Genomic DNA, 57,671 nt, shown 5'->3' with positions numbered 1-57,671 from the left:
CTGATCAGGCGGCATTCCTGAACGAAAAGGCCCCGAAGGTGTCTTCGGGGCCTTCTCTTAGAAGGGGTTCTTGTCTTTCGACACGGGACCGGACGATCCCGATCCATGACGCTCACGGTCGTCTATATCTTCGACTTGGCGCAGCGTCGCGGCAGCGATCTTACGCTCCTCCTCACGGCGACGCCTACCCTTCTCCGCCGCAGCCCGGTAGTACGATTCTGGCCTTCCGGTCGCTCGGAAATCCTCGATCTTGAGAGGATCATGAGACAGCGTGTACTTGTCCGCCAGAGCAAGGAGAGGGACATCCTTGTCTCTGATCAGCCTGTCACGATCAGCGCCGATCGCGGGTCCGAACATGCACAGAGGGCGCAACTTGATCTCGTCGGCCTCCGCCCTTCTGAGAACATCTTCCTGGTATTCCCAGGGATCGTGATCCTGGCGCTTCTCATCCATGAACGCCCTGCTGCGGGTGTATCCATCCTCAGTCGCGGTCGCGTCTTTTCGATCTCCAAGGATGTCTTGGATGATCGTCCTGGTTCGATCGCCAGACGGAAGCATTTCTGCCCAGTACAGAACCTCGACAAGGTGGTTGTAGACACCCCGCGGCCCGAGACCCTTTGCACGGATCGGGCGCATTGCCATGATCTCAGGATCGCGGAGATCCTCAACGATCTTTTTCGTCTCGGCGTTTACAACCTTGATGTAAGGTGAGGTCCCCGCGGGATCGAGGCTTTCGCGGATCAGCTCGAAGAGTGCTGTGGCGCAGAAACCATCCCAAACCACGCGTGGATCCTTGGGGCTGGTGGGCAGCCACATTGCATCTTTATCTTGCTTGTCGAGAGAAGCAGGTGGCGTATAGCCAGGCATCAATACGATCCAGTAAGGCCGCTTGATGTGGCGACCCCAGATATCGTCAACAGAACGACTGAAGGAGCTGAATGCCATGCGATGGGCGATGGGGATCGAATCCCTATCCTCCCACCTCCGGAAAGGCTCCATATTGTGCCGGGATGGATTCCTCATGTTCCCACCTTTTGCTGCTTCACTATGGATTATGAACTCAATGAGGCGCAACAGGAAACAATTTATCAAATTCCCGGGTTATTTCTTTCACGTGCAATTTCGCGGGATGGAAAAGCGATTTCCACGACCCGTCTTTTTCCCTCTCTCCGTTCGAGCTGGATGATAGCGCCAATCTGGGATCGGATGATTGTATAGAGACTTTCTCCCGACAATGCGCTGTCGGCCCCGGCAATGAGCTTTCCCTTGCCACGCTTGCCACGTTCTCTGCATTTGGAGTTTTCGTCGTCGAACTTATCAGGCTTTGCTTGGATCTGAAGTAGTTGGCTGATCTGATTTTGCTGCTGGGTAAAAGGTTGATACCCACCGTCGCTTAGCTTGCGAGAATGCCGAACGAGAAGCCTCACTATATTGCCAGTCAGCAGGAACAAAAGCGTTGATATGTTGGCCAGCTTGGACCGCGAGACGCCCCATTTCAGACAGAACTGCGTCAAGCGCAGTTGCTTCCATGAAGGGCCCAATGACAGCATCACCGTTTTTGTTTGGCCGCATCATCCAAGCTGATTTCATGTTCGGATGACCGGCTAACTCTGAAAAAAGCTCATAGATTTCTGCACGTTTTTTCGACGTGCAGCCATCACGTTCATCGAGCTTGGTTCGAACCTTGACCGGCGAGAATTCTTTCAGGCGTGTTTTCTTGTCAGCATAACGCCATGTCGATATTTGAGAACGATCACCGGAGAACAGATCAAGCAGGAATACTGTCTCGAGAACATCGCGTAGAATAAGAGCGCTGTTCTGATGGTATCCAGACAGGGTCAGTTTAAGGCTTGCCCCCAGGGCATTGAACATCCGCATCCCCAGCACCTGAGCTACCTTGATATCCTCGTCCATTGTATCGAACTGTCGAAACGTATCTGCGAGATCCATTGCAGCTTCTACAATTTCCAGATGAAGCTGTAGACGATTGTCGCGGGCGATCAGGTCGAGGGCTTTGCCGCGCAGACCTTCTTCCGCTAGATGCAGAGATAGCAAATTTTCAGGGATAAGCCCCGTCGGCCTGTTCACAGTTTCTCTTCCACGATGACCGCTGTCCCAGAGGCCACCAGAAGAACCATGCTCCCCGCTGCACTGAGTTCGACGTAGTCAAGATCCACGCCGATCACCGCGTTGGCGCCAACAGCATGGGCTTCTTTCTTCAACTCGTAGAGCGCCGTTCGTCGGGCGTCTCTCAGCGTTTGCTGCACGGCCTCTGAGCGACCGCCCACGATGTCACGAACGCCTGCGAACAGATCCTTGAAGATGTTCATCCCGAAGGCGCACTCGGCTGTCACGATCTCGATGCGACGTGTGACCCTTATACCATCGAGTTGGGTTTCGGTCGTCAGCATGATCGCGTCGACCTCGGCCTTCCTCGGCGCGGCGCTGTTTGCTTTTGTGTGACCTGAGCTGACACAGGTGTTGCACAGATCCTGCGTTGCCTTGTTGAGCAGGGTCAGAGATTTCCCGCAGGATTTACACAGCGCCATTATTGCAGCCTTTCTGGATCCTCACGGGCCGTTTGCTATTCATTGAACACAGTGAGGGCAGTGTGTTCTGAAATCCCCCACAATCTCTTGTGCCTTCTGCTTCGCTTGCGTCATGATGCGCCAAAGAAAGACATTTTCACAATGTGAAATTGAAGGGCATGTGGGGGTGCGAACTGGAGTGAAAGCATGAATCGCCAATCCCAATCCATCACTGCGCTGTTCTGCTTGAGCTTACTTGTTCTCGCTCCACAAAGCCGCCCAGCATCAGCGTTGCAAATTCAGTCTTCCTTCGACCCCAGATGTGATCTCGTCCTCTCTGGGGAGATCAGTCAGGGAGATGCGGAACGTGTGAGGCTGGCACTCAGCGCCATAGACGGCCGTCCTGTGGTCTGCATGAACAGTCCCGGTGGCGCCTTCATGGGTGGTCTCGAACTGAGCCGGCTCTTCATGTCCGAGGGTATTGGCACATACATCCGCGCGGCGGATCAGTGCTATTCATCCTGTGCGCTCGCGTTTCTTGGGGGGAGCGTCTGGGGCGACTTTCGGTACGCATCAAGGGAGCTGGAGCCAGGAGGGTCCCTCGGTTTTCACGCTCCCTATCTGACGCTCCCGGAAGGCAGCTACACGCAGGAGCATGTTGCCGAGGCGGCGCGCACCTCGGTTGTCATCATGAGGACCCTTCTGTCCGAACGCCTCGCGCTGAATATCTCTGATAAATTCATCATCGATTTTTTCTTAGATGAGCGACCTCAGACACGACATATCGAGACTGTCGGAGAACTTGCTCATGCCGGAGTTTATCTTGCGGCATACAGCTTCACGGACAATCCGGACGTTCACGATTTCCAGAATGCATGTGAGATCGCTTTCGATGTCTACCGCACCTATTTTTCCGACCCAGTGGCGTCCTATTATCCGCTTTTTGAGTTGGAAGAGTCCGATTTTTCGCGCTTGTTGCCCGTCGAAACCATGGAGCTCCAAGGCACAGACTGGCATGTGGTTTCAATGACGCATGATTGGGGCATGCCGTGGCAGAATGCGTCCTGTGCCTTCACTGGAGAACGTGATTACACCGGCAGATTCCCAGCAATCATCTGGAATAATGAGATTGGTGACCAGCCTTCATTCCAAACTGCTGTCCGGGTTCTTCGACTGAACATCCCAGAATGGTATTTTCTCGGCAAGGATACTCGTCTGATTGAACTTAGATCATCTCAAACCGCGACAACACCCGATTGAAGAGTGGATGTTGGAACAAAGCGACCTCGATCCAACAGCTTTTGCGATGGTAGCAGATACCTACATGCAAGAAGCGGATATGATTTTCCATAATTTCGGGATTAACGCGTTCAATGTGTCGTCCGTCACAGACACTGGAGGTCCGTTTCTTCAGGTGAATGCCATTGATGCTACACAGTCCGACCACCCGACATTTGGACCATCAGGAAGCCTTTATTTTCTTACAGGACACGCAATCGAGCTCTATCTAAAGGCGATGTTGATCAAGAATGGAAAAACGAAGGCCGACCTCAAAGGAATAGGACGCGATCTTGAAAAGTCCGTGGAGGCTACAAGGAACATTGGTGTTTCGGTTCCGAATGCAGATTTGATCATCGCTTTTAGTGAAATTCATAGAGGCATGGAATATCGATATCCGCAAGCTCCCAGGGTCAATGTCATGGTTCCGGAAATGCTCTTTTCGTGCGCAAAAGATCTGAAGTCAGTCTATGACTCCATGGGGTGAAGAATATTTAGGTAGGTGTTATGAAAATCAGATCTATCGTCTCGGCAACATTTATGGTCGGTTTTATGGCTTCGCCAAGTCAGGCTCAAAGCGACGCCGTTGCCTTGACCGAGTACCTGAACTCGATGGACCGCACGGAGGTCACCTTCTCGGGTCGCATTCTGTACGACACATCTGACCAGAACTTCTTGTTCTACAATGAGGACCGTGAGCCCTTCGGCGTGACTATGGATGCTGGTCGGGATACCCGTGAACGAGTAGAGGCGGAGTGCTCCGGCATCACATTCATGTCGAGTTACGACGAGTTGTGCTCGATCAGTGGTAGTGGGACGGTCGAGATCCGCGGATCGCGGGTCTTCATCAGCATCGAGGTGGTGGATCAGCTCGCGGATTGATCTGATGATCCCGCTCTTCGTTGCATATCGCGCTTTGTCTCGATGCCCCTGCCAAGTGTGACGAGTTCTTCGAACCTCTTGTCGTGCTTGCCGAGGCTTTCAAGCAGAGCCCAGATACCGTTCACGCGCCAGACCTTGCTTTCATGACTTGAACGACCGTCTTCGCGTGTCCGCTCCGCCAGCAGCACGGCCGCTTTCACGAGGAGCCAAGGTTCGATTGTGAGGGGCTTACCCTCGGGGTCGCGAATGTCGACGATGTCGGCGAATTCTGGATCGCGACGATGGCCTTTGGGCGGCATAGGGTCCTCATGACGTCTGTTTCGATTTGTTCAGGTTTGGTCACGAGTCGCTGGCCCCAACACGAGGGTGTGCGTGGCATGCGACGGAAAAATGATGAACCCTAGTGTACCGCCAAGAGACCAGAACAGGAGCATCTCGACGTCACCGATCGGTCCGACAACCAGCGGGACATCGAAGCCTGACACACTCCGCATCGTAACGCTCCGGCGGGGGCCGTCTGACGGTGCGCGTTGGGTGATGGTAAGTCCGACCTTATGGTCGACCTTACGTTCACACCGCACATCGAGATCCTGTCGGCCGAGGACGTGCCGCGGCGTCGGCAATGGAGCGATGCGGACAAGATCCGGCTGGTCGAGGAAAGCTACCGGGGACATCGCCAGGTTTCTGCGACCGCCCGTCAGCACGGCATTTCGCGCGGGCTGCTGACGGTCTGGCGGCGACAATATCGGAACGGGGAGCTTTCGATGGCAAGCGGCGCTGCGTTCGTGCCGGTGAAGATGGCCGCGGACGTTGATGCACAGCCGCCGCGGCGAGAGGATCCTGCCGTCCAGCTGGAGATTGTTCTGAAGAACGGAAGGCGCCTGCTTGTCCCCTCGTCGGTGGAGCCGGACGCATTGGCCCGGCTGCTGCCGATCCTGGAGGGCAAATGATTGCGTTCCCGGCGGGGGTGCGCGTGTGGATTGCGGGCGGCGTGACGGACATGCGCTGCGGGATGAACAGCCTGGCGCTGAAGGTACAGGAGGGTCTCGGCCGGGACCCGCATGCCGGCGAGATCTTCTGCTTCCGCGGGCGCCGGGGCGATCTCGTGAAACTTCTTTGGCATGATGGTGTGGGCATGTCGCTCTATGCCAAGCGGCTTGAGGCGGGAAAGTTCATTTGGCCCGCAGGCGCCTCGGGGGAGGCTGTTCAGGTCTCTGCGGCGCAACTCGGCTATCTTCTCGAGGGGATCGACTGGCGCAATCCGCGCTGGACGCAACGTCCTGCGAAGGTTGGATAAATCCACTGGATAGCCCTTGTTTTACTGGTTCTTGGCGGGTGATCGTGGTAGGCAGTCGCCATGTCAGAGGGCCGCTCCGAACTCGAAGAATTGCGCGCCGCGCTCGAGGCGTCGGAGCAGCGCGCGGCGGCGGCTGAAGCCGATCTCGCGCGCGCGCGCGCGCGGTGGTCTCGACCTCCGAGGCGATGATTGCCGGCCTCAAGCTCGAGATCGCGCTGCTCAAGCGCGACAAATATGGGCGCAGCGCAGAGCGCAGCGCGAAGTTGTTCGACCAGCTGGAATTGCAGCTCGAGGAGCTGGTCGCAGATGCGGCCGAGGACCGGGTGCAGGCCGAGCGGAAGACGACCAAGGTCGGTTCCTTCGAGCGGCGCAAACCGGTCAAGAAGGCCTTCCCCGAGCACCTGCCGCGCGAGCGCGTGATGGTCGAGGCCCCCAGCACCTGTTCATGCTGCGGCTCCGATCGCATCGTGAAGATGGGCGAGGACATCACCGAGACGCTGGAGGTCGTCCCGCGCCAGTGGAAGGTGATCCAGACGGTCCGTGAGAAGTTCACGTGCCGGGCCTGCGAAAAGATCACCCAGCCCCCGGCGCCCTTCCATCCGATCCCGCGGGGATGGGCCGGCCCCAGCCTGCTGGCAATGATCGTCTTCGAGAAATACGGCCAGCACCAGCCCCTCAACCGTCAGGCCGAACGCTACGCCCGCGAGGGCGTGGACCTCAGCCTCTCCACGCTCGCCGACCAGGTCCGCGCGGTGGCCGAGTTGCTGAAGCCTCTGAACGCCCTGATCGAGGCGCATGTCTTCACCGCGGCCCGGCTGCATGGGGACGACACCACGGTGCCGCTGTTGGCCCGCGGCGGCACCAAGACGGCGCGGCTGTGGACCTATGTGCGTAATGATCGTCCCTTTGACGGGACCGCTCCACCCGCGGTCGTGTTCCGCTTCTCCCGCGATCGCGCTGGCGAGCATCCGATGGAACATCTGGCAGGCTGGCAGGGCATCCTGCAGGCTGACGCCTATGCCGGGTACAATCACCTCTACGATGCAACCCGGAAACCCGGGCCGGTCGCATCGGCGTTGTGTTGGTCGCACGCACGGCGCAAGTTCTTCGAGCTTGCGGACGTCGAGACCAACATCCGCAAGGGTAAGTCGCCCAAGGATGTCTCGCCCATCGCGGTCGAGGCGGTGAAGCGCATCGACGCGCTGTTCGAGATCGAGCGCATGGTTAACGGGCAGAGCCCGGAGGCAAGGCTGGAGATGCGGCAGCGTCAATCCGCCCCGCTGGTCGCGGCCCTCGAGCAGTGGCTTCGCGGCGAGCGCGCGCTCCTGTCGAAGCACGCCAAGGTGGCGAAAGCCATCGACTACCTACTGTCATCCACCCATTGGCCGGGCTTCACGCGGTTCCTCGAGGATGGGAGGGTCTGCCTATCGAACAACGCAGCCGAACGCTCCTTGCGCGGCGTGGCTCTCGGTCGAAAATCCTGGCTCTTCGCGGGATCAGAGCGCGGCGGCCAGCGCGCCGCGGCGATCTACACCTTGATCGGCACCGCAAAGCTCAACGACATCGATCCCCAGGCATGGCTCGCCGACGTCATCGCCCGCATCTCTGATACGCCGGTCTCGAGACTGCACGAATTGCTCCCGTGGAACTGGCAGAAGCAGGCACCCCAATCAGCTGAGGCTGCATGATGGCCCGGGTCACCCATGTCCACACCATCGATGAGGTCGCAAGGAGGATCGGCGAGAACCTCGAACTCATTGAGATTGTCAGCGCCAATTCCGACAACATCGATTATGGCGAGATGATCTGGGTAGACGACGGCACTGAGGAGGGGATCAAAACCTTCACAGACCGTGGCATCGAATGCCTCCAAGAACTTCTCGCGGACATACGGACCTGGAAAGGCGGCATCCGCGAGTTCTTGCGCGACGAACAGTGTGATCCCAAAGTCATCGAGAGCATCATGGCCGACGAGAAGAACTGCTGAGGCAAGACGGCCCTCGGCGAAACCTTACGGAGATCCTCTATGACCGGATGAAGACCGCAGTGATCGGCGAAGACGACGCCGGCGTGATGACCTACAACGCCGCGCTGGTTGCGTTGCTGCACCATTACGGCGCGGTGCCGCGGGCCTGCCAGCCATATCGCGCAAAGACCAAAGGCAGGTGTCGCGTAGCCCTTAATTCTGAGATGAAGCATTCAATAAATTCAATGGTATAACGTTGCCCTTAAAATTGAGATGCTGCCTTTAATCCCGAGATCCTTGCCGTTAAAGGTGAGACAGGGTTCACAGGGCTGGTCTGGCAGTGACGATGCAAGCCGATCGAGAAGAAGTCGGAGTTGTTGGCGCAGAGGAACCGCGCCAGGCGTCGATCTTGAGGCCCTTGGTTCAGCTCCGTCTTTCCGGGTCCGGCAGCTTGGACATTGACGTCTGCGCACGAGTTGCCCGGCTTCGCGCCTACGATAAGGAGCCCCGGCTGCTTGCAACCATCGACCAGATAGCTCAGCAATGGACCACGCGTCGACGCTTCAGCCACCTCATCTCAAATTTAAGGGCAACGCGACAGGAGGTTTCAGGGGAGCAGGTCAGAAAGCAAAAGGCTTCTGGCACAGGCGGCGAGAACCCTTCTTCCTCAAGGCGCTCGAATGTTCAGCCGGGGCCGTCTTCGACCACGTCATGCAGGACCCCAACGATCCGTTCGTGGTCGGTCTACAATGACATCATAACCCGGAGCGGATGTCGCAGATACGGCGCGCCGGACTTGTCGGTTTGTTCCCGGTGGGCTTCCGCAGCGATTTCGATGGCGCGTTGAAGGTTTAATAGCTTCTCCTAGTGTATTAACGCTGCACCGGGGGGCTTCGGCCAGAAGTCGGGGCTTTTTTCTTCGAGCGACTGTAGAAGCTTACTCTCCTCTTCGCTAAGGTTTTCACGATCTGCTCCAGAGGCAATAAGTCCGTGAAGTTGTGACCGTTGTTCGTCCCAACGCCGTGACAGTACTGACCAATGATGCTCGTCATACGTACCCCGAAAGATCACGGGCCGAATTTCTATTCGCGGCAAATCTTGGCTACCTGCATCTATTGCCTCCTTCAGGAGACGTGACCAATAGCTGTTCCTACGGTCGACACGGCCGATTTGCTGTTCTACCACTCCCGGGTTCCATTCGAGATGGAGTAGAATGACGACTCGGCAGCTTTCGTGAAGATTGAGTCCTTCGCGTCCAACCATGGATTGGGCGATAAGCACATGTGGTTCGCTCTCTGAGCGATTGAATGCAAGCTGAACCAGACGTCGCGTGGAAGACAGTGTCTGACCGTAGAGCATCCGAGCGAATAAGGCTCGAGGGGAACTGTACTCCTCTATCAGTCTCTTCCGAAGCTGTGCCCACAACGCCTTCTCAGATATGCCCTCTAGTTCTTCGTCCTGCGCGTTTCCTTCGCCGCGCTCGCGGAGGGCATCGAATACCTGAGTGAGCGCTTCGACTACCGCTTCGCGTGATATTCTGGTTCCCGAAGCCTCTTCCCGAAGCAAGGGCTCGGCTGCCCGAGCCAGTGGTGTGACGATTTCAGACGTATTCTCGTCACTCGCAATGGCCTGTAACAGTGTTGGCTGGCCGGTTGCTCCGCTCTCAATAAGGGCCAGTATGTGATCGCGCAGCGTCTGACGTTCCGTTTCAAAGGTTTTGTAGGAAGCGGTTAGGATGTCATCGACGCGCTCGCGATCGTATTCGACTTCGAGTTGCTTAGCTGCTGCACGCAATACACCTTGATCGTAGTCTGACGTCTTTTCCTGTGGCCATGGCATTCCGTCCCGCACCGCCCGTAACAAGGCTCGCGCATTGAGAAGATCGGTCAACACGCGCATGGGGCGCGTGAAGCGTCCGAATACCAGCACTTTTTCTCCGGTGAGCGTGTAGTTTTCAATCTCATTAACAACTGCCAGAAGGACCGGATGCTCATAAAGACTTTCAGTGCCATCGGTGAATGACGCAGTCAGCGTGTTCTTCCACCAATCTGCGCGTTGCTTTCGCTTTTGTGCGCCATATTGTTCCGCGGTAAGTTCCGCACTGGCTTCGATACCATCTTCGATACAGTCTTCTTTCACTTGCAGGCGATCGGCTTCATGATCTTCGGGGTGCCTGTTGTCCGCCTGCTGACTGGCCAGTTTGTCGATGATCCCAGCCACCCCATGGCCATTGCTGATTGTCAGCCGCGCACGCGCCGCTTTTGTATCAGCCTCCGCCTGGCCGATGACTGACAGTGCCTCGGCGGCAAAGACGATGCGCCGCCAATCCGGCGACAAATCCCCGGGCTGAACTTCGATCGGCTGCTCTCGTCGGTAGTTTATTCCATTGGGCGCATGCTTGTCGAACAGCATGATGGTTTCATCACGCCGCTTGTCCCGGCGTACGACCCAAGCCTCCAGACTCTCTTGAAAATTCGTCGCGGCGACCTTGTAACGATGATGCGCTACTTCGTCCGTACGCCATCTACTACGCACTGCTTCGGCAGCTTCGCGAAACTCCAAAACGGCAGGTTTGATGGACATCCATTTGTTGTCAGACATGGAAACGCGCTTTAGCGTGCCCTCCCACTGCGACACGTCAAGTTCGACCGGAGTCGCCGTTAGACCCAGGCGGCGGCATGTTTTGCCACGCGGGAAAAGGATGCTATCCAGAAGCGCCGATAACTTTCCCCGTTCGCTACGTGACTTATGAGCTTCATCGATGATGACAAGGTCGAAAGGGCCAAGAGCAAGCCCGAGAGTGCGCTCGAGCAACTTGAGCTCGGTCGAATGGTTCTTAAAGCGGTCAGACTGAAAATCATCGAGCTCAGAGCGTTTATCGATGTCTCGGAATTCATGGACGATCGCCTCAACAGAAGTCTCCGTAAGTTGGCATTTCTGTGCCCGCTTAAAAATTTCTTTTGCCGCTAGTTCGACGCCCGGCATTCGCCAATGTGCGAGCTGGCACCCACCTCTGATTTTTTTGTCTAGCCTTCGAACGATCAGCTTTAGGAGATCGGCACGCCACCTTATTCCGGACGTTTGCGCACGCACGTCGCCAAAACGGTGCGAAAGGATCACGAGGGGATCATCCATTCTTTCCGCGCCATCAGTTTCATATTCAAGCATCAAGCCGTCAAAGCTGCGCAAAATATCTTTAGAACTTTCGCCTGCCTTCGTGATCTCGTCGCGCCATTGCGGGGCGACGACCGGCGGTACAACCAATGCAACCCTGCCACCGCTACGCTTTACCGCAAGGGCGAGAGCAACGGCGATCCGGGTTTTGCCCATTCCCACCTCATCGGCGAGCACGGCACCGTGATTTCTCAAGGATGCCGACAAAGCTTTCAACGCGTCGAGCTGACCCTCATCGAGATAGCCTTGCGGAAACAATGGTGGTTCTTGTGATCCGCTGATGTTAGCGGCAACAGATCCCCATCCTGCGAATTTGCCCGACTTAGCAACCATCAGAGACCTTGCGTTCCAGCCCATCGAATTTGGTCACCTCCCAGTTGGCTTCAGCGGCACTCAAGGCTTCATGAATGGCCGAGAACTCAGTGCTACCGCGCTTTACGTAGTCCGGCAGGAATGGCGGTTCCCGCAGGCAGGAAAGGGGATTGATCTTTAGTGGGAGCAGTGCCTCGACCAGTGCGCCTCTCGTCGCTTCTTTGTCATGGTGTCGACCAACATTTCCACGCTCGGGCATTCTGCCCAATTGCGTCAGCACACATTGCAGCCGCTGTGTCCAACTAATCCAATCCGATTGGGGCACCATCGTCTGGCGTTCAGCAATCGCCTCGATCAGCTGCATGGTTCGCCGGATAGCATAATGGCCGTCCGGTGCCAGGCGCCTAGCCGCGCTCGGCGGTTTTCTGGTGTTCGGCAGCGCTGGCAGATCTTCGTCGTCTTCGGTGTCCCCGCCATCTGGCACAGCAGGAAAGCAATCAAGTAGTTCGATGGCTTGCTCGAGATCAATCGGCTCCAGCGGCCGCGCAGCAAGCCGTCCATAGCCGTCCAACACGGGAACCAGGACAGTTGACGCATCGTCGTTCTGATCTGGGCGACGCACGCCTACATGCACCGGCTGTTCGCCACTCCACAGAAACTGTCCAGAAGCGTTCTGAGTAAGAGCTTCGTTGCTCGTGCCCAGTATCACTAACCCTGTGGCGTCCTCGCCTTGCGGCACTGCAAGAAAATCGACCGTCTCGCCGGGTATCCAGACAAGATGGGAGACAGGCGCTGCGATGAAGCGCGTGTCTCGCTCAGGTGGACCGTCTCCTGCAGTTAGCATTGAAAGATCGGTGATGTGAGCGTCCCAATCGACGGGTAGAAGGTCGCCGACTGGGACCAGGCGGGACTTGGTCCCGGCAGGTTCCCAGCTTAAACCGTCTGCAGCCATTATGACCCCGGCTTCTAGATTGCCATCGTAGCGCGGGGCAGCGAGAAAACCGGCAGGCGTGAGATTTCCTGAGCCCAGATAGACCCAGGCGGAGGCGCAGCGCCTGCCATCTGCGTGGCGGTTTGCTGAAAAAAGGAATTTGGCATGCAGGCGCCTCATGTCGCCGTCAGTCTTCAGCGGACGCAGGAGCGACCAACTCGCTTTGCGCATCCTTTTGAAAACCTGCTCATCGGCCAGTGCTGCGCATTTGTCGCTCTCTACCACAAGTGTGATCTTCGCGGATCGGCTAAGGAGAGAGGCATCTATAAGCGCATTGGCGATCGCTTGGGGAACAACTGGCAAGCCTGCGGTCTGCCCCCCTTCCCAGAATCCTGACCCAAGAACGAGGTTGTTGCGGCGCTGCGATCCAGCATGTGTTTTTACGCGACTCACAAGTTGGGCAATCAGAGCTTGCTGCCTCGTATCGATGAAGCGTGGCGTTGAATTAGGTCGGGGTTTCAGCTGGTTCGTCCAGCGCTCCAATTCGGCAAATGCCGCACTTTGAGTTTTCTGTGCCTTTCCGGCCTCGGCGTCCCCTTCTAAAAGCCGGCACTGGTATTGGAGCCGCAACCAACGCCAGAAATCGCGCGCCGCGGCCATGTCAGTCCGCAGTTGCTCGAGCGCGTCGTCCGGTTCCCGCGCAAGAATATCTTCCGCCGCCAGATCGAGCCGCCAGATGAGGTCGATGCTATCTTCGGTGGTCTGCCGGGTCCAGTTGCCCGTGGTAACAAGCAAGCGCAGAGCCCATTTGCTTTCATCGGTCGGGCTGCGAAATGCCAAAAGCGCAACCTTCGCATGCATAAGGCGATAGGGCGGGGCATTGTTACGGGCGGGCAGATGCAGGACGCCTGGCACTTCGCCAGGAGGGATCTGTGCCTGCGAACGGTCAAGGCAGAGCCCAATGAACGTGCGGCCAAGTTCAGCGCGTGCCGATCGACCCTGGCCAGTGAAACGCTCGACGAACGCCTCCATGAAATCTGCGTCGGCAGAAAACCCGCAAATCCATCCTGCATGGCCGGTCATGTCAGTCGGGGGTGCAGCATGCTCCACAAGAGAAAGGGGCAGATGTGGAACGGCCATCAGTTCTGACCCTGGGCTTCGATGAACGTTCCGAGCCGTCCGTCAAGGTCTAGTGACAGGCGTCGCAGGTAAGTTATGCGCGGAGAGATCGAAGGTGGCAGGACATCACGCTCGGCGCGCATGGGCGCAGCGTCCTCTCTGCCATCGGAGTCGGTTTCGAGATCGGACCCGTCGTGCGTAGCGTCGTCCACGCGAAGAGCAGCATCTGTCCGCCACGCAGCAGTCGGAACGACAACGCTGCCGGTCACCCGCAACATGTGGTTCTCCCGTTTCACGAGCATCCTGATCGCATGAACGTCGGATTGAAGTGCTTCGGTGCAAAAATCGCGTGCCGCTGCAGCCGCATCATCCGGCCCGTGACCATCAAGTTCCAGAAACTGCTGCGCTTCCTTGCGCCACGCTTCCAACGAGGCCGACACCCCTTCAGGAAGCGCTCGCGTCAGGTCAAGACGTGAATGGGCGATAAGTTCCTGTTCGATATTTGCCAACACACCGATAGCAGCGTCGCGGGTTTGAAGGAGGGCTGCTCCTGCTTGCAGATCCTTCCAGTGGTTGTCGTCGATCTCGGCGGGTTGATTTCCCCAGTCGGTGTCTGGGATCGTGCCAAAACCGTCGCCTCCATCGATTCTCCCCGTCCAGATTAGAGCGTCATGACGACGCTCGGCGCCTGCTCCGGGGAACGCCAGCGCCTCACGCATTACCTTGCGGGCATCATCTCCCGCATCGGCTGTTGGATTGAGTTTTTGGCGAAGAGAGGCTGTAAAGTTCACCGGTTCATTGAGCACCCAGTCGCGAAGATAATCGGGAAGGTACCGCTTCCCTCGGCCGCTTTCGCCGAAAACGGCATCAATAAGCTGCTGTCCGCGAACGTTGACAGAAAAGCTGTTGAATCTGGACCCGCTCGCATCAACAAGTCCAAGCGCGGGGAGCGCTTGGACACAGCCCATGCGCATGGGTTGGGTTACATAGGCCGACTGTGACTTCAGCCGACGAAAGGTCCGATCAGACCCTCCATCTTGCAATGCCTTGAGCTTGCGTGACCCCCGCAGTCTCCAATCTCCACGGCTCCAGTCTCTCTCCTGATAGCCGATCCAGCAGGCGAGAGCCTCTATGGCGTTGGCGACTTCTATCTTGCTTCCTGCATGTGCGGTCTCTTCCGCGATTCTAATGCCGAGAAGCGCGAGCGCCGCTTGGCGTATAAACCACATCCCGCCAAGTCCGGGAACCGCAGCTTCGTTGTAGAGCATGACTGCCTTGCCAAGCCCCAGCGTCAGTCTTCTGCGCGACTGCTTGACGCTTTCAGGCGCCAGCATGCCCCATTGTATTGTCATTTAATGATAACTTTCTGTTCGGCGGCAGGTAGCTGCGCCAGGTCCAGCCGCCCATGGTCTATCCAGAACAGAGCTAAACCTTGCAGCGGGCGCTGCGGGAACAGTTGTGCCGCCAGACCGGCATAGGCAGAAAGCTGCGGCCAGTAGAGGCCGAAGCCCTCACCCGCACCGCCGGTCTTGTGGTCGATCAACAGGCATCCCTTCGGCCCAACTGCTAACAGGTCGATCATGCCGGGAATTTCCGCACCCTCTTTGGTACGTCCGAGAAGAGGGATTTCACAAAGTAGATCAGTGTAGCCATGAGCCGCAAGCCAGGCTTTCAGCGCCGCCGCCCGTTCTGCGACCAGCGCTAGGATTGCGTCATCCAATCCGGTTGCCTTGGGCAGGGCTTCAGTTAGATCAGACCGCGTCAGGCAAGTCCGCAAGGCAAGGTGGATGGCTGTCCCACGGGCCGCGTCACTAACTGTGTTCGGCCATGGCTTACCCAAGCTGATAACCTGGCTTTCTGGTGCAGGCAGGGCCGTGGTGGCTTGCGATGGCTGCAACCTCCAGGGGGTCAAGTCCACAGCAGGCAAGGGGGTATCGCGGCCGAGCCGTGGTGTATCCGTGATCTCGGTCTCTGAATACGCGGTGAAGCTCGCGTGTTCGGGCAATTGCCTGATGATGGCCGGACACTCGATCCCACCGATGCGCAGTGTTTCACCACCGATCTGTGGCGCACAGGCATCCATGAACACATGGAATAGGCATTTGGCTTCCGGAGCTTCCTCGTCACGCTCGTTCAGGAAGCTTGGCCACTCCAGAACTAATCGGTCGCGTGCCCGGGTCAGGGCGACGTAAAGAAGGTTCTTCGCATTTGCCTCGAAATCCGCACGCCGATCCTCAATGAACCGTCGCTCGGCCTCCGGGGCGGCAAATCCCGGCGTGTGGATCAGTGCGGCTGAGGCCAGCACCACGTCCATATCGTCGATCTCGTCAAGCGCGGTGAACCGGGTCGCGGTGCTGCCCGGCCAGTCTTCGATCCCGTGGTCGAATTCCGCGACCACAGTTATCGGCCATTCACGCCCCTTGCTGGCGTGCCATGTGACGATCTCGACCGCCTCGGCGCCGTTGGCGGCGGGGTCGGGACGGCGGTCGAAATCGCGCTCGCTGGCGCGGGCATCCAGCCAGCCAAGAAACACCTTGGCGCTTTCGCCATGGAAACCGGCTGCCGCCTTGAGATCACGGTGCGCGGATTCGAAGTCGCTCGCTTCGGCTTCAAGCCGCAGAAGGTCCGCACGCGCCTGTGCTGGGTCGCGCTGACGGTTAGCCCAGATACGCAGCCCAGAAGCATTGATCACCAGGTCCACTGCATCGGAAATTGGCAAGCGAGCAAGGCGGTTCGACAGCGCCGCCAGGCGCAGGAGGATCGGATCATCCTCCAACCGCCCTTGGATCTTCGCTTGCATGGCGGCTTGTAGGCTGAGCGGATCGGGGCCGAGGGTGCGCAGGACCAGCGCGGCATTCGTATCGGCTGGGTTCGCGGCATAGCTGAGCGCCGCGCGAGCCGCCTGAAAAACCGGGCTTGTCGCCCAGCCATCCTCGGCAATGCGGACAGGTACGCCGCGAGCGCGCAATTCCTCGGCATAGCGGGCTGCGGTCGCGTGCCGGCAGACCAGAAGAGCGATGTCAGAGGGGCGCACGCCCCTTGGGGCCTTGCTGTGCCGGTCGGTGATCGTTTCCCCCACCTGCAAGATCTGGGCGATGCGCTCTGCAACATGCTCTTGCGGCTTCGAATACTTTCTTACCCCGCGACCCTTGACGATGTTCAAGACCTCGAGCGCCGGACCAGGCACCGGATCACGCGTCGGGGCTAACTGGTTGTAGCCTGCGCCAAACAGCCCGCCGCCCATAGCATTGACGAAGTCCATCACCGCCGGTGTAGACCGCCAGTTGCGGTCAAGGGGCTGCGTCGCATCGGGGTTGGCCGCCGCCAGCGCCTGAGACAGGCGCGGATCAGCGCCCTGAAAACCCATGATCGACTGTTTGACATCCCCCACCAGCAGGGTGCGCGGCGCGTGGGCACCAAGCTGCCAGAGCAGCGCGAATTGCACCGGGTTGGTGTCCTGGAATTCGTCGATGATGACGCAGTCGATTTCATCCAGCACGGCCTGTCGCACTGCCGGATCGGTCCGCAAAAGCCGCTCGGCGCCTGCAATCATGTCGGCATAGTCAATCAGCCCAAGCGCCTTTTTGCGTGTCTCATAAGCTTCCATCACTTCCTGCGCACAGGCGATCAGGCAATGAAAGTGTAGTTTGGCATCGGCCAAGGGGCCGGGATGTGACGGCAGCACCTCGGCAGCCTGCATGATCGCAAGAGCAAGATCGTCATAGCCATCAGGTGTTTTTGAATTCCGGTTCGAGATAAAGAGAGTGCGCAGGGACTGCCAAACGCTCCAGTCCCGATCCAGCATCGCCGGATCACGTTCGACACGGCGAAACAGGGCCAGATTGTTTTCCAGCGTCTCGCGGGGGCCCTTCGCTGTGACGCCGTCCATGCCACCGTCCGGAAAGGCAGTGAGCATGGTAGCAACCGCCTTCGCCAACGCATCACGGGCGGCTGTGGGGTCTGCGATCACCTTGCCGTAGATTTCATCGAGCCGCTTTAATGCGGGTGCGATCAGCCCGGGATCACGGCCTTTGTCACCGAGCCCCCGTAACAGGTCGATCATCGACAGAACCCGGCCCCGTAGTGAATCTTCGACCGTTTCGCCTTTTTGCCAGTTGGGCTGATATCCGAACCGCTCGGGTTCGGCCTTGATCGGATCAAGCGACTTAGCATGGGCCAGCGCCTGCCGGATCAGCAGCTCGCGCTCGGCATCGCCAAGGTGACGCGGTTGCAGCGATGCACCTGCTGCTAGCGCATGTTCCGTCAATAAACGCAGGCCCAAACCATGGATGGTAGAGACATATGCGCGCTCCACGGCCATGGCCTCGGTGACCAGCCCGTCCGCCAGGAGACCCGCCCGGATACGTTCGCGCAATTCGCCCGCAGCGGCTTCGGTAAAGGTCACCGCAAGGATGCGTTCGGGTCGTACGATCTTGCGTTTCACCCAGTCAGAAAGCTGGGTCTTGATACGATGGGTTTTTCCCGCGCCCGCGCCGGCGGGAACGATGACCAACCCTCGGTCTAAATCTGCTCCGTCCATGGTCATACCTCCTCGATCTGGCGGATGAACGCGGTAACCAGGGTCGAGCCATCGGTCAGCGCATAGGGCGTGAATCCTGCTTCTTTCTTGAAAAAGCCTTCATCTGCTGAGGTATTCAGCACCACCCGGCCGGCCCCTAGCTGCGCCAGCCGTTCAGCAAGCATCGCAACAGCCGCATCGTTGACGGCGTCGCCTATGTCGTGGGCGGGAGATCCTTCTGCAGGCACATGCCCGGAGGTTAAGAGCCCACCATCATTCATAAGGTGATAGGCAATACCGACCTGTCGGCCAATCAGCGGGTCCATCCCGTCGCCGTCGCGCCGGATAGGACGGGCGAGCATGTCTCGGTATAGCCCTGCTTGCAGATCCCACCCTGCCTCCATTCGCCTACGCCGGGCCGATGTGCCGCTTTTTTTGTGATCGACGACAAGAAGCGTACCGTCTGGCAACTCAAGGATCGCATCGGCCTTACCGTGCAGGTTGATGCCATGCGCCTCACCCGCCAGCCAGATCTCGTTGCCGATGATTTTTGCGCCAAGCGCCAGCAGATGTTCGCGCCAGCGCAGCGCCGCCTGCAGGATCTCACGCTCGAGCCCGCCGCGCTCCATTTCCCATGATGCGCTTCGCAGAAACCCAGCATGGCGGGTCAACGCTCGATCATAGGCCTCGGCAACTGCAGCTGTCAGTGCCGTAGGTTCTGGCAGGGGTCGGTCCTTGAGGAACACATGTTCAAACACGTCATGGGCAATGTTGCCTTTGGCCATCACATCGAGTTCCTCAGCGGACCAAGACATGTCGCCCGCGCCAACCTCGTCCAGAAGCCATGCCAGCGGGCTGACCAGAAGTGTTTCCAGCCGTGAGGGTGACTGAGGTTTGCTTGTTCCGTCATCTTTGCGACGGAGCGCCAACAGGTCGAGGCCTGGGAACGAGAGCGCCTCGGGGAGTTCGTCCGATTCCGGCAACGGTGGCAGACGGTGATGTGCCACAGGCCAGTCGCCGGGCGGCAGGCGCGACAGGTCGAGGATCAGATCATGAGCTTCTTCTACATCCGATATTGCGCGTGCGACCAGTGATAGCCCAGCTGAAGGTTGCTGCCGCACGCCCGACAGATCGCGCCACGGGACTAGAAATGTCACAGACTCCGCAACCGCCTGAAGCTGCTGGTCAAAGAGGAAGAGGCTTTCAGCCAAACCCTCTGCCCTCCCGCGAAGCTGCAAACCGGTGGTGGTTCGAATTGCAGTGATTTCGCTGTCCAGAAACAGCGGGTTGGCGCGAGGTCGGGTCGGATACTGACCGTCGGTGAAATCCGTGATGATCAGATGTCGGCATTGCCGCCACGGAGTTTCGTGCGCGGACCAGAGGCTTACACCTTCAAGGTTGCGCTCTGGATCGGCACTTGACGGGGATGCAATCTGGATACCGCGCAGGATAGCTTCCCAGTCTGGGCTACCCTCGCCGGGCGGGATCGACAGACGGGCTCGAACCTCGTTCCCTTGCGCAATGCGCTCACAGATACGGTCGATCAGGAAACGCAGTTGCGCAAGGCTGCTGGCGGATGAGCGAATATCCGTCCAGAGGTCTTTGTGCGCAGGGCTGGGCGACAGGATATCACCGCGAAAGTCACCATTCATAATGCTTTCGGCAAGGTCGCGCCCGGTTTGGGCTGACCAAGGCATCAGCGGTGACAATGCGAGACTTGCAAGGACCATCGCAGGTGTGGGTGTGCGCTTAGCTAACGCAAGTTGAAGTGCTGTTTCACCAACGAGGTCGCGCTCTGGCAGGCTGCCGGGAAGCCCTGAAATCGGCACGCCCTGCTCGGCAAAGGCACGGGCGATCTGGCGTGGGTCACCAGAGGCCAGCACAGCAATCTCCCGTGCCGGGATGCCACTTTCGATCAGGGCACGCGCACGGGCCGCCGCAAAGTCAGCGCAGGCAGCCACATCGCGCAAACCATAAAAGGCGAGGCTGTCATCCTTTGGCGCGGCCTCGATTGCGGCCTCGGCTACTCCGCCCTGCAAAGCGTGCAGCCGCAATCCTTCACGCGCCGCGCGCGCCTTGGCGGGCGCCGCCACAGCCCCGAATTCATCCTTAAGTCTTCCATAAAGCGCCTTCATCGCGGCTGGTGCATGCGGGTCAAGGGACCCTTCAACAACCGGCAATGGGTCAAGAAACCGCCCATGCGGCAGGTCCAGAACATGGCGGACCGCGGCCAGCCCCTCGGGCAATGCGTCACCCAACTTGCGCCAAAGTGCGATCATAGCATCCAGATGTCGCCCTGCACGGCTGTCGCCCATCGCGCCCGCTGATGGAACGCGCAGATCGGCAGTGGCCAGCACCAGACCTTCCAACGCCCCGCTGACGGCCGACATTGTCTCGACCGGTGCATTGGCCAGGCTCTCGCGCCAGACCGGGTGAGGGTCTTCCGCCATCACCCGCCCCGGCGCCCATTCTTGGGCTTTGGGGGCAAGGGATAGCTCTGCAAGACCGGTATTAGTCAGACGATACTGCAGGCCGGAGCGGGGGTCGGCGACGAGAAAAGGGTAAAACATGGATTTCGGGCTCACCGTGCAAATTGATAGTGTATTGGGATATTATTTTAAATCAATGGCTTGTGTGGCCAAGGTCATTCTCTTTCGAACTCTCAATCGAAGCATTTCGAATATTCCCCCATATGTCTAACCACCCGGATAGACCTCGAAGAGATCCTCGGCCGCACCGCTTTCAGATGTGAGGTCCCTGTAATCCCGCACCAGTTGCGAGATGATGTCTGCGCCTTCAACAATCTCGGCCCAGCGGTGTTGAAGCACGGCCGCAGGATCAAGCAGCCCCAGCATGTTGCCGGCAATCGCCGCCGTTGAGTCGCTGTCTCCACCATGGGTGGCGGCAATCAGCAGGGCCTCTTCGAAGGTTTCTCCGGCGAGGCAGGCATAGAGCGCGATGGACAGCGCCTCCTCAGCGATCCATCCACCACCCAGAGATTCAACGGTTTCTCCCGAACCGTCCCGCGGCGCGTGGAGCGCAGCTTGAATTGCCCGAGCAGTCTCTTCGCCCCCGGTTAGTCGCGCATATATCTCTGCAGTTCGGGTCGCACTCTCCTCAAGGTCGGCACCTGCCATGACGGCGGCAAGCATTTCTGCCCAGGCTGCAGCTGCAAGCTGACCGGTCAGGTGGCCATGCGTCAAAGCAGATGTCTCGACGGCCATCGCACGAACCTGTTCTCGGGGGAACATCAAGCCGATCGGGGCCACTCGCATAATGGTGCCACATCCTTTGCTGTTGTTTCGCGCATGGTCCCCAAACTGCGCGCTCGCGGCCAGGGATGACAGGCAGGTATTGCCAGGCGCGCGGCAGACCCGCAGGCGCGGGTCATTCATCAGCCCCACATCATCTGTTTGAACCTGCGGTTCGCAACCTTGGGTTTTGAACCAACGCAGCAGTGCGTGATGGATCACAGACGGCGGGTGGCAGCTACCCTTGAGAATGCCGCGGACCTGCGCGCGGATGATCCCCTCGACCGTAAACAGGGTCATTTGGGTGTCATCGGTAATGGCGCCGTACAGCCCCATATGTTTTGGCAACTCCGAAATTCCGTTCGGAAAACGTTGGCGAATTTCGGTTAGAGAAAGGAATTCGATATCGGCACCCAAACTGTCTCCGATCGCCCCACCCAGAAGGCTGGCATGCAGTCGGATAAGCGATAACCCGTCATGTCGGGCGTAGTCGCGAACAAAGCGTTCCTGTACCAGCGTTTCAATGGCTCCTGACCGCGCGGCACGGACGAGGGCCATGGCCTCACCTGCTGGATGCCCGCGATCAACCAGCAGAAGCGCGGCAACGGTTCCCGCACGCCCCAGTCCCCCTCGGCAATGGACCAGCACACGGCCGCCTGTTTCCAGAATGCTGTGAAGGCGGGGCGCCAATTGGCGCCAGCGCGCCTTGGCCTTTGGCGTTGGTACATCCAGGTCGGGGATCGGGAAGTGGTGCCAGTCCATACCTCGTGCCTTGGCCGCATCGCCGAGACCTGTGACGGAAAGCAGCTCTAACTCCGAGTCCTCGACTAGGGTTACAACGGCTTGCGCGCCCCACGCCGTGATTACATCGAGATCAATGTCCAGATCGCGGTCCCATCCCGCGCCGAAGACACTGTCGCCTTTCTTGCCAGGACATAGGGTCAGGCCGAGATGACCGTTGCCAACGGGCAAGCTGTCGATGCGAAGGGGGTGAGACGTGCTGTTACGAAGCAAGCGGTGTTCTTTCCTTGTTGATTCGACTTGAGACTACTACCTGAACACGTCACTTTCGGTCGTATCGGACGAAGTGTTAACCGAAATCTCCAAGAATTGCGCCTCAACCTGATCTCCCCATCTCACTAGATACCATTCCATTTCCTGCCGTCCTCCTGCGCGGAAACGGACAATCAGTGACCCGTCATCCTTCCGCTCGGTCTGCTGTTTGGGATGAAACAGATATCCCGCAGCTTCATCGGCAACGTCCGGCAGAAACCGCCAGACGACATCAAGCGGTTCTTCCCGCCACACACCAAAGCTCTCTGATAGCCATTCCTGCAGATCGAATCCTTTGGGGCGCTCATAGATTTCGGGCTCCAACGAAACCCGTTCAAAACCAGCAAGCGCAAACAGTCGAAGATCGTCCTGATATTCGCTCCAAGCCAAAAGGTATTGGCGCCCTTGACCAAATAACATGGCAATTGGGCCGAGCCGGGTGTTGCGTGAAAGCTTTGCCGAAGTACGGGCGCGATGATCAGCAGAGATCATGACCCCTGCAAGGATCGCTTCGCGAATTGTAGATAAAATCTCAGAGGAGATTTTTTCACGAGGTCCAGGTCGAAAGGCAACTCCGTCAGCCAATAGCTGTGCTTCAAGGTCAGCAGCAATCAAACGGCGGCGATCCTCGCGGAACATTGCCTGCACCTTTACTAAAAGGCGCTCCAATATTTCCGCTGTTAGTTCATCTCCCTCGCGCCGCGCAATAGCGACAGCGCGGTGGCCGGCGGTCAGTTCATCAAGCGTGGGTTCGGCCATGCGACCCAATGATCCCGGCGGGAAGCGCCAGTATTTTCGACCGCTATCGCCAGAGATTTCCTCAATTTGAGGGTAGGCGTTACGTACGGCATCACGCATGCGTTCTGCCGTGCGACGGGATACGCTGAATTCTCGCTCTATGTCGGAAAGCGAAATCCCCTCCGCTGACCCCTGCATTATCAGAGCGAGTCGTTGCAAATCTTCTTGGCGAGCGTAGCGCATGACTCTTCCTAGCAATACAGTACAATCATTCTGACGGCGCACTTTGCGTCAACGCCTAAAGCCAATCGGTCGCGTTGTTCCTGTCTTTGCCTCATCCTCAAGGATAAGAGCGCGCAGGATCTCCTCTGGGTCGGCAACACCCAGTGCCTGCATTCTGCGGGCTACGTTCGCGAAATCTCCCGGAGCAAGTCGATCAAGCGTAGACAAGTCTTTCGGCGGCGAACATGAAAAATGCGCAGACCAAGCCAGCGGAAGTTGATCGGCTAAGAGAAAATCGAACCGTATGCGGAAGGTAAACCGGCGCTGTGTGGCAGGGTCGAGCTTTTCGACGAAGTTGGTAGTGCAGACGAAGGGCAACGGGTGGCTTTCCATCCAGGTCAGCATCTCATTGACCTGGCTCACCTCCCAGCTGCGTTCAGCTCCACGACGATCAGCCAGTAGACTGTCAGCCTCGTCGAAAATGAGCATGGCACCCTCGGCGCGTGCGTCAGAAAAGGCCCGCGCGATGTTCTGCTCGCTTTCGCCAACCCATTTCGAAATGAGGTCCGAGGCGCGCTTTTCGATGACCGGCATGCCGATGACCCGGGCCAGATGCCGTGCCCATGCGCTTTTGCCGGTCCCCGCCGGTCCCTCAAGACAGAAGCTGACCCGGCGCGGTGTGCCCGCCCGAGCTAGCTGCCCTTCGATCCGGGCTAGATCAACATCGGCGCAGGCCAGGTCCTCCTGCCAAGGCACTTCTGAATAATGGCGCGGCGCGCTATCGGCTCCGCCCTTTGCCAGACGGGCGGCGGCATCAAGTATCTGCGAGACAACAGCAGGCCCACCATCACAAAGCCTTGCCACCGCCATCGCGTCCGAAACAAGCGCCGGGGCCTGATCATGCCGTTCCGCCATATCCGGCAGGGCGGCGTCCGGTATCCCGACACCATGCCGCTCTTCGAGGCGTTGCCAGATACGCGTGCGCACGCGGCCCGATGGCGGGCGCATCAGCACCGAGTAGCTGATCCGCCGCAGGAAGGCAGGGTCAAAGGAGTGAACCGAATTCGTGGTCCAAATCACCGGGATCGGATTGGTTTCAAGAATTCGGTTGAAATGAACCTTCGACGGCATGTCATGGCTAAAGCGGAAGCCCTGCCCACCAATCAGGTCTTCCATCTCGTCAAACAGCAGTACGGTATCCGATCTTTGCCCCAGCATACGAGATGCCATGGCGAGTTCAGCTAAACGCTCCCGGCGTGACGGCTCGCCTCCCTCATTGTCCGTTTCGCCGATCGCGCGCAGTTCGGCACCGACCTCACGCGCGAGCACCTTGGCGAATTCGGTCTTCCCTGTCCCAGGAGGGCCGTAGAGAAGAATGTGTACGCCGGGTTGGCGTTTGGCCAGCGCGCTTGATAGCAGGTCACGCATCAGGTCCGCGTCCTGGCCTAGACCTTCGAAATCTTGCCATTGAGCCTGCGGCTTAGCTGCACGCGGGAACATCAGGGCTATCAGGTCGGTAATGCAATCGACTTCGGCAAGTAGCGCCAGGGTCAAGCGATCAGAGAGATCGAACGGCATCCGGCGGTGACGCCCGCCGCTGTTGCGCTGCACCAATCCCGAGTTTGTCAGTCGGCCGGACGCCCGCATGGCTGAGCGGATTTCAGGCTCGGGCTCTGCGCAGAACCATGACAAAAGCAGCGGCACGGTGACTTCTTTGGTGTCCAGCGCGCCATCGACGACATGCTCGAATCCGTCGAACAACTTGTAGAAAGCGACGAAGATGAGCATCGATGTTTCGGTCGCTGTTAGCCCGAAGTGCTCGCCAAGAAGGGTTGCATTGCGCTGAACCACCTCGCCCTCGCCACCCCCCGCGGTCGGCACCAAGTCGTGCGCCATAGTCCTGATTTTGTTCCACCATTGCGAGCTTGGTCGGCTACGGGGCCGTTCGGGACACTCGACTTCTGTCAGGTACTCCAGCCATCCGGGCAGTTCCTTTGCTATGCGGCTGGCAGGACCGAAACGGTTGGCCAATCGAGCTATCATTTCTAGGGCGATATACTGTTCGTGCGGCATTGCTCGTCTCCGTCATTACTACGGAGGTGTCACAACGATACGTCAGATATGGACGTACCCTGAGAAGAGAGCGCACTGTGTTGTTTTTGTATGAGCGCCATGGTGAAAAATGGCGGCTTGTTTCTAACCCGATGGCCAAGACCTAGAGCTGCGTTGTCAGCACGATCATCCAGGAAACTATTTTGAGGAGGACCACTTTTCAGGAGGCAGGCCAGGGGGATCGCAATCATATATTTCTCGTGAACTACTTCTAAGTTTTACTGCCTCGATGTTTCCATGCAAATAATGCATCGGTAATCGCCAAACTCGGGAAGCAGATTGAAGCATACTAATACACCGATAAACCATCCCAAACCAACAGCAGGCACTGCGTAAATAACAAAAAGCCAGCCATACAACCAATTGAAAACAAGAAATGAAAATATACCTGTATTGGGGAGAGGATCATCATTTTGGTATAGCCTGCCTATCATATTTCCCATAATGCCAGCACCAAATACAGCTGGATAGGCAAATGAGCGGCCGAGGCATGACGGCGCGTATATCGCCCACAGAAATCCGACCACAACGAGCAGCGAGATCGTCCAGACGATCTGGGCCTTTCTCGTCACCGCAGACGCTCGCGACATCGGCTCACCTATAACGATGCCGCGAGACGATCCTTCCCGAAACATGAACGAGAGTCGCAAATTCCATCGGCGAAAAACGTTGGTTTCTCGGAAAATATGCCACTAGGACACCACTGCAGCCAGGGTGTTTGACTCTTGTCGTATACTCTAGCGTTTCAGAAAGATCGTCCCTTTGGGGCAAATTTAAAGGTGCAATATTGGTGCTCCCGCATGTCAAGCACAATGGGCGGCGCTTCTGCTCGCTCAGTGCTAAAAGAACACTTTCGGGGTTTTTGGGAACCATTGAGTCTAAGGCCTTCAACCAATCAGGATGATCATCCTTTCGTTCTCCCATCAGCCGAGATAAAAAACCTTTCTTCATGGGCCTGGGATGAGTTGCCCGCACCTCTGCAACCATGTCTTGAAGCTCACTCTCACTTGGCAACTTCTCGATTGCCACAACACAGGCACAGTCCTCACAAACACCAAGTTCACGAGTTAGCTGTGCTCTATTGCCAGTGTCATCACACCATGAGAATGCACCATGGGTTTGGACAGCAGCGACCTGATAGTCACATGTGCTGCACTCAATAACAGCCGTGGGAATTGACATGCGTAATTCTCAGTCTTGAAAAGCTACCCCAATCACTGTGAATTTGTCGACTTCAAGCGTCAAGTGTATGCGAGACGCAGCAACCCTATGTGGGGAGTCGTATCGTCTGGGCGTATCAGTGTAGCAGGGGATCCTCGCTGCCACGCCGGTGCCACGCTAGAGGTCACTGATAAGGTGCGCGGCGCGATAGAAGAGCGCAAGTGACGGCACTCGCGCTCGAAGTGCCCTAAGAGAAGGCTGGGAATCGGGGGCGGGTTACCATCTGCGTCGTAATCACCGCCTCGGGTTAAGCTGGTCGCGGTATGGGCATCCCTCGGAGCGGCGGATCTTTGGTCTCAAAGTGAAATGCTCCAGTAGTCGAGTACCTCAAGCACTTCATCCCGAGGATAGTACGGGCCTGCGGATGCTAGATCCTTCACGATGGCAGCCTTCCTGCGGTCTGCCGACTCCTTGATCCGCGCCGAGAACTGGGCCGTGCCTAGAGGACGCGAAGGCTGATCGGGCTTTGGCCAGCTCTTTGGATAGGCATCCCAGTTCGACCATTCAACAACCTGGCCTGCGATGTCCGTTACCTCTTTATGATCGCAGGACCAGCCGTAGAGGTTGAGCGCGCACACGCGAAGCATCATCTTCACATCGATCATGACGTCGGTGAACGCCTTCAACGGCGTCGGCAGCAGGACCATGTTCGCTACACACGAGAAGTAGCGTCGATCCTGAACCACGGCATTGCTGGTCTGATATGCGGCATCATCCACACCCCAGATGTGGCAGCATGACCAGTTCGGTCGCTCCACGGCACGCAGACCCAATGCAAGAGTTAAAGCCTTGTTCGCATGGATGTTTCCTTCGAACTTGTGGATGACCGCTCCTGTCTGTCGATTGTGGTTCATCTGCGGCTCAGACCAATTTGCCTTATAAAACAGGGCTCTTCGAGCGTGTTCTGGGTACCAAACGGGAAGATAGTCGAATGTCCGCGGATCGACCCATCGTGCAGTCCGCTCGATCAACCCCATCACATCCTTGAGGCTGAGCTCTCGCCGCAGCGCTTCTAGGCCGTCAGGAAGTAATTCGGCGTTGGTATCTTCTTGCTGGTTCTGCGGCACTACTATCTCTATTCCAAATTTCTAGGTGGCAGAATTGATAAGCCGCTGTTTCCAACTTGGAGCAACCATAGAATTCGAGTGGAATAGCGTGAACTGCCCCCCGTTTCGACCGGACACTTGGGCATGACCATGGAGGCTTAGGCCTATGCCTGAGCACGTGCTTATGTCTGAGATAGAGATCATCACCGATGGCGGCCGTCGGCGCCGCTGGACTGCCGCCGAGAAGCTGCGGATCGTGGAGGAGACGCTGGACGACCGGGCCAGCATTTCGGTCGTGGCGCGCCGGAATGGCGTAGCGCCCAACCTGCTGTATCGTTGGCGTCGGCTCATGCTCGAAGGGGGGAGTGTCGCCGTGACCGAGGATGACGACGTCACCAGCAACAAGATCGTCCGTCAAATGGAGGATCGCATCCGCGAACTCGAACGCCACCTCGGCCGCAAGACGCTCGAGGCCGAGATCCTGCGCGAGGCGCTGGACAAGTCACGGTCAAAAAAACCGACCTTGCTCGCGCGGTCGCCGCTGAAGGACGATTTCCAGTGAAGGTCGTGGCGGAAACCCTGGGCGTGGCCCGCTCGAACCTGATCGATCGGTTGAACGGGAGAACGAAGCCGCGGCGGCGCTATCATAAAGCGCAAGACGCGGCGTTGGTGCCGTTGATCACCACGCTGGTGGCGGCGCGCCCGACCTACGGCTACCGTCGGATCACGGCGATCCTGAACCGCAAGCTTCGCGCAGAGGGCCTGGCCCCGGTCAACCACAAGCGGGTTTACCGGATCATGCAGGCCCATAACCTGCTGCTGGCGCGGAAATACTCCGAGCGCCCCGAGCATGTTCACGACGGCAAGGTGATCGTCATGCGCTCGAACCTGCGTTGGTGTTCCGACGGGTTCGAGTTCACCTGCTAGAATGGCGACATCGTCCGCGGCGCGTTCATAATCGATGCCCACGACCGCGAGATCATCGCCTGGCGCGCCGTGGTCAACGCCGGGATCAGCGGTTCCGACATCCGCGACATCATGCTCGAGGCCGTGGAGCGCCGCTTTGGCGGTCACCGTGCGCCGTCGGTCATCGAGATGCTGTCCGATAACGGCTCGCCTTACATCGCGAAGGACACGCAGATCTTCGCCCGCCAGCTGGGCCTGAAGCCCTGCTTCACGCCGGTCCAGAGCCCTCAGAGCAACGGACTCTCAGAGGCCTTCGTCAAGACTCTGAAGCGCGATTACGTCCAGGTGACACCGTTGCCGGATGCACAGACCGTTCTCGGATTGATCGGAGGCTGGATCGAGGACTACAACGACAACCACCCGCACTCAGGGCTGAAAATGCGCTCGCCACGCGAGTTCATCGCAGCTCAAACCGCAACCGCCTGAGTGTCCGGTGAAATGGGGGCAAGACCATAGCGGCAACTTCGAATCCGCCTGATGGTGATCGGCTTAATGCTCTTATCCCTTATCCGGCGCAGATCAGATCGCTTCGAACATCCGCCGCAAACCAAACGAGCGCGCCATGTTCGCCCCGGCGGATTGGCGAAGTCGCTGAATTGGAACTTTTTGCTCCAAGACTGCTGGGGGAACCAAGTCGACGTTAAGACTGGAAGCGATACGAAGCTGATCCCAATCACGGCTTAGCAAAAGCGCCACCCTGAACCCTATCGCCATGGCTCTGGTTGATAAGCCGCCTTTGCCACAACCTTGCTCGCATCACCGCGCGATCGGTATCGGCCGATCAACTCACCGGCGGCAGCATCATCGACCGCCTTCACGCGGTACAGGGTGAGGCTCTTATCGCTATTGGGCTGGAGCTTAAAAACCCGACCGTTCTTGCGGCAGTAGATAAATTTCGAGCCCTTGATCTGGGTCCAGGGACAATCGGCGTAAGACAGGAGCCGCCGCTCCCGCTCCAACCGCGCCTCTTCAAGTTGCCTTTCCTCCTCGACACGCCTTTCATCGCGCAACCGCTGGAATTGCGCGATCGTGTAATCCGCAAGGCGCCCGATGATCGCGGGCATCTCTGTGCCCGCCTCCTTCTCAGCCTGATAGATGGCCAGGCATTCAGCCTCAAGTTTGGGCTCAGGATTACCTATATACTCTCCCTCGATCATGCATTTCATGCGCTGCTCAAGGTCCGTCATGGTCAGTGTCGGTCCTGGCAGGCTGTTGAGGAAGTCGAGCATATCCGCCTTCGGGATCCAACACTCAATAGCAGCGCCAAGGATCTTCTCCCGCGGCCCTTCCCACTTCTTCCAGACCGAACTGTCTCGATCAAGCTCTGTGACAATCTCGAGGGCGAGCTTTGCGAGGGAGCGCTCTTCCCGCACGTGGCGCAAGGAGGGACTGCGCACATATTCGACCAAAAGGCTGTAAACGAGCTGGGTTCGCTGGTGCATAAACATGTTCTCGCCTTTGAATGCGTCATAAAGTCAGCGAGGCGTTTACCCCGTTCCACGCTTTGATGCAGGAGCTAGCCTCGATGACCAAGCGAGACTGTGAGTCCCGTAAACTGCCGGATCATCACTTCAGTGAGCATAGATGGAATGAGGCAGGTCAAGCGCCACGATCGCGTCCGACAGGGTCTACTAGTCCTCTGCTATAGCCGCTGCCCACATGAGAACTCCAAGCGTGCGACCTGACCCAGCTGGAAAGCCTCTTCGCGACGTTCTGAATTATATCTGCAGCCTTGCGCGGCAACGTCTAACTGTCACCAGTTTAAAGATCGCCGGTTGAGTTAGCGACTGTTCGCAGCGCCATGCGTTTTCCTGTAAACGAACACAAGTTGCTACTCTCATAAGCGGCGGGGAACTACATACGCAAGCGTGCTGGAACCATGGTAAACACAGAACAACCTTGACCCTTTTTGGCTTTGAAATAAGTGGATCGGTCACTGAACTTGTGGCAGAATAGTAGCCGAATTAATCGGCGGCGCTTTTTTAGTATTATGATCAACGATAGAACTCGTCGCGTTGAAAAAACACTGCAAATTCCAGAATGCAGACACAATCAGTTTGAAGACCTTGGCAAAAGAAAAAGGGGGCGTATTTGACGGGCTACAACCACTATCCCTCATGCACTTGTGGCTGGTGCGTAGGAGGAAATAGAAATCGATTAGAGAATGCTACACCTCGGATGGACTCCGCCAAAAGGATTTTGACGGAACTCAGAGTTCGCAGCCTCAACTCATGCTTTGTAAGCCCAAACGCTAAGTGTCCCGTTTGCCAGCAAGACGTCTTTTTTTATCAAAATATGTACGGGAGTAGAGTATTTTTTGATGAGTTGGGACCACCTTGGCCAAAGCACCCCTGTACGATTTCCAAAACTCAATCGAAACGCAATGATTTTCTGAGGCCAACTCAACGGCCTTCCACTGAGATCAGAAAGATCCTTGACGCTGATAACCTCGCAGGCACCTATTTCACAAGTGAATGGGGTCGAAGGAATGAAACTTGGGCGCTCTACGTTGTTGTAAAAACCTTAAGATCCACTGAAACTATCCGTGTATTTGTTGAAAGCGTTTCCTCAAAAGATATTGTTAAGCGCAATTTTACTATCAAAACAAAACGTAATGTAGTCGATGAAGGGGACCTTGTAAGTTATAATGGCAAGATATTCTCCTTTATAGGAAGAGAGCTTCTTACACCGATTAATGTTAACGAGTTTGATGGCTCATCAGCGCCTGAGCATCGAGATCAAAAAAAGGCTAGCCCTGTGAATGCAGAGTCTGATGGCGAAGTAATGCCACAGGCCGACCCTTTTTCGAACAACAACATGTCGCGACAAGACTTCATGCGAATATGCGAGAGAAAAGTTCGGAGGCTCGATAGTAGAGGACCTATTGAACCCATTACTCTTGCGCGAGAATTTAACCGCGAGGGATTTCGAACAGCTCGGGGGATGAAATGGGATGCTGCGCTCTCCGCTACCCTACTTGAGATGATCGGTTACCATAGCTGGCCAAAGCCAAGGCAGACAAAAAAATTTGTTGCGCCAAGCAAAAATTATATCTGGAAGTCTATAAAAACAAGACATGGAAAGGGTGCAGGCATCTCAACAGATGGGAGAGTTGCTAAAAGCTCCAGAGTCGATCCTTCGAAATCCAATAGTGAGAAGGCTAGTGAGCTGAATCTTGAATCACTGCGTGAAGAGGTCGATAAGCTCCGCGTCATAATGGACGCTTATCAAGATGAGAGGAACAAGCCTTGGATATCTGAAAAGAGGCGCCAAGTTATTACTCAACGCTTTCATAGTGTGAAAAAGAAGCATGACGAAAAAATGCGCATAATAATGAGTGGGAATTTATCCTAAGTTCATTACAGCCTAACAATTTGTTTTTAATATAGGAAGGTAGGGCAACGTAGAGATCAAGCGTCGCCACAACCAATCCAAAGCGTGCTGTCGAAGGTTTCTCTGAGGTTAATCTCATGTCTTTCCAGAAAGCCGCCGATCTTCTACGCCTCGCCGAGCTTGCGACAGCGCGCTATGCAGGCGTGTCACTCACCGACATCGAGGAGGAGTTCGGCATCGACCGGCGCACCGCGCAGCGGATGACCAAGGCGCTGGAGCAGATGTTTCCCAACTGCACCACCCAGATCGATGACGAGCGGCGCAAGTTCTGGAAGCTACGCGCCGATCATGCGCGGCTGATGCTGGCGCAGGGTATCCGCGACAGCGAGCTGGCGGCGCTGGAGCTGGCGATCCGCCGGGCCGAGCGCGAGGGCGCGGTGACGGATGTGCGGGCCTTGTCAGGTCTGCGCGACCGTCTTCTTTCGGCCATGCCCGGCCCCCATGCCCGCCGCGCAGAGGCCGATGCCGAGGCGATGCTCGAGGCGCATGGCTTTGCCTCCCGCCCCGGTCCGCAGGTCCAGGTCGCGGGCAACATCATGGGCGCGATCGCCGAGTCGCTGAAAGGCCCGCATGTGCTGAGCATCGTCTATGCCGGCGGCCGCGATCCCGACCGCGAGCGACGGCTTGAGCCGCATGGCCTGCTCCTTGGCACCCGCCGCTATCTTGTGGCGCGAGAGGCCGGGGGCGACGGACGGATGCAGCATTACAGGCTTGACCGGATCACCGCCGCCCGGATCGAGGCCGACAGCTTCGCACGCGATCCCGCCTTCGATCTCGGCACCCATGCGGCGCGCGCCTTCGGCAGCTATCACACAGATGCCGAATACGGCGAGGTGATCTGGCGCTTCAGCCCCACGGCCGCCCACACCGCGCGGGAGTTCCTGTTCCATCCGAGCCAAGTGATGACCGAGGAACCGGACGGCGGCCTGACCATCCGCTTCACGGCCTCGGGTCATCTGGAGATGGCCTGGCACCTCTACATGTGGGGCGATGCGGTCGAGGTTCTGGCCCCGGTCGCCCTGCGCGAGATGGTCGCCCGACACAGGCGGGGGGATTTCCCCGCCCTGCCCTGACCGATTGGCTGGGCTGCCAGTCGTTTAGCCGATGATCCGATCCGGAACGCCACCGCGAGGTCGGATCAGCTCAAACTCCCGACCGGTCCAGCGGGCCTTGCAGCCGGCAAGCCGGAAGGCCGCCCCCTGGTTCCAGATCATCCCGACATGCTCCTCGATCAGATCGGCCAGGAACACGGTCTCGTCCACCGCCAGATCGGGCGGCAGGACGTAGGCCGCGAACGGCAACGGCGAGTGGTAGGGATAGTAATCGCTCCAGGAGATGCAGTCCTCCCAATCCTGGCCCACCGGTTCCGAGCGCCAGTCCGTGACCATTACCAGCTCACCGGTCTGTTTGTGCTTCACCACCTTGTATTTTGCGTGAACCTCCGGGTTGCGCTCGATCCGCCGCACCAGCAGGCGGCAACCGTTCCGCGTCGCGGCGTTCATCTCCTCGAGGGTGCGGGCAGTCACGATCTTGCGGAGGGACGCGTCTTGGTTAGTTAGGGTCATGGTGGATCATCCTGATGGCGGGGTGGTCGGGGCGAAAGCTCAGGCAAAGGTCGGGATCGGCGCGCAGGCGGGTCAGAGCCTCGACCTCGGGCAGGTCGTCGAGGGGCACGATCGCATGGTCACATAGCAGGCAGATCCCGGCGGCGATGTCATTTTGGGTGGCGCCCTTCGGGCAATGGACGCTTTTGAGGAACCGCCCCTCGTCATCCCAGAGCGTTCCGGTCAGCGGGTTGAACTGCATCTTTGCCCTCCTTTGTGGGGGTTGCCGCGACATGGCGCGGGTGTGGTCGCTGGTCATGTTCGGGCGGGGCGCGTCAGATAGGCACTCCGCGCCCCGCCACAAGCCAAGGGCGCGCGCGTGGGTCAGATGATCCGGCAGGCCGGATCGTCCTTCCAGCGCAGCCAGACCGTCGGGCGCATCTCGGCTTCCGACAGAAAGGTCCGCGCGGAAAAGATCGGAACGCTGGCCGTTGTTGTGGAGACAAGGGCCCATGCGGGGTCCATGGCCAGGGCGTCATAGCCCCCGGCCCAGACCCCAGCCGCGGCGGCGGGGCAAAACGTGTCACCCGCCTCGTCAAAGGGACGCCCCGCTTCCCAAGCTCGGAACATGGCGCAGGCCTCGCCGTCGATCACCGGCAAGAGCCCCCGGCAAAGATCAGGGTCCGCGCGTTCCACCAGACGCTCCAGGGCATGGCGGCAGAAGCTGATGGCCGAGAGATGGAACCCGACACCTCTCGAAGAGACTCTGACGCGCATCCGAAGGTAGATCATGCCCGTTTCCGCGAAGACCGGTTCCCCAGTGACCCTGGTTTCGATCTCGCGGGTCAGGCGGGCCACGAAGGTCAGGCTCTTGCGATCCGCGCTCGCCGCGATCTGGACGACACCGGGCCTGCCCTTTATGCGTGCGGCGACCCGGCTCAGCGCCTTGGGGTTGGGCCTAAGCTCCGCCGCGATCCGCACGAGTCCCGACAGATCTGCCGAATCCTGCCCTGCCCTCGCGATGGCCTGTGTCGCATAGCCCCGTTTGAGTGAGAGCCGGAGCGCCGGCGACCGCGTGAAGGTGGCATGGTTCATCTGCATCTGGTCTTTCCTCCGGGCTTGGGGGGGCGGGCCTCAGGACAAGGCGACCGCTGGTTGGCCAAAGGTAAACGCAGTGGGTGGCAGAAGCTGTCATGTGGGTAGAAGGCAAGAAGTGGACAGTGTTTGCGGTCCGAGCCTAGGTCGGAGTAGCGAACAAAGCACCCTTTGGTCAGAACGGTCGAATGACCCATCGTAACGCAACGATTGACGTGCTGGCATCTCCAGAACCCGAGCTGGGCTTAGGTAAGACGCGACTGCAATAACCGGGCCGATGGGGACACATTTCCTGTCTTAGGAAGCACAAATGTTTGACACGTCAAACCAAAGCCCACACTTTGGGTGAGCCCGTTCAAACAATTTTTTTAATAACGATAAGGAAACGATGATGAAGAAAAGCTTATTGGTAGCCATAGTCTTGTCGACACTGACACTTTCAGCAGCACAGGCTCAGGAGTGGCGCTTCGGCGTTGAAGGTGGATTTGCTGCAGCTGATGTTGGTGGTGCAGAGGCAGCTCAGGTACTCGCAACTGCTTCCGGTCGGACCGTGACCTTTTCGGAAGACAGCTCAACTGTTGCACTACGCGCGTATGCCGAATTGGGCATCACTAATACTCTGGCAGCGGAGTTTGGCCTCTTTCAAACAGGCTCTTTGGATGTGACCTTTGCATCTCCTGGCACCACTGCGACGGGGAGAGTGGAAGTAGATGCAAGGGGCTTCGATTTCGGCCTGAAGTACTACGCGACAGATGCTATTTTCCTGCGCGCGGGTGCTCATTACTCCGAGGTGAGCGCGACAGGAACGGTTACCATCGCTGGTGTGAACTACAGCGGTGCCGTAGATGAGGATGGTTTCGGCGGTTTCCTCGGCGCCGGGTTTAACGTCACTGACAATATTTCGGTTGGTCTGACCTACTATGACAATCTCGGTGGCGAGTCCGATGCTGATGCAACATTCGCATTCATCGGTTACCGCTTCTAAATCTGCTGCTGATGATTTTGTTGGTTGGGGAGCTCGCGGCGCAAGCTCAAGGATTACGAGACCGGCCACACGATGAAGTGATTAACGACTATATGGTCCGTTCGGGACTACTCGAATTGCACCCTCTGGCGACAAAGCCGGGGGGCTTAAATTATTGTCCCTGACAAGTTTAACCACAGACCGCAGCGATTACGTTCGAACATGGTGAATTGCCCCCTGAAGGATAATTCGAAGTTTTTGACCGATGGGCCATTACCAATAATGTAAGCCCGCCCTCTCAAGTTTTTCTGAAAGTTGGTGCCTAAGAATTAGGAAAGCGGACCTCCTCTAGGTGCCATCGGCACCTTCAAGAGTAACACAATGCGAGGATCTGATGCGCGCACTTCATACCGCTGACTGGCACATCGGACAGACCCTGAACGGCTGGTCGCGCGAGCGCGAGCACGAGGTGTTCTTCTCTCTGCTCGCTGAGGTGCTCGAAGATGAGGAGATCGACCTTCTCCTTGTTGCCGGGGATATCTTCGACAACACTAACCCCTCAGGTGAAAGCCAGCGCCTCCTCTACCGGTCGCTCGCCGAGTTCAAGCGTCGGCGCCCGGGGCTCATCACAGTGATCTCGGGCGGCAATCACGATCCCGCCCTGCGCCTCGAGGCGCCTGCTGATCTGTTCCAGAGCCTCGACATTCACGCAATCGGCACGGTTCGTCGACAGGATGGCGCGCTCGACGCGCGCCAGCATCTCGTCGCGATTCCCGGACCAGATGGTGGTCCTGCCCTCTATGTGCTGGCGATCCCCTTCCTGCGCGCGGCCGATCTGACGGGCGTGAGTTTCTCGGATAAGGAGATGGGCTTCAGCATCGAGACTGCGGCGCGTGATTTTCATGAGAAGATCGTAGCGAGCGTCGAGGACATTGTCGGTGATTTGCCCCTTATCGCAACCGGACATCTTCACTGCGCTGGCGGCATAGAGAGCGAAGGCGCCGAACGCCGCATCTTGATCGGCGGTTCGCATGCCGTCCCGCCTGAGATCTTTCCTGCACGGCTCGATTATGTCGCCCTCGGCCATCTGCACGGGCCACAGAACCTCGACGGTGGACGCGTCCGATATTCGGGAAGCTGCTTTCCCCTCTCGGCGGCTGAGATCCGATACGATCACGGCGTGACGATCCTCGAAATCGACGGGCGGAAGGTCGCGCCCCGGCATAGGGGTATTCCATGGCCGGCTCAGGTTCTACGGCTGCCAAAAACCGGTGTGACCGATGTTGACGGGCTGGAGAAGGCTCTACTCGCGATCGAGGATGTACCTGACCCTGGGCTCCGACCGCTCATCTACGTCGAGCTTGCCGCGGGCGACGAAGCGCCGGCCGTCACTCTTGGCAAAGCCGAGGCCCTTCTTCGCGCCGTTCCGGTCCGACCTGCCGGTGTTCGCATCCATCGGTCCCTGGCGGACCATCCGGAGGCGTCGGAGGGGCTGACGCCGCCGCGATCCCTTCGCGAGACGCAACCTGAAGACCTGTTCGTGGAAGCCTTCAAGACCAAGCATGGGATCCCGCCCTCGGATCGTCATCTCGCAGGGTTCCGCGAAATCGCCGGAGGTGTGTGAGCGATGCAGATCCTCTCGATCTCCGGCCAAAACATCGCCAGCCTCGCCGAGCCTTTTGAGATCCGTCTGGAGGACGGCCCGCTCTCCTCGGCGGGGCTTTTCGCCATCACCGGCGAGACCGGTGCGGGCAAGTCGAGCATCCTCGATGCGATGTGCCTTGCCCTCTATGGGAACTGCCCACGTCTTTCGGGCGACGGCACCCGAGAGAACGTCGAGGATGTTGACGGAAGCGCACTTAAGGCGAATGACCCGCGTATGGCGCTGCGACGGGGTGCTGCGCAGGCTACGGCCAAAGTGATATTCCGGGCGGTCGATGGCGAGACCTATGTAGCCGAATGGGTGGCGCGCAGGGCCCGTGGGCGGCTCGATGGGCGGCTGCAAAACGTGGACCGTAATGTGTCCCGTCTCTCCGATGGTCAGGTCCTGGCCACCCAGCTCACGCTCGTAAATGAAAAAGTCGAGAAGCTGACGGGCCTCAGCTATGATGAGTTTCGCCGTACCGTCTTGTTGGCGCAGGGCGATTTCGCGGCCTTTCTCGACGCCAGGACCGGAGAGCGTGCGGCGATCCTTGAGAAAGTTACGGGCACCGAAATCTATCGCATGATCTCCAAGAAGGTACACGAGCGTCATGCCGAGACGCGGCGCACACTCGAGGACCTCGAAACACGGCGCGCCGAGCATCGGATTCTTGATCCTGAGGAGCGTGAGGCGCTCACTGTCGAGATCCATGATCTCAAGGTCACCCAGAAAGCCGATGAGACCGAGCTAAAGCATGTCGACGCCGAGATTAGTACCTACAAGGCCGTCGAAGAGGCGCACGCCGCGAAAGAGAAAGCCGCGGCACGCGTGAGCGAGGCCCTCGAGGCCGCCAAGACCTTGGCGGCCAACCGCAGCTGGCTTGCGGATTGGGACAAGGCGCGTGGCCTGCGGGGGGAGGTGAGGGAGCGCGCCTCTGCCCGAACAGCGCTCAATGACGCGATCGCCGCGCGGGACAGCTTGGTCCGCGCTCGCGACGCGCAACACCACGTCCTCGAGCAGGCCCGTTCCGAGGCTGCTGCGGCGAAAACCCAGCATGACGAGGCAGAGGCCGCTTTCAAGTGCCTTGGGCCGGAATGGAGCCGGGCCACGGCGCTTGACGGAAAAATCACAACGGCACGTGAGGAAGCTGAAAAGGCGCAAACCCTTCTGGTGAGGGCCGTGGAGGACACTACAGCAGCCCGTCGCGCGAAGGAGAACCTCGAGGCGCAGGCTGCTGCTCTCGAGGCTGCCATCCTCAAAGAACAGGCCAAGCTTTCGCAGGTGACGGACCATGACGCCCTATTGTCTAACTGGCCGGTGCTCGAGGATCGCCTTCAAGCGCGCATTGTCTGTGCGACGAAGAAGGTCGGCTGGGAGTCCGAGCTCGGCCAGCTCACATCGGAGATCGCAGAGGCTCTCGTGGCGAAAAACGCAGCCACCACGAAGATCTCGGCAGCGAAAGCCTTGATTGTGGCCGCGCGTGACACGCAGGATGGGCTTCGTGACGCGCGCGCTGCTCTGACCGCTGCGGCACCGGCTGACCGGCTCGCCCGGTTGACCCAGGCCGCGGCTGATCTGAGGTCATTCGAGGACGCGAACCGCGACCTGCGCCTTGCCGAAGAGGCGCTTTCGGCTAGCGATGCAGGGCGGCAGGCTGCGGTCTCGGGCGAGGCCGAGGCGACGGCTGCGAAGAAAGACGCGGAGGCGAAGGTCGCTCAAGCCGATATCGCGATTGCGGCACTGCAGCGTCCGGTCGAGACGGCCGATGCTGCGGTCTCGCGCGAAGCCTTGGAACTGCGCAGGCATCTCGAACGCGATGCCCCCTGTCCTGTCTGTCAATCGACTTCGCATCCGGTCATGGAGGACAGCGCGCTTGCGGAGCTCGCCCGAGATCTGCGGGCACAACTCGACGCGGTGCGGCGCGATCGGCAGGATGGGCTTGATGCGGCTCAGAAGGCGGACCGGGCTCTCGCCGAGGCGCAAAGAACGCTCGAGGCCGAGGACAAAGCACGACCAGGCCTTGCTGAGGTCATGGATCGGTCCATGTGGCGCGTGAGCGAGGCGCGACAAGCGCTCGACGGTAGCCCTTTCGATGCGGATCTCCCGCGTGGGCCCGGTGTTCCTCAGGAGATTTTTGACGGGATCCACGCCCGGATCGCTGAACGGCGAAAGACGCTCGAGGGAGATCGGGACCGGCTCTCAGAGCTCGATCAACAGTTCGACGAGGCTGCGAAGGTGATCGAGGCACAAGAGCGGGAAACCAGGCGTCTTGAAGATGATGTTCGGGATATCGACGCCCGCATCTGCGGCTCTGAGACCAGGATGACGCGGCTTTCCGGCGACATCGAGGCGGCAGAGCAAACCCTGTCGGAGATTGATGCGCGCATGACACCCATGCTCGCCCCGGTCAGGCAGCAAGCCTCCTTGTTCGGAGCAGGCGCGGAGGAACACCTCGAACAGCTTCGGCATGTCGTGGACAGGCTCGTCACAGCACGATCGGAGATCGCCACGTACAAGGAGAGCCTCGCCGGACTCGCGTCGGAGATCGGGCGCGCCCGGGCCGAGTTCGAAGGGAAGGAGAAGGCGGAGGTTGCATGCCGCGCCCAGAGTAAGGAGCGGGACGAGGTCAGAGATGCGCTGGTTCAGGAGCGCGCAGGCCTTCTTGGTGGTGAGCCGACGGAAGCGCATCGCACGCGCCACAACGATGCGCGGCGCAAAGCGTTCGAGAACCTCCAAACGGCCGATGAGACGCGCACCGAGGCCGCCACGAAGCTTGCCGGTCTTGAGAGCGCCTTGGGTGCGGCGAGGGATGCCGTGACACACTCCGAAAAGCGCAAGTCTCTTTCTGAGGAAGCACTCGCACGGGCCTGCGAGCAAGCCGACCTTCCCTTAGATCGCTGCGTGGCGCTGCAGGCAGCGCCCGAAGAGAAGGTCGCGGCCTGTCGAATCCGGATCGAGAAGGCGGACAAAGAGAAATCCGAGGCTGAGGGCGCGCTCCGGGAGCGCAGCGAGGCTATGGAGGCGCTTCTGGAAAATGGTCTTCCTACGACGCCACGTCCTGATCTGGAGGCGCGCCGGGTCGAACTTGCCTCGATCATCGAGATGCGGGGGGAGAAACTCGGGGGTCTCCACGAGCGGCAATCCGCGGATGCCGAGGCGCGTGAACGCCTAAAGGATCTCGAGGAGGAAATCCGCACAACACGGGGCCTCGCGGAAACCTGGCTGGCCATCAACGAGGCGATCGGGGCCGCGAACGGGGACCGTTTCGCACAGATCGCGCAGGCCGTGACGCTTGGCCTGCTCGTCGAGCGGGCGAACCTGCACCTGCAGGATCTGAAACCGCGATACCAGCTCGAGGTGGCTTCGTCTGATCTTGCGCTCCATGTAGTCGACCTCGACATGGGTGGTGACCGGCGTCCGACGCGGCTCCTGTCGGGCGGCGAGCGCTTTCTGGTGTCGCTCGCGCTCGCGCTGGCCCTTTCGGGCATGGGCACGCATGGTGCGCTGGCCGGCACACTCTTCATCGACGAGGGCTTCGGATCCCTGGATTCCGACAGCCTCGACCTTGCCATCGATGCCCTCGAGCGGCTGCAGGCGCAGGGGCGCACGGTCGGTGTCATCAGCCACGTCCAGGCGATGAAGGACCGGATCCCGGTTCAGGTCGAGGTCGTCAAGACGGGTGGAGGGGCCAGCGAAATTCGACTGAGGGTAGCATGAGAGGTTTCCCGGCGGGCGGGTATGCGCCCTTTCAAGGAAAGCTCGCCGCATCAATGGCGTCCATGATCTCGACATCATCGGGAGGGCCCTGCTGTAGCTATGACTGGGATAAGCGGAAATTCAACAGAAAGAGATCGTGATGACACCCCACACCATGGATGATGTACTGAAAGACGAAACGCTATTCAGCGAAAAATTCTGTACAGACGTAACGCGTCGCAACCTCGGCGAGGTTCCTCTGGAAGCCCTGCAAAAATCTATCCAGATGATTCACGCTTGTTCCGGCTTTCGAGCTGCCGCCACACCAGAATGGAACCGCGATGAACAGCCTATGATTGTTTTCGGACGGCCGACCATTGCTGGTTCTATGAATGAGCCAAAATTCGGACTGACCACTCATGTCAAAGGCAGCGATGGGACTAAGGGAACAAAACTCTTCTTTTGGTTAACGGAAACCGCACAGAGAAAAATCCAACAAAGTAACAAGCATCTCGACCTGCGGTTCTTTTCGTCTTGGATGCCCTGGCGAGAAGGTGGCCGTCAGACTTATCGCGCGATGCCTGTTCCCTTGTATGAGCAGGGTAGCTTACTGGATGCTTCGTTCATTTTGCCCGGGTCAAATGAAGACGTAACCCTGAGCGGTTTGCTGAACTTGCTTGGATCCAAACTGAATCTCAGACTGGAAGTGCGCGCCGAGTTTGCCAACATAACGGAGGAGCTTAACTTAATGTCAGACTGCATAACTCCCCGCGCCGCCGAAATCATGAAAAATCGGAAAAGGTAGTTCTTTTGATGAAAGATTTCGTTTCGGCGATGGTGAATAGCTCGGTCTGAAGCAACAGTCGCCAAGGGTTCTCATCATGCCGATCCCGTATCTTCCTGTTCAGCCAATGCCTGACTGGCTCGTCCAGATGACGCCGGAGCGGATGGTTCAGGGCCCGGTCTCGCTGCACGACCTTCTCTCGGGATCCCTGTATTACCCCAGTTCCGGCTTTGATGGTGACCCGGTCGCCTATCTAGGCGGCAACCACCATAGTTTCGTCTATGTGGATTACGGGGAAGAGCGGAGCGGGTTACTCGCTGCGTTGGAGGAGCCGGGGTTCCTTGGCTACCGCGTCTTGTGCCATCGGCCGGTTCTCGAGACCGAACTCACACCAAACGGGTGGTCACCGGTCATCCCCACCGGAAGATTACGTCGACCGCCGTTAGGGTGGGTGCGCCCTCCGTTCTGTGAATGGATCGTTCTGGAACGTGATGCCGAGCTCTCGGAAGACCATGGGCCGGAACGGTTCAGTCTCCTGTTCCTCTGCGCCGACGGGGTTGCCACATTCCGGACCCTCTATGTCGGCAACGGCGCTGTTCCCGGAACGGTTGCCATCATTCAGCCAGGAACCGGCTTCGGGGGCAACTGGACCGATTTTGCGGACCCAGAGGAGCCGTTTGCGGAAGCTGTTCTTGGAAACCCGGCCGGACGGCCGGATTGCCTGTTGTACGGTGGGGCCGGGGGGGCGCACTGGTACACGCGACCGTGCTGGCCGCAGTATGCTGATCGGCTCGGGATCCTCGGCAATACCAGCATCGGTGTCTGGCGCCGGACGGAATAAGTCCATCCCCCAAGGATACCGGCAGCGAGGTTCCGGTGTCAGGTCACGGGGCGATGACCCCGTAACGCGACAAGGCCATCAGCTCAATGTCGATCCGGCGGAGCCGGGCAGGGGTCAGCTCGCCGGTCTTCAGGACCATCTGGCGGATGGCGTGATTGATGGCGAGCGCCTCGTCGTCGGAGGGTTGATCGCTGGGCGACGACCAGATCCCGAACTGGCGCAGGCTGCGCGTGACCCAGATGTCCGGTTTGCAGGCCACCCCGAAATCCGTCAGCATGTGCAGGGCCGTGATCGGGCCCCAACCCCAACCGAGCTTCCGGCGCAGATCCGGGACGAGGGTGTCGAGCGGCTCGGTCCAGAACTTCATCACTGGCGTGTCGGACTGAGCGGCGAGACCACGCAGAAGACCGGCTGCGTTCTGGATCGCATAAAGGCGATGCACGGAGGTTCCGGTCGCAGCACGGACCTCTTTCGCCTGGGCACCCTCCACTTGGAACGAGCCAGCGTCGCGCCCGCGCCCGATCCGAGTAATCACGAACTGCTCTGGGTCCGCGCCCCAGGTCTCCCAGGCACTATCCATGAAGGGCTCGAGCTCTGCGACCCACCGCCTGCCAGTGGCGACCTTCGTGTTTGCATAGAGCGGCTTGTCCCACATGGCGCGCCAAGCCTGAGCGGCCGTCGCGCTGCGCGGATCGATGGGGAGTCGTGCGAGGATATCGTCGATTTCGACCACCGCGTTCTGCGGCAGGCACTCGCGCATGTTGAGGTAGCGCTCGCAGGCACGGGCGATGGTGGCGTCGTCAGCAATGACGGTGTTGGGGATGCGGGTCTTGGGCATGTGGTAGATCTCCTTTTGAGACGGCGGGGGGTGGTCAGACGTTTGCGGCTGCCGAGGCGGACAAGAGTCGGGGTTTCGCGAGAGCGCGGGGACTCTGATCGGACCTGGTGGGGTCAGATCCGGTCCCAGAAACCAGGCGCATCCTGCTCTGCGTTGATAAGCGCGTCTTCAAGGGTAAGGAGTGTGAGAATGAGATCCGGGTGGCGGGGGCGCCCGTCTGGCGTCTCAAACCTAGCTTCAAGCTTTGCCAGCATCGGTGAGTCTGACTCAAAAGGGGCTTCGATGTGGATCGCCCGTGGACCCCCTTCGATCAACAGCATCCCAGGGGCGAAGCTCAGGCAGGCTGTCCAGCCGATCCCTTCGGCGTCGAGCCAGGCGGTGGCCTCGACGATCTCTGGCCGATCTCGAGCGGGGCGGTCCCTACAGTTCCGAATGTCGAGGAAGATTACGTCGCGGCCGAGCCTGCGTGCGATCGCGTCAATGGTTTCGATGCGGGCGGGCATTGGTTTGCTCCCTGTGTTATGTTGAACGAAAGCGGAGAGGGATGGCCGGAGACGGTATCGTCCCCGGCGCAGTTTCAGGCGGCCATGTCGAGGTTGAACCAGGCGTCAAAGTCGGGCTCATCTTCTTCACGGAGAAATGGCTCCATCATTCGCTCGAGTGAGCGATCAATCCGCACACCGTGCTCGCCAAGCAACGCCGCCAGTTCTTCGGCCAGCACCCGCGGCACTCGTTCGTTCTCGGCCAGTCGGCTCTCGGACAAGTACCAGCCGAACGGTGCTTCGCTGTCGATCGCAAACACGACCTCCGGCGCCGCGGGTTTGCTCCAGATATAGAACTGGCGCTCGTTGTTCAGGGCCTCGGCTACATAGTCGCGCAGACAGTTGTGAAACTCGCGAGCAGTACGGAACAGTGTCTGCCCGTCTGGAATGTGGGTCACTCCCGGAATATCCAGCACCGGCGCCGGAAAGACGCGCTCAAGGTAGAGTCCTTTCAAAAGGGTCCCGGGGGCCTCGCCGTTTGCAATCCGCTTCATGTGCTCTTCCGTTAGCTGCTCCGCCCCGGCGACGACCCGGTAGGGCCGCATCAATTCCTTGTAATCTCCCAACGCGCCAATCTGGGCTGCCACGCGCACCCCGAGCCGGGTCGCAGGCAGTTCGCGCATCAGTAGGATTAGGTCATCACTCAAGACCCGGCCCTGACAGGCCGCCAGAAGGGGCTTTGCAAGCTCCGGGTTTGCGGTCAGGATCTCAAAAAGGGTCACGTAAATCTCGGGTTTGCGGGCGCATTCTCCAAACCGCGCCACCAGCCGTACAAACCCGGGCGGGCAGGTGCCGTATGCGTAACGGATAAGGGATTCGTTGCCCGCCGTGACCATCTGTGTCAGCAGTTCGGCCCGACCTGCTTCTGTCAGGCCCGGCTCCGCAAAGGCGCCGTCGGTTTCCAGGCGGGCCAGCACCGCAAAATACACCTGCCGGCGGCCCGGCTCGGTCATCACCAGCACCATGCCAAGCGTACCAAAGGCGGCCGTCACCGCCTCTTCCATCTGCCCGCACAGGGTGCTGAGAAGGAACGCGTTTCCGGGCACCACCTGGCACAGTTTGGCCAGGTCAAGCATCTCGGTCTTGAGCTCCACCGAGCGCAGTTTGTCAGCGTGCGTAACCAGGTGTGCAATGCGGTGGGACAGAGTGTCTTTCATGGCGAACCTCGCTTCAAAGGGTGTGTGTCGACGGGTTGTGGCAGGCGTCAGGCGGCACGGGTGCCCGGCTGCGAGCCCCGGACGTCCGTAATGTGGGCTTCGGCCGCGGCGGCGCGCGCGGCGGAAAGTGTGGTAAACGTGCGTGCCAGCGTTTTCCCGTTCACCTGCACGGCGAACGTGGCTGGCTTAACCCGGGTGACCCGGGCCACCAGGCGCGTACCGGCATACCCACGGAACGTGGTCCGCCCAGCAATGACCCGATCCCAGTCAAGCCCGCACGCGGCAATGAGTGCGTCCTCATCGGGGCGGGTTGCCTCGAACGCGGCAATCGCGTCGCGTAGCCGCAGTCCGGGTGCGTAGGCTGCGTTGCGGCGGGGGCCGCGGGCAATCACGCGCTCTGCATTCAGTTGCCAGGTTGCGCGCTGCTTGTCGGTCAGCGTGTCAAGCTTGGCGATGATGTCGTCGATATAGGTCATGAACAGTCTCCCTAATAGGTAGTTTAGTTACACTATGTAAAAAAGAGTACGTTCTGCGTACATGGCAGATGCTGTCTGTTCGAAGGGGTGTGTGGTGGGCTGATAAAAAAAGGCCGCCAGTCAGACTGGCGGCCTAGTTTATAAACAGCAAAGGGGTACGCATGCAAAACTTGCAAACAGGAGATACGAGCGCCTTCCTACAGGATGGCGCTAATATGGTCAAGGATAAAATATCTTAATTGTATTATGTGACATTGATGGTAGATAGGTGCTGATCAGCCCGGTGACCACTCCGGCGCATCACACCAAACGACGTGGAGTATCCCATGACAGGCCCGACATCAGGCTACACCTACCCTTTCCCCATGACGTCGGTCGCGACCGACATCGCCGTCTTCCATGTCACAGAGAAGGGGGGCCTACAGATTGCGCTTGTTCGGAGAAATGAAGGCTCCGATGCGTTTCCCGGCGCCTGGGCTTTGCCGGGCGGGTTCTTCAAGCCCTATGAGGATGACGATATCACATCCTGCGTTTTGCGGGAGCTTTCCGAAGAGGCGGGCCTTGTCCCCCCGTTCTCCGCGGCGGACCGGCCACATGTGGAGCTGGTCGGTGTCTATAGCGCGAAAGGCAGGGATCCGCGCCCGGAGCGCGTGATCTCGATCGCGCATCTCGCCGTTGTTACGGGTGACCAGGTGGCGCTGGCGCCGGTTCCTGACACGGATGTCAGCGAGGCGAGATGGTTTCCATTCGAAGCTCTGAGTGGGCTCGAGTTGGCATTCGATCATGCGCAGATCATTCGCGATGCCCGAAGAAAGCTCGCGGACAGTATGAGTTTTGCGCGCAAGGGTGACGAGAGCCCGGATCTCCTGTTCGCCTTCCTGCCCGAGGAATTCACACTCTCTCAGGCGCAGGGCGTGATGCAGGCGTTGAAAGGGGAGCATGTCGATAAAAGCAACTTCCGAAAATACATCGAGAAGTTCGTCACACCGACCGGCGCGACCTGGGCCATCACGACCCGGCCGGCGGCCGTCTATCGTCGCCGAAGCGCAGACCCGGCCCAAGATGATGAGCTGTTTTCGCCGGCGCTGGCCAGGTTGCGAAAGTTGGCCGAGGATCAGCGGATCCGGAACTTCGAACTTCTTCTCTCCGGACTAACCTCCGCACCCGATGCGGCCGTTCGGATGCTGACCCGGATCGTCGCCACCTACGGTCGTCACCGGGATTACCTTCTCAAAGTGACAAAGGTGCCAGACCTTCGGATCGATGACGAACGGACAGGACGGGTCCTGATGACGCTGAAGTGGCAGCCCCGGAAAGAAGTGTTCTTCTGCACGGCGCTCGTGAAGCAAGATGCCCTCAAGGCTGTGGGTTTGTCAGGTGTGAAGGAATGGAACACGGGTCCGCACGAGACGGCCTTCCATTTGGGGTATGGCGAGGAAGATCTCGACAGGCTCGACGAGGTGCTTGGCCGATCGTCCATGACCCTCCTGACCCAGTGACGCTCGGGTTTTGAGCTGATGGGATGAACTGCCTTCCCATCGAACGCTGCTATCGTGGCGGGCATAGGCGGAGAGAAGAGCACATGATAGATATCACGGTTCTGGGCATTGGCTTAGGCAAGACCGGTCACAGTTTTGCTGGGCTGGATGACACGGGTGCAGTCGTGTTTAGCAAACGACTGCCGCAGCATCGACTGCTGGACTTTCTTGATAAACTCGCGCCCTGCGTGATCGTGATGGAAGCCTATGGCGGGGCGCATCACGTTGGGCGCTTTTGCCTTCAGAAGGGGCATGAGCCTCGGTTGATGTCGCCTCTGTATGTTCGGCCTCACACGGCCTATGGTGGACAGCCGCCCGCTGTGGTCTAATTCACCATCGTCGAAACCGATCCGCAGGTGCGGGTAATAGATTAAATTAACCGGAACGCTGTCCAAGAGTTGGGGATTAGCACAATTGTTGAACAGCGATGTGAAAGGCGGTAGTATTTCATCTCAGATGGCGTTTGTAGCTGTTTGAGGCTTTGGCATCGAAGGATGAGTCTGCACTGCTTTAAGGAACACGCAACACCTTCGCCCGATTTGCATGAATAAGGCGGACTCATACGGAGCAAGAGATAATGGCGAATTTTGAGATAATGGTAAAACTTCCGAACGGAACTGCGCGGAACGTAGTGGTACAAGCACAGAATGGCAACGATGCGAAGGCCATAGCACAGGCGCAATATGGCGCAAAAAACGTTCTGGGTAATCCGATTAAAAAATAGAATTTTGAGCGATTCTCTTTGAGAGTTGTATATAAGTATGCGCAGTGCCAAACTGTATTGCTCGGGGAAATTTTGTCGAGCGTTTATGACATCAGCGGGGATTTCACATGGCTATTACGTTGGCGGTGTTGGCGGTGGGGTTGGCATCGTGGCTTAACCTAGAGTTTGAACAACGGCTCGGCAACATGACTAAAAGTCTGTTTGGTGGCGCTATTTTATGTTTCTTTTTGGTCGTCGCTGGCAGCTTCATTTTGGGTGGTAGCCCTGTAGATGGAACTGTTTCTGTTTGGGCTGCATTTTCGCATGCTGCAGGTATTTTTGTAGTTTGTAATATATTTCTTCGCTATTACCATCAATACCGCAACGCGGTTTAATAAGTCTATTGGGGGGGGGATTTTGCGGGAAATTTCAAATTTACTTAAAAGCCGTTTCTTAGTTTAGGGTCAGGATTCATAACCAGAACATGACCATGGCAGCCAAGGCGCATGCGGACAGGAAGACCTTCGGGCACCTGTCATAACGGGTGGCGACCCGTCGCCAGTCCTTGAGGCGGGCGAGGCTGTTCTCGATCTTGTGGCGGTTTCGATAGTGCGCCTCATCGTGTAGGATCGCGACCTCGCGGCCTTTCCTCGACGGAATACAGGGTTTGATCCCCTTGTCTTCAAGGGCTTCGCGATACCAGGCCGCATCGTATCCACGGTCGGCCAGAAGATGTTCGGCCAGAGGCAGGCCGTCCAGCAATGCCCGCGCGCCGATGTAATCGGCGTTGTTGCAGAAAAGCGGCTTGAGGCGTGACGTCCCTTTCCCGTTTAGGTTCCGACGACGCGGACGACCTCGGCTGTGCCGAGCGAGTTGAAGCGGTTCATGAGGGCTACGTGGATTTGGATTTCGGCGGTCTGGCGGTCGGGGTCTCTTGCGGCGATGCGCTCGCCGAAGGATTTGAGGCACCGCATCTTGGCTTCTGCGCGGCTGCGGGCGTGGTATCCGGTCAAACGCTTCCAGAACGCGCGGCCATAATGGCGCGTTGCACGGAGGGTTTCGTTGCGCACCCGGGCGGCTGGGCAGTCTTCTTTCCACGGGCGACCGTTCTTGCGGGTCGGGATGACCGCCGTGGCGCCACGCGCGATGATGGCGCTGTGGCAGCGGCGGGTATCGTAGGCGCCGTCCGCGGTCACGGTGCCAATTTCCTCGTCCTGCGGGATCTGGCCAAGCAGGTCGGGCGGGACGGGGCTGTCGCCCTCCCAGCTGGGGGTGAATTCCACCGCGCGAATGTCCGAAGTGGCGGTGTCCATGGCCAGATGCACCTTGCGTCATTGACGGCGGCCCTGAACGCCATGCTTGCGGGCCTGCCATTCCCCATCGCCCAGGAACTTGATGCCGATGCTGTCCACCAGCAGGTTCAGCGGCCCGTTGGCACAACGATAAGGGATCTGCACCTTCAGGGTCTTCTGTCTGCGGCACAGCGTCGAGTAGTCCGGAACGGGCCAGTCCAGCCCCGCCAGCCGCAGTAGGCTTGCAACCATCCCGGCGGTCTGCCTGAGCGGCAGCTTGAACAGCACCTTGATCGACAGGCAGAACTGGATCGCCGCGCTCGAGAAGACCGGCGGGCGCCCCGCACGGCCCTCATGCGGCGCGTGCCAAGCCATCTCCTTGTCCAGCCAGATCAGCAGTGACCCGCGCTTCCTGAGCTCAGCGTTGTAGGCGGACCAGTTGGTGGTGCGGTATCGGGGGGGGCTTGGGCTTGCTCATGCTGCCCGTCTAACCCCATGGATTCACGACGAGAGTTCCGCAACAATGCCGATCAAAACTGCCGGTTTATACGTTCTTAATAGTTACTTTTGGATTCTATTTGTACGTGTGGGCCTGGAGCTCATGCGACGCTCGAGAACCGCTAATCCCTCGCCAAGGGCGATTACCACACGTGGCAAGTCATCAAGGCCGGCGGCCAAGCGAAAGGCGCTTTGGTGCGGCTTCCCGTTCCAAGCTTTCAGCTCGTCAAAGTCACCTCGCTCCAACGACGATTTTGATGCCAGCGCTGTGCAGGCAAAAACCTGATTGCGAACCTGCCAAGTCAGGGTCAACAAAACCCGCCCCGTGTGGCGCTCATTGATCCGTAAGTCGGGGACCCGCGTGACCTTAATAGAATAGCTGGGATGATCGGCATATCGCGCGAGGACCTGCTCCAAAAACGCCACCGCAGCGGATGGCGCCCCCCGCATGCCATCGGTGAACAGCGCCAATTCCGCCATGCCGTGGGTTCGCGCCAGATCATGCACTACAGACATCGGCGCCGGCGTCTTGCTTGCCTGCGGAAGCCCCATGGGCATCCTTTCGTAGAGATGTGCATGCCGGGTCCGCGCAGGCTCTGTTTGTTCTGTCTGCCTGACATACCGCCCAATCCACTTTCGAAAGTTTGCACGTTCAGGACGCGTCCCTTTTATGTCCGATACCACTTGCTCCGCGCGAGCAATCGGGAAGCGATCAGGCAAGAACGCGAAGAGTAGCTCTGGCTCGTCATGCTCTCGAGCGCCGAAGCCAATCTTACCAGCCAATCGAGTGCGTGCAGCCTCGATTATTTGACGATGATCGAAAGCAAGATCGAGCGCTATGGCCCGTTCATAGGCAAACCAGCGCGCGACGGTGACATCGGTCTCAGGTATCGGCGCCAAGGTAAGGCTATGGTCTGGGATTATCGCAAGAAAGGCGACGGATAGTACGCGCTCAGGCCGAGGATCACGTGCGATGTCGCTAAACACGTCAACGAGTTCCAAGTGCGAAGCCTGAACTCCAGTTTCTTCCAGTAGTTCACGATGGGCACAATCGGCAATGGTGCGGTCCAACTTGGCTTGGAGAAACCCACCCGGTAGCGCCCAATAACCCGCAAACGCATCAGAGTCCCACGAACGTCGAGCCAATGCTACCATCAACCCATCCTCAGGGTGGACCGTGAAGCACGCCACATCCGCCGCGACTGAGACCATTGGAAACTTGTATTGATGAGGTCGTTTGTCTGTTGGCGGCTGATCATACTCAGTCATTGGGAACTCCTACGTAGTGAGTAAACCGCTCGCAGCAGGCCACGCCGTGTATAGCCCATCGAGGAATGCTTCAACGCAAAATAAGTACCAGAAGTTTTTTTCTTGACACGCGCGTCGACAGCAGCTAAGAGAAACGCCTGATTTGAGTGAAGCATAGCGCTCCTCGTCACACCTCTCATCCCTGCAATCGCCGATACATCAACGTCGTCGCGCTCCGCGCTCCGACGCTTTTTCGCATGTCCAGCCCTCGCCCCACTCTCCCTTTATATGTAGCCCAACATAACGGAGACCTCATGAGCCGCATCGATGACGTGATCAGCGCTATCCCCACCATGACCGAAACTAAGCGTGAGATTTGGGCCGCAAATGCCGCCCGTGTTATCGCTCGTGGTCCCCGCCGCAATCCCGCCCACGCGGACGCTCAGCGTCTGCAAGACGCTATCGAAGCATTTGAGGCAACTCGTCCCCAGCACGAGGACCTGACTTTCGCATGTGGCCTCGAATGGGATCGCGCCATTAAAGACCGTAACATCTTTCGCGGCTTCGATGGTGATCGTCTTGTCGCCCGCATCACCCGCGTCAAACCAGGCAAGTTCGCGGTAAAAGTGAAAGGAACCGTTGTGGGCCGGACCTATTCCACGCTCTCCGCCGCGCGTGCTGCTGCGGCGGATGCCGTTCGAGCGGGGGAATATGACCCTCTCACATACTTTCGGTGGGCCGCCTGACCCCGGCCTCTTCGCTCTTCTGCCTCAACGCCCATTTCAAAGCGAGGTTCGCCATGCACATCGATTTGTCCCGCCGTATCACCAAGCTCATTTGTGCCGCAGACAACATAAGCCCGATTGCTCTGAAGTCAGAGTTGCTCGATCTCGCTCGACACTGCCAGGTCGTTCCCGGAAATAGGTTTCTAGTCAATGCAGTCTGTGGCTCACTTGAAGGGGCGGTCTCCGCTGTCTTCGGCCCACTCGCTATGCTGCTTGTCATGACCGAGCCGCGTCGCCGACAAGTATATTTTGCAGTTCTAGCTCGCCTTGAGGCAGACGGAGCTTTCGAGGCCCCAGGTCTCAATGAGATGGCGAGGGCTGACCTCCTCACCAGGCTCGTGATGTCCCGCAACGAACACCTTATAGCACACGCCTATGGCTCCTGCCCTACAGGCTTCATCCGCCTCATTGGTCGCTTGGGGGACTGTGCGCAGCAGGCTGCAATCTACACCGGTTTGTTCACCCTCTTGGACCGGTATTCCGAACTCGCACAGCCGCTTCTGGGCGTCTGCCAACGTAGATCCCTAACCGACGACTTGGTCGAACTCGCGCAAGCTCTTCCCCCGACTTCACTCGGCATTCGTGCTGCCGCGCGCTTCGAGACGATGGAGGAGTATCGCAGCCTTATGCGACCCTACGAAGCAATCACAGGGGAAAGCAAGCTAACCAACGCTCATCTGCTACGGATAGCTGAGGGCGAAGCGCCGGGAAACCTACTAGAGGGACTTTATCTCGATCTGCCTTTTCCGGCACCAGTCCTCTCTTGTCCGGACCTCACCTATGTCGCTGATGGGAAAGCATTGGTTCATACGTCACGAGAATTCTCAAACTGCGTCGCTGACTATGTCGCCGAGGCACTCAAAGGCGAGCGTCAGTTTTATATCTGGAGCGCGCCCAAAGCTCCACAGGTTGTGTTCTCAATAAACTCAGAGGGGCCATTTGGCTGGTATTTGTCCGAAGCTAAATTAGCCAACAATGAAAAGCTTCCGCTCCGGCTGCGCAGGGAGCTCGAAGAAGTGTTGCGTACCTGCGGGGTTCGCGTCGAAGGATCTGTCGAAAGGATGATGAATTCATACCGAAGCAACCCCAATCCTTACATGGTGCATGAGTTTTTTGACTTCGAAGAGGCCGCCTGAAAGAAAACTTGGAAGCGCATAGGCGCCCCCAGAACCAAGACGATCAAAGTTCACACACAATTACAGACCAATTAATTAAGATATCAGGGTGCTATTTCACAATATACCCACGCAATTTTATCCCGGCATTGCAGTAGAACTACAGACTCGAGCCCCATTGCCAAGAGAGTTCTCTTAGATCACGCAAGTAAGATCTACTCATTAAATAAAAACTTGGGTTATCTAGTCGCTTCAGGGACCCGCCGCTCACTGTCAGACAAGTGCATTATGTCTATCCCTCGACTAAAGCCAGGAGACAAAGATGAAGTACGTATTCTACGACTTGGAGACCACAGGGCTCTCTCCCGAGTTTGACCAACCATTACAATTTGCAGCCATCATGACGGACGAAGATTTCACTGAGATCGCTCGTGTCAACATGCGTTGTCGTCTAGCGCCTCATATCTTGCCGTCACCACACGCACTTCTCGTGACAAGGGTGAGCCCCGAGGAGATTCTCGATCCCAATTTGCCATCTCTTCTTGAATTTGCCGAAAGGCTCTCTGAGTTGATTGAACGCTGGGCGCCAGCAGTGTGGATTGGCTACAATTCAATGAGGTTTGATGAGTCTTTTCTCCGGCAAACGCTCTATCAAAATCTACTACCAAATATATATTTAACGCAAAGCTTAGGGAATGCGCGCTTTGACCTCATGCCTGCTATCCATGCTGTATACCTTGAAAACACTAATATTCTTAAATGGCCGACCAATAAAAAGGGAAAGGTCATCTTTAAGCTAGATCGACTCGCACCATTTAATGGTTTTGACAAGCACAACGCGCATGATGCGCTTGGAGATGTAGAGGCAACAGTTCATATCGCCAAAATGATTGCGTCAGGAAACGCTCAGCTTTGGAATGAATTACTAGCTTCGTCCTGTAAGGCCCACGTAGAAAGAAAACTAGAGAGCTTTGCACCACAACGCCTTGTTGCGCGCTATGGCGCTCAAGAACCTCGAGCTTATATTGGCTGCTTCTGTGGATATTCAGCGCAGAATAGGGGAGAAGCGGCCTTTTTCGACATTGAAGCTGCTGATCCGACGGACTTCCTCGATGCATCGGAGGAGGTTCTATTCGCCGCGGTCAACTCCTCCCCCAAGATCATCCGCAGCGTTGCAACAAGTAGGGCTCCGACCCTGCTTTCCGTAGGGGAGCCAAGTGCCGAACAACTTCAGAGAGCAGCGGTCATTGCTGCTGCACCGGAGTTTCGCGAACGCGTTAGCCTAGCGATGGCAAAGCGATACAAAGGAGCGTCCGACGCGCAGTGTAAACAGGTGGAAGAAAGGATTTACGAAGCATTCTATTCAGAGTCCGACAAAAATCTTCTGGTACGATTTCATGATGCTGATTGGCTGCAGAAACGGCATATAGTTTCTCAATTTTCCGATTCACGCCTACGTCAACTTGGGCACAGACTAATAGCATTATACAGTCCCGATCTACTTTCTGAAGAGGAGATCATAGAATTCAGAAAATATATTCGCGATAAATGGCTGAAGGCAGAGCCAAGCTTAGCCGAATGGATGACTTTGCAAAAAGCCACGGAAACCATTGATGAACTAAGGCTAGAAAATAAAATACCCAATGAGGACTTAGACCGCATCGTTGGATTCCTCAAAGAGCAAGTGCATGTGAGCACTGGAACATCTGCGTAAGAGTGACTTGCGAAGATGTTTGATTTTCCGCTCAAAATGGAGTCTGCCGATAGGAAACTTCAAAAAATAGCCCCCCATAAGGACTGGAAGTATTTCACAAAGGAGCCGTCATGCCCTCCCTCACCCCATGCCCCGCTTGTAAATCACAGATCTCGCACGACGTGGATACTTGCCCACGCTGCGGAAAAGATGATCCCAATAATAAAAGGGCGTATGCTGGCATTGCCATTATTATAACTATGGCCCTTATGGGTGGGCTGATGCTTCTGGCGGTTGTATTCCTTGTTACTCTCTTGCCGGTTATCGCTTTTTTTGGATTCCTATACCACAAACGCATCATATGAGGGAAAACATGGCCATTCAAGTTGAGAAAGTAGCAGAACAAGTCGCATTTTTGTCGAGGATTGCGGAGCTTGAAGGGGAATATAGTCTAAAAATTGGAGGTGGCTTCTTTGCTGTTCTTTTTAATTCCAGTTTTTTCACAAGATGGCTCTACCAGCGCCGCCAGCGCCAGGCAACGGCTTTCGCAGAAAATGCCGACTTCTTACTAACTGCAGTAAACGCCCTTAATGAATTTGAAGACCAGATAGTGATGCAGGATGCCACGCACAAAGATCTTTCGCATTTTATGCGGGAGTTTGCCAGGTCTCACACAAGGGTAAGGCACATTCCGGACATTCATCAAAATTATAAATACGTTATGGCGATTTGCTGCTTTCTTGCAAAGCATGTGATGGCAAAAAATCGAGATGTACGGCTGCGCCCTTTAAATTTGACCGTCGAAGACCTGGATGGGATGCTGGAAAAGCTTTCTCAAGTTGAAGCATCACATGCTAATGCTACTTTTCTGCGGCCGCCGAGGATTTTGGTGTTGAATGTCCCAGAAAGCTAGGGTCACGACCTATTGACTTGGCTGAAATCGCTGCGGCTGAATCATTCAAGCTCCCGAACTGACGGGGGTGATGATGAGCAACCTATTCTGGCTGACGGAAGAGCAACTGGAGCGGCTCCGGCTGTTCTTCCCGAATAGCAATGGCAAGCCACGCGTCAATGATCGGCGCGTCTTGAGCGGCATAATCTTCATCAACCGCAATGGGTTGCATTGATACTATGCGCCTCGGGAGTATGGTTCACCGAAGACCCTATGCGAAAGTTACCCATCCTTCTCGTAGAGCATAAGAAAGAGAGGACACCAATGCCCACTCGCATCGAGACTATCGACATGATTGCGCGCCGTCTTGGTCGCGATGTAATTTTCCTCGATATTCGGAGCAATGATCGCTACGCCGTTTTAACGGCGCCGGAAGTCGTTAAAGCGACTGCATGGCTTGAAGCTGAGGGCATAGGTTGGACAGACTGTATAGGGTTCGTGCCCAAGATGCTGTTGATCGAGGGTGGGCCGCGCGCTATTTATATCGACATTTCTTTTGAGCCGGGGTCAGAGATGCTCGCGCAACTCGAAGCGCGGTTCGAAACGCCGGACGGGCACCCACGCGATCCGGATCTTATTCTTGCTCATTTGACCCTTGAAGACGCGCTCATCAACGAAGGGCAGGACGCGCCTGAGTTCTGGGATAACATCTGACCCTAGCCCTTCCTCGCCAAAATAACCTTGCCCACGCAAAATCCAGCTCTACTAACTCAGCATCTTTCCAAAAGCGACGCCTTGCTATTTGTCTGACAAAAAGCCGCTTTGAAGGCTTATATTTGAAAACCACCGCTAACGAAGCCGGGAGGAATCAGCATGTCGGTGACTCTTACACACTTGGCAGATCTTGGGTTTATCCCAACGCACATTATCGAACTGGATCCGGCCAGTAACAACGAGGCTCCGGTTTTTAGACCCGTGAAAGGCAGTCGGCCAACGAAGGAACCGAGCGTCTACTTATGGATCGCCGAACGAGTTGGTCAGGAAAAGATTGAGGTTCTCTATGTCGGTAAGGCTGGAAAAGGTGTTGAGCAGAGGAGCAATCAACACCAAGCTGGCTTTAGGGGAAGCGTTACCGGTAGGAAGAACGCTTTAGTACTCCTCGAGATCCTGTCAGACGTAAATACACGGATAAGAGTTTTTGCTCGCCGCGCGGACACCGCGGAGCTTTTTGGCACATGCGTTTCGCTATACTCCAGCGAAGAGGAAGCGCTCTGCGCTGTCCTGCGCCCACGATTGAACCGTCAGATATTTCCCAAGCTTGCCGCTGAAGGATCTGAGGAGCTGCCCGATACCACACAAGTCGGTTTCGCCCCTCACATCGGGTCCATCACGTCACTGTTGAATGACAGATTGCTGGAGCATCAGCCCGGCACCGTGGACGACGCCATCGCACAAATGGAAGAAGTCTATTCAGCTGCGGATTGTGATTTACTCAAATCCATGTTGCTTTTCGTAGAGAATGAGCTTCTGGGGCCCGGCCATCGATCGAAATTGATTAAGGGCTACACAGACCAGTTGCATGGGTGCAATGGGGTCACCACCCTCACCTTCGGCGAAATCGGTAACTCCGGAAAGATGAAAGGCAATAGCTGGGTTGCTCGAATCTATCTTGGGACGCAGCCCCGCATTGGGTTTCCCGTGGCAGCGCTTAATCCGATGGGGAGCCACAAGGTGGAGATGAACGAAAAGGTTTTCGCGCCGGTCAACATTCAGGACATGTTCCGTTATCCACAGGATTACCTGCGACCAGTGGACAGCCCGACTTAGACTAAATCCTAGTCGAGTTAACCGGCTCCTATGATGCGGCCGTTCCCGAAATGCAGATCGGCGGTGAAGAGATGGATCATCACCGGGTCTCCTAAAAAAGGTGCTGTGCTTCGATCAGCAACACGAGTTGCGCTCGCAAGAAGGCATCGACCGCAGCCGGGTCGGGCCTGAAGGCACCGCGCATGCGCTCCGTGTCAGGCTGCATCGCGCCAAGGCGATACCAGCGGGACCGGGTACGGGCGATGCCACGCTGCTGATCGAGGAAGACAAGCGGGCTTGTCACAATTGCTTCATCATCGGCGAATTCGGGGCTGTCTTGCACCCGACCCGCCAAGGCGAGGCTACCGCTCCACTGGATCGTGAAGGGTAACCGCCCGGTTGGCACCGCCTGCCGGATTTCAGCGTGAGGCTCTAAGACACGTGCATAACGACGTCGTTTGCGACGTCTCTTATGTGCGGAGGGGCTATGCGGGGCGAGGTTCTGGGTGTTGAG

The 57,671-nt window shown here is 57.8% G+C and carries 46 protein-coding genes and 5 pseudogenes; 26 read left to right on the top strand and 25 right to left on the bottom strand.

The features are described from left to right. Positions 1-57 precede the first annotated feature (57 nt). From QQK63_RS15690 to QQK63_RS15680, 3 genes are all read right to left on the bottom strand, one after another. Entirely contained in the window at positions 58-945 is an 888-nt protein-coding gene (locus tag QQK63_RS15690) for a hypothetical protein (protein ID WP_277822380.1), read from the bottom strand. A gap of 372 nt (positions 946-1,317) precedes the next feature. Beyond that, entirely contained in the window at positions 1,318-2,088 is a 771-nt protein-coding gene (locus tag QQK63_RS15685; protein WP_277822378.1) for a hypothetical protein, read from the bottom strand. Further along, complete coding sequence (locus QQK63_RS15680) at positions 2,085-2,549, bottom strand: YbjQ family protein (protein ID WP_277822376.1); 465 nt, start codon at positions 2,547-2,549, stop codon at positions 2,085-2,087. The genes QQK63_RS15685 and QQK63_RS15680 overlap by 4 nt, the downstream gene beginning before the upstream one ends. Positions 2,550-2,735: 186 nt before the next feature. Here QQK63_RS15680 and QQK63_RS15675 point away from each other — a divergent pair, with 186 nt between their 5' ends. The 3 genes from QQK63_RS15675 to QQK63_RS15665 are packed head-to-tail and all read left to right on the top strand — an operon-like array spanning position 2,736 to position 4,688. Then, on the top strand, positions 2,736-3,788 hold the full coding sequence (locus QQK63_RS15675) for a COG3904 family protein (RefSeq protein ID WP_277822374.1): 1,053 nt from the start codon (positions 2,736-2,738) through the stop codon (positions 3,786-3,788). Between the two features lie 7 nt (positions 3,789-3,795). After that, positions 3,796-4,293, top strand: coding sequence for a hypothetical protein (locus tag QQK63_RS15670; RefSeq protein ID WP_284283243.1), 498 nt, complete (start codon positions 3,796-3,798; stop codon positions 4,291-4,293). Positions 4,294-4,313: 20 nt separating this feature from the next. Beyond that, positions 4,314-4,688 (top strand): hypothetical protein, encoded by a 375-nt coding sequence (locus QQK63_RS15665; protein ID WP_277822370.1) that lies wholly within the window; start codon positions 4,314-4,316, stop codon positions 4,686-4,688. Here the strand turns inward: QQK63_RS15665 and QQK63_RS15660 are convergent. Then, entirely contained in the window at positions 4,673-4,987 is a 315-nt protein-coding gene (locus QQK63_RS15660) for a hypothetical protein (protein WP_277822368.1), read from the bottom strand. The two genes, QQK63_RS15665 and QQK63_RS15660, sit on opposite strands and share 16 nt — an antisense overlap. Before the next feature lie 255 nt (positions 4,988-5,242). On the opposite strand from QQK63_RS15660, the gene tnpA reads away from it, so the two are divergent. The 5 genes and pseudogenes from tnpA to QQK63_RS15635 all read left to right on the top strand — a co-directional run. Beyond that, a complete protein-coding gene (gene tnpA / locus QQK63_RS15655; protein WP_277822366.1) occupies positions 5,243-5,638 on the top strand; it encodes an IS66-like element accessory protein TnpA in 396 nt (131 codons plus the stop codon). Beyond that, complete coding sequence (gene tnpB, locus QQK63_RS15650; protein ID WP_089852394.1) at positions 5,635-5,985, top strand: IS66 family insertion sequence element accessory protein TnpB; 351 nt, start codon at positions 5,635-5,637, stop codon at positions 5,983-5,985. Before tnpA ends, tnpB begins: the two co-directional genes overlap by 4 nt. Positions 5,986-6,045: 60 nt before the next feature. Beyond that, a protein-coding gene (gene tnpC, locus QQK63_RS15645) for an IS66 family transposase (protein WP_277822364.1) occupies positions 6,046-7,673 on the top strand; the annotation gives its coding sequence in 2 pieces (ribosomal slippage) (positions 6,046-6,132 and positions 6,135-7,673; 1,626 coding nt in all). Next, the gene (locus QQK63_RS15640; RefSeq protein WP_284283242.1) at positions 7,670-7,972 is read left to right on the top strand and encodes a hypothetical protein; all 303 of its coding nucleotides are present in this window, start codon (positions 7,670-7,672) and stop codon (positions 7,970-7,972) included. Before tnpC ends, QQK63_RS15640 begins: the two co-directional genes overlap by 4 nt. A 29-nt stretch (positions 7,973-8,001) precedes the next feature. Next, positions 8,002-8,151, top strand: a pseudogene (locus tag QQK63_RS15635) (IS21 family transposase); the annotation flags it as partial. 664 nt (positions 8,152-8,815) lie between these two features. Here QQK63_RS15635 and QQK63_RS15630 read toward each other — a convergent pair. The 9 genes from QQK63_RS15630 to QQK63_RS15590 all read right to left on the bottom strand — a co-directional run bounded on the left by QQK63_RS15630 (position 8,816) and on the right by QQK63_RS15590 (position 27,670). Continuing rightward, positions 8,816-11,482 carry a DEAD/DEAH box helicase gene (locus QQK63_RS15630; protein ID WP_277822360.1) on the bottom strand — a complete coding sequence of 889 codons (2,667 nt, stop codon included), beginning with the start codon at positions 11,480-11,482 and terminating at the stop codon, positions 8,816-8,818. Further along, complete coding sequence (locus QQK63_RS15625) at positions 11,448-13,508, bottom strand: phospholipase D-like domain-containing protein (RefSeq protein WP_277822358.1); 2,061 nt, start codon at positions 13,506-13,508, stop codon at positions 11,448-11,450. The genes QQK63_RS15630 and QQK63_RS15625 overlap by 35 nt, the downstream gene beginning before the upstream one ends. Next, positions 13,508-14,821, bottom strand: a complete 1,314-nt coding sequence (locus QQK63_RS15620) for a hypothetical protein (protein WP_277822356.1) — start codon at positions 14,819-14,821, stop codon at positions 13,508-13,510. Before QQK63_RS15620 ends, QQK63_RS15625 begins: the two co-directional genes overlap by 1 nt. Positions 14,822-14,835: 14 nt before the next feature. Then, positions 14,836-18,027, bottom strand: coding sequence for a UvrD-helicase domain-containing protein (locus QQK63_RS15615; RefSeq protein WP_277822354.1), 3,192 nt, complete (start codon positions 18,025-18,027; stop codon positions 14,836-14,838). A gap of 2 nt (positions 18,028-18,029) precedes the next feature. Next, positions 18,030-20,576: a PD-(D/E)XK nuclease family protein gene (locus QQK63_RS15610; protein ID WP_277822352.1), complete on the bottom strand. Its 2,547-nt coding sequence runs from the start codon at positions 20,574-20,576 to the stop codon at positions 18,030-18,032. Between the two features lie 126 nt (positions 20,577-20,702). Next, a complete protein-coding gene (locus QQK63_RS15605; RefSeq protein ID WP_277822350.1) occupies positions 20,703-22,271 on the bottom strand; it encodes an ADP-ribosylglycohydrolase family protein in 1,569 nt (522 codons plus the stop codon). Between the two features lie 36 nt (positions 22,272-22,307). Beyond that, entirely contained in the window at positions 22,308-23,291 is a 984-nt protein-coding gene (locus tag QQK63_RS15600) for a helix-turn-helix transcriptional regulator (protein WP_277822348.1), read from the bottom strand. Positions 23,292-23,339: 48 nt separating this feature from the next. Next, positions 23,340-25,301 carry an AAA family ATPase gene (locus QQK63_RS15595; protein WP_284283241.1) on the bottom strand — a complete coding sequence of 654 codons (1,962 nt, stop codon included), beginning with the start codon at positions 25,299-25,301 and terminating at the stop codon, positions 23,340-23,342. 1,598 nt (positions 25,302-26,899) lie between these two features. Continuing rightward, a complete protein-coding gene (locus tag QQK63_RS15590; protein WP_277822344.1) occupies positions 26,900-27,670 on the bottom strand; it encodes a hypothetical protein in 771 nt (256 codons plus the stop codon). Between the two features lie 145 nt (positions 27,671-27,815). On the opposite strand from QQK63_RS15590, the pseudogene QQK63_RS15585 reads away from it, so the two are divergent. After that, positions 27,816-29,041, top strand: a pseudogene (locus QQK63_RS15585) (IS3 family transposase). A 278-nt stretch (positions 29,042-29,319) separates the two neighbouring features. Here the strand turns inward: QQK63_RS15585 and QQK63_RS15580 are convergent. Further along, on the bottom strand, positions 29,320-30,063 hold the full coding sequence (locus QQK63_RS15580; protein ID WP_277822342.1) for a hypothetical protein: 744 nt from the start codon (positions 30,061-30,063) through the stop codon (positions 29,320-29,322). A gap of 730 nt (positions 30,064-30,793) precedes the next feature. On the opposite strand from QQK63_RS15580, the gene QQK63_RS15575 reads away from it, so the two are divergent. Both QQK63_RS15575 and QQK63_RS15570 read left to right on the top strand, forming a co-directional pair. Then, on the top strand, positions 30,794-31,969 hold the full coding sequence (locus QQK63_RS15575) for a hypothetical protein (protein WP_277822340.1): 1,176 nt from the start codon (positions 30,794-30,796) through the stop codon (positions 31,967-31,969). A gap of 116 nt (positions 31,970-32,085) precedes the next feature. Continuing rightward, positions 32,086-33,081 (top strand): helix-turn-helix transcriptional regulator, encoded by a 996-nt coding sequence (locus QQK63_RS15570; RefSeq protein ID WP_277822338.1) that lies wholly within the window; start codon positions 32,086-32,088, stop codon positions 33,079-33,081. A 24-nt stretch (positions 33,082-33,105) separates the two neighbouring features. Here the strand turns inward: QQK63_RS15570 and QQK63_RS15565 are convergent, their stop codons facing one another. The 3 genes from QQK63_RS15565 to QQK63_RS15555 all read right to left on the bottom strand — a co-directional run bounded on the left by QQK63_RS15565 (position 33,106) and on the right by QQK63_RS15555 (position 34,653). Further along, on the bottom strand, positions 33,106-33,573 hold the full coding sequence (locus tag QQK63_RS15565) for a hypothetical protein (protein WP_277822336.1): 468 nt from the start codon (positions 33,571-33,573) through the stop codon (positions 33,106-33,108). Beyond that, positions 33,560-33,814 (bottom strand): hypothetical protein, encoded by a 255-nt coding sequence (locus QQK63_RS15560; RefSeq protein ID WP_277822334.1) that lies wholly within the window; start codon positions 33,812-33,814, stop codon positions 33,560-33,562. The genes QQK63_RS15565 and QQK63_RS15560 overlap by 14 nt, the downstream gene beginning before the upstream one ends. 122 nt (positions 33,815-33,936) lie before the next feature. Further along, positions 33,937-34,653 carry a hypothetical protein gene (locus QQK63_RS15555; protein ID WP_277822332.1) on the bottom strand — a complete coding sequence of 239 codons (717 nt, stop codon included), beginning with the start codon at positions 34,651-34,653 and terminating at the stop codon, positions 33,937-33,939. Positions 34,654-35,035: 382 nt separating this feature from the next. On the opposite strand from QQK63_RS15555, the gene QQK63_RS15550 reads away from it, so the two are divergent. The 5 genes from QQK63_RS15550 to QQK63_RS15530 all read left to right on the top strand — a co-directional run bounded on the left by QQK63_RS15550 (position 35,036) and on the right by QQK63_RS15530 (position 42,574). Then, on the top strand, positions 35,036-35,632 hold the full coding sequence (locus tag QQK63_RS15550; protein WP_277822330.1) for an outer membrane beta-barrel protein: 597 nt from the start codon (positions 35,036-35,038) through the stop codon (positions 35,630-35,632). A 373-nt stretch (positions 35,633-36,005) separates the two neighbouring features. Next, positions 36,006-37,235 (top strand): exonuclease subunit SbcD, encoded by a 1,230-nt coding sequence (sbcD, locus tag QQK63_RS15545; protein WP_277822328.1) that lies wholly within the window; start codon positions 36,006-36,008, stop codon positions 37,233-37,235. Positions 37,236-37,238: 3 nt separating this feature from the next. Next, a complete protein-coding gene (locus tag QQK63_RS15540) occupies positions 37,239-40,970 on the top strand; it encodes an AAA family ATPase (RefSeq protein WP_277822326.1) in 3,732 nt (1,243 codons plus the stop codon). 139 nt (positions 40,971-41,109) lie between these two features. Beyond that, positions 41,110-41,754: a hypothetical protein gene (locus QQK63_RS15535; protein ID WP_277822325.1), complete on the top strand. Its 645-nt coding sequence runs from the start codon at positions 41,110-41,112 to the stop codon at positions 41,752-41,754. A 76-nt stretch (positions 41,755-41,830) separates the two neighbouring features. Continuing rightward, entirely contained in the window at positions 41,831-42,574 is a 744-nt protein-coding gene (locus QQK63_RS15530; RefSeq protein ID WP_277822323.1) for a hypothetical protein, read from the top strand. A gap of 43 nt (positions 42,575-42,617) precedes the next feature. Here QQK63_RS15530 and QQK63_RS15525 read toward each other — a convergent pair whose 3' ends face one another. The 4 genes from QQK63_RS15525 to QQK63_RS15510 all read right to left on the bottom strand — a co-directional run bounded on the left by QQK63_RS15525 (position 42,618) and on the right by QQK63_RS15510 (position 45,587). Further along, the gene (locus QQK63_RS15525) at positions 42,618-43,412 is read right to left on the bottom strand and encodes a hypothetical protein (RefSeq protein WP_277822321.1); all 795 of its coding nucleotides are present in this window, start codon (positions 43,410-43,412) and stop codon (positions 42,618-42,620) included. Between the two features lie 113 nt (positions 43,413-43,525). Further along, positions 43,526-43,915: a hypothetical protein gene (locus QQK63_RS15520; RefSeq protein WP_277822319.1), complete on the bottom strand. Its 390-nt coding sequence runs from the start codon at positions 43,913-43,915 to the stop codon at positions 43,526-43,528. 74 nt (positions 43,916-43,989) lie between these two features. Further along, a complete protein-coding gene (locus tag QQK63_RS15515; RefSeq protein WP_277822317.1) occupies positions 43,990-45,111 on the bottom strand; it encodes a hypothetical protein in 1,122 nt (373 codons plus the stop codon). Between the two features lie 47 nt (positions 45,112-45,158). Next, positions 45,159-45,587, bottom strand: a complete 429-nt coding sequence (locus QQK63_RS15510; RefSeq protein WP_277822315.1) for a hypothetical protein — start codon at positions 45,585-45,587, stop codon at positions 45,159-45,161. Positions 45,588-45,913: 326 nt separating this feature from the next. Here QQK63_RS15510 and QQK63_RS15505 point away from each other — a divergent pair, with 326 nt between their 5' ends. From QQK63_RS15505 to QQK63_RS15495, 3 genes are all read left to right on the top strand, one after another. After that, positions 45,914-47,086, top strand: coding sequence for an NUDIX domain-containing protein (locus QQK63_RS15505; protein WP_277822313.1), 1,173 nt, complete (start codon positions 45,914-45,916; stop codon positions 47,084-47,086). Between the two features lie 83 nt (positions 47,087-47,169). Then, positions 47,170-47,454 carry a hypothetical protein gene (locus QQK63_RS15500; RefSeq protein WP_277822311.1) on the top strand — a complete coding sequence of 95 codons (285 nt, stop codon included), beginning with the start codon at positions 47,170-47,172 and terminating at the stop codon, positions 47,452-47,454. Between the two features lie 502 nt (positions 47,455-47,956). Continuing rightward, entirely contained in the window at positions 47,957-48,223 is a 267-nt protein-coding gene (locus QQK63_RS15495; protein ID WP_277822309.1) for a hypothetical protein, read from the top strand. 76 nt (positions 48,224-48,299) lie between these two features. Here QQK63_RS15495 and QQK63_RS15490 read toward each other — a convergent pair. The 3 genes and pseudogenes from QQK63_RS15490 to QQK63_RS15480 form a co-directional block, all read right to left on the bottom strand. Beyond that, a pseudogene (locus QQK63_RS15490) lies at positions 48,300-48,614 on the bottom strand (transposase); the annotation flags it as partial. Between the two features lie 44 nt (positions 48,615-48,658). Continuing rightward, a pseudogene (locus tag QQK63_RS15485) lies at positions 48,659-49,594 on the bottom strand (IS5 family transposase); the annotation flags it as partial. Between the two features lie 87 nt (positions 49,595-49,681). Beyond that, positions 49,682-50,887 (bottom strand): NUDIX hydrolase, encoded by a 1,206-nt coding sequence (locus QQK63_RS15480; RefSeq protein ID WP_277822307.1) that lies wholly within the window; start codon positions 50,885-50,887, stop codon positions 49,682-49,684. A 293-nt stretch (positions 50,888-51,180) separates the two neighbouring features. Between QQK63_RS15480 and QQK63_RS15475 the strand changes: the two genes are divergently transcribed. The 7 genes and pseudogenes from QQK63_RS15475 (at position 51,181) to QQK63_RS15445 (ending at position 57,178) form a co-directional block, all read left to right on the top strand. Next, a complete protein-coding gene (locus tag QQK63_RS15475; RefSeq protein ID WP_277822305.1) occupies positions 51,181-51,612 on the top strand; it encodes a hypothetical protein in 432 nt (143 codons plus the stop codon). Positions 51,613-51,665: 53 nt separating this feature from the next. Further along, positions 51,666-52,787 carry a hypothetical protein gene (locus tag QQK63_RS15470; RefSeq protein ID WP_277822303.1) on the top strand — a complete coding sequence of 374 codons (1,122 nt, stop codon included), beginning with the start codon at positions 51,666-51,668 and terminating at the stop codon, positions 52,785-52,787. 301 nt (positions 52,788-53,088) lie between these two features. Continuing rightward, the gene (locus QQK63_RS15465) at positions 53,089-54,480 is read left to right on the top strand and encodes an exonuclease domain-containing protein (protein ID WP_277822301.1); all 1,392 of its coding nucleotides are present in this window, start codon (positions 53,089-53,091) and stop codon (positions 54,478-54,480) included. A 352-nt stretch (positions 54,481-54,832) separates the two neighbouring features. Next, positions 54,833-55,372, top strand: a complete 540-nt coding sequence (locus QQK63_RS15460; RefSeq protein WP_277822299.1) for a hypothetical protein — start codon at positions 54,833-54,835, stop codon at positions 55,370-55,372. A gap of 73 nt (positions 55,373-55,445) precedes the next feature. Further along, positions 55,446-55,649: pseudogene (locus tag QQK63_RS15455) on the top strand (transposase); the annotation flags it as partial. Positions 55,650-55,675: 26 nt separating this feature from the next. Further along, positions 55,676-56,065 carry a hypothetical protein gene (locus tag QQK63_RS15450; RefSeq protein WP_277822297.1) on the top strand — a complete coding sequence of 130 codons (390 nt, stop codon included), beginning with the start codon at positions 55,676-55,678 and terminating at the stop codon, positions 56,063-56,065. A gap of 159 nt (positions 56,066-56,224) precedes the next feature. Beyond that, positions 56,225-57,178 (top strand): hypothetical protein, encoded by a 954-nt coding sequence (locus tag QQK63_RS15445; protein WP_277822295.1) that lies wholly within the window; start codon positions 56,225-56,227, stop codon positions 57,176-57,178. A 91-nt stretch (positions 57,179-57,269) separates the two neighbouring features. On the opposite strand, the gene QQK63_RS15440 is transcribed toward QQK63_RS15445, so the two are convergent. Then, positions 57,270-57,671, bottom strand: a 402-nt coding sequence (locus tag QQK63_RS15440) for a DUF6634 family protein (protein ID WP_284283240.1), incomplete at its 5' end; no start/stop codon positions are given.

Source organism: Roseicyclus marinus, assembly GCF_030163795.1.
Lineage (GTDB): Bacteria > Pseudomonadota > Alphaproteobacteria > Rhodobacterales > Rhodobacteraceae > Roseicyclus > Roseicyclus marinus.
The sequence above is the reverse complement of the archived record's forward strand: the minus strand, read 5'-3'. Positions and strand labels throughout refer to the sequence as shown.

What these genes read in the sequence shown, in the direction of transcription:
- QQK63_RS15600 (WP_277822348.1), bottom strand. Translation starts at nt 23,291, where the DNA reads ATGCGCTACGCTCGCCAAGAAGATTTGCAACGACTCGCTCTGATAATG.
- QQK63_RS15475 (WP_277822305.1), top strand. Translation starts at nt 51,181, where the DNA reads ATGAGCCGCATCGATGACGTGATCAGCGCTATCCCCACCATGACCGAA.
- QQK63_RS15520 (WP_277822319.1), bottom strand. Translation starts at nt 43,915, where the DNA reads ATGCCCGCCCGCATCGAAACCATTGACGCGATCGCACGCAGGCTCGGC.
- QQK63_RS15540 (WP_277822326.1), top strand. Translation starts at nt 37,239, where the DNA reads ATGCAGATCCTCTCGATCTCCGGCCAAAACATCGCCAGCCTCGCCGAG.
- QQK63_RS15480 (WP_277822307.1), bottom strand. Translation starts at nt 50,887, where the DNA reads ATGACTGAGTATGATCAGCCGCCAACAGACAAACGACCTCATCAATAC.
- QQK63_RS15680 (WP_277822376.1), bottom strand. Translation starts at nt 2,549, where the DNA reads ATGGCGCTGTGTAAATCCTGCGGGAAATCTCTGACCCTGCTCAACAAG.
- QQK63_RS15565 (WP_277822336.1), bottom strand. Translation starts at nt 33,573, where the DNA reads ATGACCCTAACTAACCAAGACGCGTCCCTCCGCAAGATCGTGACTGCC.
- QQK63_RS15500 (WP_277822311.1), top strand. Translation starts at nt 47,170, where the DNA reads ATGATAGATATCACGGTTCTGGGCATTGGCTTAGGCAAGACCGGTCAC.
- QQK63_RS15580 (WP_277822342.1), bottom strand. Translation starts at nt 30,063, where the DNA reads ATGTTTATGCACCAGCGAACCCAGCTCGTTTACAGCCTTTTGGTCGAA.
- QQK63_RS15505 (WP_277822313.1), top strand. Translation starts at nt 45,914, where the DNA reads ATGACAGGCCCGACATCAGGCTACACCTACCCTTTCCCCATGACGTCG.
- QQK63_RS15445 (WP_277822295.1), top strand. Translation starts at nt 56,225, where the DNA reads ATGTCGGTGACTCTTACACACTTGGCAGATCTTGGGTTTATCCCAACG.
- QQK63_RS15465 (WP_277822301.1), top strand. Translation starts at nt 53,089, where the DNA reads ATGAAGTACGTATTCTACGACTTGGAGACCACAGGGCTCTCTCCCGAG.
- QQK63_RS15495 (WP_277822309.1), top strand. Translation starts at nt 47,957, where the DNA reads ATGGCTATTACGTTGGCGGTGTTGGCGGTGGGGTTGGCATCGTGGCTT.
- QQK63_RS15670 (WP_284283243.1), top strand. Translation starts at nt 3,796, where the DNA reads ATGTTGGAACAAAGCGACCTCGATCCAACAGCTTTTGCGATGGTAGCA.
- QQK63_RS15610 (WP_277822352.1), bottom strand. Translation starts at nt 20,576, where the DNA reads ATGTTTTACCCTTTTCTCGTCGCCGACCCCCGCTCCGGCCTGCAGTAT.
- QQK63_RS15690 (WP_277822380.1), bottom strand. Translation starts at nt 945, where the DNA reads ATGGCATTCAGCTCCTTCAGTCGTTCTGTTGACGATATCTGGGGTCGC.
- QQK63_RS15550 (WP_277822330.1), top strand. Translation starts at nt 35,036, where the DNA reads ATGATGAAGAAAAGCTTATTGGTAGCCATAGTCTTGTCGACACTGACA.
- QQK63_RS15525 (WP_277822321.1), bottom strand. Translation starts at nt 43,412, where the DNA reads ATGCCCAAGACCCGCATCCCCAACACCGTCATTGCTGACGACGCCACC.
- QQK63_RS15675 (WP_277822374.1), top strand. Translation starts at nt 2,736, where the DNA reads ATGAATCGCCAATCCCAATCCATCACTGCGCTGTTCTGCTTGAGCTTA.
- QQK63_RS15630 (WP_277822360.1), bottom strand. Translation starts at nt 11,482, where the DNA reads ATGGGCTGGAACGCAAGGTCTCTGATGGTTGCTAAGTCGGGCAAATTC.
- QQK63_RS15570 (WP_277822338.1), top strand. Translation starts at nt 32,086, where the DNA reads ATGTCTTTCCAGAAAGCCGCCGATCTTCTACGCCTCGCCGAGCTTGCG.
- QQK63_RS15625 (WP_277822358.1), bottom strand. Translation starts at nt 13,508, where the DNA reads ATGGCCGTTCCACATCTGCCCCTTTCTCTTGTGGAGCATGCTGCACCC.
- QQK63_RS15615 (WP_277822354.1), bottom strand. Translation starts at nt 18,027, where the DNA reads ATGGACGGAGCAGATTTAGACCGAGGGTTGGTCATCGTTCCCGCCGGC.
- QQK63_RS15470 (WP_277822303.1), top strand. Translation starts at nt 51,666, where the DNA reads ATGCACATCGATTTGTCCCGCCGTATCACCAAGCTCATTTGTGCCGCA.
- QQK63_RS15530 (WP_277822323.1), top strand. Translation starts at nt 41,831, where the DNA reads ATGCCGATCCCGTATCTTCCTGTTCAGCCAATGCCTGACTGGCTCGTC.
- tnpB (WP_089852394.1), top strand. Translation starts at nt 5,635, where the DNA reads ATGATTGCGTTCCCGGCGGGGGTGCGCGTGTGGATTGCGGGCGGCGTG.
- QQK63_RS15620 (WP_277822356.1), bottom strand. Translation starts at nt 14,821, where the DNA reads ATGCTGGCGCCTGAAAGCGTCAAGCAGTCGCGCAGAAGACTGACGCTG.
- QQK63_RS15535 (WP_277822325.1), top strand. Translation starts at nt 41,110, where the DNA reads ATGACACCCCACACCATGGATGATGTACTGAAAGACGAAACGCTATTC.
- QQK63_RS15510 (WP_277822315.1), bottom strand. Translation starts at nt 45,587, where the DNA reads ATGACCTATATCGACGACATCATCGCCAAGCTTGACACGCTGACCGAC.
- QQK63_RS15665 (WP_277822370.1), top strand. Translation starts at nt 4,314, where the DNA reads ATGAAAATCAGATCTATCGTCTCGGCAACATTTATGGTCGGTTTTATG.
- sbcD (WP_277822328.1), top strand. Translation starts at nt 36,006, where the DNA reads ATGCGCGCACTTCATACCGCTGACTGGCACATCGGACAGACCCTGAAC.
- QQK63_RS15560 (WP_277822334.1), bottom strand. Translation starts at nt 33,814, where the DNA reads ATGCAGTTCAACCCGCTGACCGGAACGCTCTGGGATGACGAGGGGCGG.
- tnpA (WP_277822366.1), top strand. Translation starts at nt 5,243, where the DNA reads ATGGTCGACCTTACGTTCACACCGCACATCGAGATCCTGTCGGCCGAG.
- QQK63_RS15575 (WP_277822340.1), top strand. Translation starts at nt 30,794, where the DNA reads ATGGACTCCGCCAAAAGGATTTTGACGGAACTCAGAGTTCGCAGCCTC.
- QQK63_RS15640 (WP_284283242.1), top strand. Translation starts at nt 7,670, where the DNA reads ATGATGGCCCGGGTCACCCATGTCCACACCATCGATGAGGTCGCAAGG.
- QQK63_RS15555 (WP_277822332.1), bottom strand. Translation starts at nt 34,653, where the DNA reads ATGCAGATGAACCATGCCACCTTCACGCGGTCGCCGGCGCTCCGGCTC.
- QQK63_RS15660 (WP_277822368.1), bottom strand. Translation starts at nt 4,987, where the DNA reads ATGCCGCCCAAAGGCCATCGTCGCGATCCAGAATTCGCCGACATCGTC.
- QQK63_RS15460 (WP_277822299.1), top strand. Translation starts at nt 54,833, where the DNA reads ATGGCCATTCAAGTTGAGAAAGTAGCAGAACAAGTCGCATTTTTGTCG.
- QQK63_RS15450 (WP_277822297.1), top strand. Translation starts at nt 55,676, where the DNA reads ATGCCCACTCGCATCGAGACTATCGACATGATTGCGCGCCGTCTTGGT.
- QQK63_RS15515 (WP_277822317.1), bottom strand. Translation starts at nt 45,111, where the DNA reads ATGAAAGACACTCTGTCCCACCGCATTGCACACCTGGTTACGCACGCT.